Consider the following 54,803-nt stretch of genomic DNA (forward strand, 5'->3'; position numbering starts at 1 on the left):
AAGGTGCAAGCACCAATAAAATTTTCGCTCGACTTGCATGTATTAGGCACGCCGCCAGCGTTCGTCCTGAGCCAGGATCAAACTCTCCATAAAAGTAGTTTGAAAGCTCATTTGCTTTGCTAGCGATTCAACTTCGTTAGAAGTTGAAATCTATTGTTTGCTTCATTTAAGAAGCTTGTTTCATTAACGTTGCTTGTTCAGTTTTCAAGGTTCATTGCGTTGTCGTTGTGACAACTTTTATATCTTACCATTTATGTGATATGGATGTCAACAACTTTTTTCAAAAAGTTTTCAACTCATATTTCACTATAAATTCGGTAACTCTTATACTTTACCACTCTGAAGTCGAAAAGTAAAGAACTTTGTAATTTGTTGCGTCACGTTTTAGCGACAAGAAATAATATACCACCCCTACAACTATATTGCAATAGTTATTTCAAAAAATATTATACTTTTTATTAAAATCTATTCCCCTCTCGTGATTCCTTTCACTTTATATAGAAAAGAATGCCTAATAGCCCCCATCTCTTTATATCCTTCTATAGTACCCTAAACCCCAGCACACCCTCACCGTTCACCAAAAACAAGTAATTACGCCCTTCTTTCTATAATAAAGAAAAGAGCCATGCGAATAACGCAGGGCTCTTATTAAGCTAAACTTATTTCGTTGTATGACGCATTGTCGGGAATAATAAAACATCACGAATTGATGGTGAGTTCGTTAATAACATTACTAAGCGGTCAATACCGATACCTAAACCACCAGTTGGCGGCATACCGTATTCTAATGCTTCGATGAAATCATTATCCATTTCATGTGCTTCGTCATTTCCTGCTTCTTTTTCGGCCATTTGAGCTTCGAAACGCTCACGTTGATCGATTGGATCATTTAATTCTGTGAAAGCATTTGCATGCTCACGGCGAACGATAAATAGCTCAAAACGGTCTGTGAAGCGTGGGTCTTCAGGATTTTTCTTCGCTAATGGAGAAATTTCCACTGGGTGACCTGTTACGAAAGTAGGTTGTACTAATGTTTCTTCTACTTTTTGTTCAAAGAATTCATTAATGATGTGACCTACTTCATGTGCATCTTTAATTTCCACGCCGTGTTCAGCAGCATGTTTGCGTGCCTCTTCTACAGTCATTGGTGCCCAGAAATCTACACCTGTTGCTTCTTTAACTGCATCTACCATATGCACACGTTTCCAGCCAATACCTAATTCAATTGTATCTTCACCGTATTGTACAGATGTCGTACCAAGAACGTCTTGTGCCACATGTGCAATAAGGTTTTCTGTTAAGTCCATAATATCATTATAGTCTGCATACGCTTCATATAATTCGATCATAGTGAATTCCGGATTGTGACGAGTTGAAATACCTTCGTTACGGAATACTCGGCCGATTTCATAAACTTTTTCCAAGCCGCCAACGATTAAACGTTTTAAATGCAGCTCGATAGCGATACGCATATATAGTTCCATATCCAATGCATTGTGGTGTGTAATGAACGGACGAGCCGCCGCACCACCTGCAATTGTATGCAACATTGGTGTTTCAACTTCCAAATAACCATTGTTATCTAAATAGTTGCGGATTGCACGGATGATTTTTGAACGTTGGATGAATGTTGTTTTTGATTCATCGTTTGTCATTAAATCTACATAACGTTGACGGTAGCGTTGTTCTACATCTGTCAGGCCGTGGAATTTATCAGGTAGCGGGCGTAACGCTTTTGTTAGGAAAGTGAACTCTGTCGCTTTAACAGATAGCTCTCCAACTTGCGTACGGAATACGTTTCCTTTTACCCCTACGATATCCCCAAGATCTGCTTTGTTGAATAATTCATATGCTTCTTCACCGATTGCATCTTTACGTACATAAATTTGGATTTGGCCAGCTAGATCCTGGATATGCGCAAAACCTGCTTTACCTTTTCCGCGCTTCGTCATAATACGTCCAGCGATTACAACTTGACGTGGATTTTCTTCTAATTGCTCTTTATCAAATTGCTCATTTTCTGCAATAACTTCGTTCGATAAATGTGTGCGTTCAAAACGGCTGCCGAATGGGTCCATACCGTTTTCGCGAATATCTGTCATCTTCTGGCGTCTCACCAAAAGTTGGTCGTTTAATTCTTCGATATTTGACACGTATTTCACTCCTTAATGTTTTTGCGCTCCAAAACGGCACAATAGTCCATAATGTTTCCATTGTACAGCATTTCTTTTAGTGATTCACCTGTTTCGAATTAATTTTAAATATCAGATAATTCTGTTAAGCGAATTTCCTTTACATAATAAAAAGGCACCATGTACTGATGCCTTTTACTACTGTTTATACAATAACCGCTTCTTCTTCGTATTCATCTGCAACACTGTTTAAAAGTATACGTAAATCTTGCTCAGTCTCTGTTAAATTGATGGCATTACGGATTTTCCCGTTTCCGCGAATTCCTTTTAAATACCATGATGCATGTTTACGCATTTCTCTTACCGCTACTTTTTCACCCTTAAGTGCTTTTAAACGTTCAAAATGAAGTAAACAAACATCCATCTTTTCACGAATAGAAGGCTCTGGAATTTGAATACCTGATTCCAAGTATTTCACCGTTTGATAGATCATCCATGGATTCCCTAAAGCAGCACGACCAATCATAACCGCATCTGCATTCGTATGTTCCAGAATGCGCTTTGCATCTTCCGGTGTTTCTACGTCCCCATTTGCGATAAATGGGATACTAATATTTTTCTTCACTTCGGCTAAGACATCCCAGTTTGCCTTACCTTCATACATTTGCACACGAGTTCGGCCATGCATTGCAATAGCGGCTGCACCTGCACGTTCTGCTGCTTGGGCATTTTCTACAGCGAATACACGCTCTTCATCCCATCCGATACGCATTTTTACCGAAACTGGCTTATCGACTGCATCGACAACAGCCGAAACCATTTCGTAAATTTTGTTCGGATCAAGAAGCCATTTTGCGCCAGCTTCACATTTAATAATTTTGTTTACAGGACACCCCATATTGATATCGATAATGTCGGCTGTTGTATGTTTGTCTACAAACTTTGCTGCCTCTACTAAATTTTCTTTGTCTCCTCCGAAAATTTGCAGTGTCATCGGATTTTCGCGCTCATCAATATAAAGCATGTCCAATGTTTTTTTGTTGCGGATATTCAACGCTTTATCACTGATCATTTCCGCGTAGACTAATCCTGCACCAAACTCTTTTACAGTTAAACGGAAAGCCGAGTTGCAAATTCCGGCCATTGGGGCAAGAACGACACGGTTATCCATAATAATATCGCCTATTTGGAATGGCTTTTGGTCGATGTTTGACACCTTTTGTTCCCTCCACTAGGTTATTCACCTTTTAATTCGTTTACATCTATTTGTAATACATCTGCAATTGTTTGAAGCTGTTCTTCAGAGGCACTTTTCTCTCCTCGTTCAATACGTCCTAAAATTGTTACAGATATACCTATATGTTTTGCAAATTCGGTTTGCTGAATTCGTTTCAGTTTTCGAAAGGCACGAATTCTGCGACCGTATTGATTTTCTTCCACAGATTGACGCCTTCTTTCTCTATATCAAGTGCATGTAACGCTTTTTGCACGCCTACAAGCATATCATAGTTTTGCGTCATAATCTCTTCTAACGGTACAAGCACGAATGCACGCTCATACATACGAGGATGTGGAACTGTTAATTTTTCTGTTTCATACTGTTCTTGACCATACAGCAAAATGTCCAAATCGATTATTCGCGGTCCCCAGCGGAATTCACGAACACGGCCAAGATCATTTTCGATTTTTTGGCATTGCGCTAGAAGCTCATAGGCATCAAGCTCCGTTTCAAGAGCAACGGCAATATTTAAAAAATCGGCCTGGTCTGTATAACCTACTGCTGCTGTTTCATAAATTGAAGAAATCGATGTTACTGAAATGGCCTCATTTGCAATGAGCAGCTTTACCGCGTCCTGCAAGTTTTGCTCACGCTCACCGATATTCGTACCAATCGATAAATATGCTGTCGTCGTCATATGAATTGCCCTCTTGTAATTTCGACTGCGACTTCTTTATAATGTCCCGGAATTGGAGGATCAGGCTTAATAATTTCGACGCGGCATCCAAAAATGTGACCTTCATACTGCGTTAAAATACTTGAAGCAACTTTTTCCGCTACCGCTTCAATTAATTTATACGGTTTACCTTCAATCACTTCTTTACAAATATCATAAACGCCAACATAGCTTACCGTATGATCCAGCTCGTCTGTCTCACCCGCCCGCTTCATATCAACAGCAAGCGAAACATTAGCCCGAAAGCGTTGTCCTAATACGTTCTCTTCCGGCAATACACCGTGATAACCAAAAAACTGCATTTCTTTTAAATGAATATAATCCATTGCAAACTCCTTAATGTCTCGGTGCCAATTCACCTTGTACTTCAAATTTCCCTACAAGCGCATCCATCATTTTCACTGTACGCGCCACTTCCTTTACATCATGAACACGCATCATATGGCAGCCCTTTTGGACACCAAATGCACAAGTTGCAGCTGTCCCTTCCACTCGTTCCTCTACAGGTAATTCCAAAATTGACCCAATCATACGTTTGCGCGATGTCGCAAGCAATACCGGATAACCTAATGCAACAAGCTCATCGAGGCGCTGCATCGTTTCAATGCTTTCACTTAGACTTTTCACAAAACCGATGCCCGGATCAAGGAAGATATGCTCATCACGTACTCCCGCTGCTTTTGCAATCGCAATACTTTCCTGCATATCGGCCATATAATCAGCAAAGTAGTTATCGTACTGATCAGACAGACGGTTATGCATTAAAATAATCGGCACATCCAATTCTGCTGCGACATTTGCCATTTCAGGATCCGCTTTTGCTCCCCATATGTCATTAATAATATGTGCGCCAGCTTCAATTGCGGCACGCGCAACATTTGATTTATACGTATCAATCGAAATAATCGCAGGTACTTCTTTTAGAAGCGCTCGAATTACCGGTACGACACGTGCTATTTCCTCCTCATCGGAAATTCGTATATAGCCAGGGCGTGTCGATTCCCCGCCGACATCGATAATTTTCGCTCCATCTGCCACCATTTTTTTCGCCTGGGCAACGGCTTTTTCAACCGAATTGAACTTGCCGCCATCCGAAAATGAGTCCGGTGTTACATTTAAAATGCCCATCACGAATGTTTCTTTGCGAAAATCCAGTTCAATCCCATTTAATGTGAGTACTTTATAGTTTTCTAACATGACGGTCTCCTAAACGCGTAATGATTTTCTGTAAATATAGTTGATGCAGCTTTTTATATAGTCTGCCTTCACTGCCGGCAAACTGTACCTTCCCGATACGGGAAATCGGTACAAGCTCCTGTACAGCTGTTGTAACAAAGCATTCATCCGCCTGTTCCAATTCCCATGCCATAAAGCGGCCTTCCCTGACCGGAATGTGGAGTTCGTCAGCGAGTTGAATGACTATTTTTCGGGTAATGCCCGGTAAAATACCTAAATTAGTAGAAGGCGTATACAGTATACCATCTTTTATCCAAAAGACGTTTGACGTAATGCCTTCTGCAACAACACCGTCCTGATCAGTAAAGAAACCTTCTTGTGTCGCTAAACTCGGCAATTCTAGCCGCGCTCGAATATTATTGCCGTAATGATGACTTTTATAGCGAATCTGCTGTTCAGGGGAATTACGCGCTGTTTTCAGCCAGACCGCTTCTTTTTCTGTACCGCGCACCATATTCGGCAGTTCTTTACGAAACAGAATAACGGTTGGTTCGTTATATTCTGTCGGAGCAAGTCCAATCGGATGCTCACCAGCCGATACATTTAAACGAAAATACCCTTCTTTGCCATCCTGTGCATTGAGCTTTTCAATAACCTCTTCTATGTTCTGTAGCGTATATGGAAAATGAATACGGTATTCTTTTAGCGCTTCCAGCAGGCGGCTGAAATGTTCATGCAAATAGACAGCCTTCCCCTCATACGTCCGAAACGTTTCAAAAAAACCGAGTCCATATAAAAAACCGTGATCAAACGGGGAAATTTTCAAATCCTGTTCATCGATATACTGGCCATTCATCCAACAAAGCATTGTCCATTCCTCCTAACAATACGTCTCAATAAATGTTCGTAACAGCTGCTTGCCGTCTTCAGTCATAATTGATTCCGGATGATATTGAACCCCTTCAATCGGATACTGTTTATGACGCAGACCCATAATTTCGCCTTCCTCTGTCCAAGCCGTCACTTCCAGACATTCCGGTAATGTTGCAGGCTCTACGATCAGTGAATGATAACGCGTTGCTAAAAATGGGTTCGCATTCTTTCTGTGCAAGCCAACCCCATTATGAAGAACAGGTGAAGTTTTCCCGTGCATCAATCTCTCTGCACGCACAACATCGCCGCCAAACACTTGTGCAATTGCCTGATGACCTAAGCACACACCTAAAATCGGAAGCTTCCCTGCAAAATGTTCGATAATACGAAGACTTTCTCCCGCATCATTTGGTGTACAAGGTCCTGGTGAAATAACAAGCATCATCGGACGGAGCTTTTCGATTTCTTCCACCGTAATTTCGTCATTGCGCTTTACGACCAGCTCATGGCCGAATTCACCGAAGTATTGCACTAAGTTATATGTAAACGAATCATAGTTATCAATCATTAAAATCATTTGCTCACCTCTTCTGCCATCGCTTTTGCCTGCCACATTGCTTTCGCTTTATTCATTGACTCAATATACTCGTTTTCCGGAATCGAATCGATGACTATTCCGGCACCGGCCTGAATGTAGGCAATGCCATCTTGAATATACGCTGTACGGATAACAATATTTAATTCCAAGTCACCTGTATAGCCAATCCAACCGATTGATCCTGTGTAAAGACCACGGCGTACCGGCTCAAGCTCTTCAATAATTTCCATCGTACGGATTTTCGGTGCCCCTGTAATCGTTCCACCCGGGAACATTGCCCGAATGACATCCGCATTTGTTTTCCCTTGCGCAATTTCCCCGCGGACATTCGAAACAATATGCATTACATGCGAGTAATGCTCGATGACCATGAACTCATTTACTTCTACCGTTCCGTATTTGCTCACCCGTCCTAAATCATTGCGTTCCAGATCAACCAGCATGACATGTTCTGCGCGCTCTTTCTCATGTTCAATAAGCTCATTGGCCAACGCTAAATCTTGCTCCTCAGATGTTCCGCGCGGACGTGTTCCTGCAATTGGTCTTGTTGAAAGCTCATTGCCCTTACGTTTTACAAGCAATTCCGGAGAACCGCTCACAACCGCAAAATCTTCACTTTCGATATAAGCCATATACGGCGAAGGATTAAACGAACGAACCGCCTCATACATCGCAATCGGTGCAGCGGAAAGTTTTTTCGCCTGACGCACAGACAAGTTCACCTGGAACACATCACCTTGTCCAATATAATGCTGAATTTTATGTATAGCAGCTTCAAATGCATCCCCGCTGAAAGAAACTTGTAATTCCGCTTCATCCTGCTGCATGTTTTTTGCTGTTTCCTGATTAAAATGACGCTTTTCCAACCCGGCTTCCGCATACTGTTGCCAATCCGTTTGCCATGAGGGTAAATCGACTTCACTAGTAGCAAATTTCATTAATGTTACTTCACCTGTTTGGACATTATGTATTGCCCAATGATCAAATAAATAAAAATAAAGATCCGGTACTTTTAAGTCATCTTCCGCCTGATTTGGAAGGAATTCAATCGTGCGTGCATAATCATATGAAATAAATCCAATTGCCCCACCCTGGAAATCAGGAAGTTTCGAATTCGATTCAAGCTTGTACTCGGCGATCACTTTTTCCAGTTCCGCAAGTGCCTCACCTGTTTTCAGCTCTGTCTCTCCATTTTTCCAAGTCAGTTCAAGGCCTTGAGCTACTGACTTTGCGGTTGCAATAGGCTCCCATGCGGCGATTGAATAATGCCCTCCACGACCGCTTTCCATAAACGCCCGCTGTTTTTCTTTTGCCGTCTGTTCCTGGAAACTATAATAAAATTCGTCTTTTGTCATGTAAAATGTATGTGTTTCTAGTTGTTGCATCTATTTACACCTGCTTTACCTTTTTCTTAATTAAACTCGATAACGCTGTAAAAATCCATTTTTAACTTAGCAGTTTCTAAGAAAAAAAGCCATTTTACGAGAGGGATTCTCGCAAATTGGCTTTTAAAGATTTCTTAGATAAATTTTAATTAGTCTTCAAATTGGTATAAAGGTGTTGATAAGTAACGCTCACCGTTTGATGGGATAATCGCTAATACGTTTTTGCCTTTACCTAAACGTTTTGCTGTTTCGATTGCTGCGTAAATTGCTGCACCTGAAGAAATACCAGCTAAAATACCTTCTTCGCGCGCTACTTTACGTGCATATTCGAATGCCGTTTCGTTTTCAACCGGTAATACAGAATCATATACTTCTGTGTTTAATACGTCCGGAATGAAACCTGCACCAATACCTTGAATTTTATGTGGGCCAGGGTTACCGCCTGAAAGAATTGGAGAATCTTTAGGCTCAACAGCGATAATTTCGATTTCAGGGAATTTTTCTTTCAATACTTCACCTGCACCAGTAATTGTACCGCCAGTACCTACACCTGCAACAAATGCATCTAATTTTAAGCCTTCTTGCTCGAATGCTTCCGCAATTTCAGGACCTGTTGTTAAACGGTGAATTTCTGCGTTTGCTTCATTTTTAAATTGTTGTGGCAAGAAGTAACCTTCTGACTTAGATAATTCTTCTGCTTTTGCAATTGCACCTTTCATACCTTCTGGACCTGGTGTTAATACTAATTCAGCACCATAAGCACGTAAAAGGTTACGACGCTCTAATGACATTGTTTCAGGCATTACTAAAACTGCTTTATAACCTTTTGCTGCAGCAATCATTGCTAAACCGATACCTGTGTTACCAGAAGTCGGCTCGATGATTGTACCGCCTGGCTTTAATGTGCCGTCTTTTTCCGCTGCTTCAACCATAGCTAAAGCTAAACGGTCTTTTACTGAAGAACCCGGGTTAAAGTATTCAAGTTTTACGTAAACTGTACCTTCATTTTCACTTGTTGCATTGTTTAATTTTACGATTGGTGTGCGACCTACTAAGTCCGCCACTGAATTTGCTAATTTACTCATATTATCCATTCCTCTCCAAATCCCTACCAATTCAATAGGTTTTACTTAATTTGTATCTTATCAATTTTTAATACTACTTGTCAATTAATTGAAACGAAATTTTTTGAAAATTTCTGACTATTTTGCTTTAAAAATTAAAAAATGCAGGACAACAAAAATTGATTTCCATTCCGGGGACGCTTTCCGGGGGCACGGCGTGGGGCCAACAAGATGTTGGTCACAAAAGCGTTGCCACAGGACGTGGCGTTCTTAGCTTTTGTTCCTAGTCTCAGGCGTCGTGCTTATCCCCCAGGAGTCGCCCCTCCATTCCAATCAATTTTATAAAGTAGCAGTTTCTCAATAAAAGTTCTTCTTTCACTAAAAACTCCAACTTCTGTCCTTGCCTGTCTAAAATCTTGCGTTAATTTTTGGATTCTCCATAGATCCATGTGGCATCAAATTCTGCCCAGAAAGCTTCCGGTGTAATGGAAGGCGGCAGCTGTTCTAAAGCAAGCTGGCGTTTTACATGGCCTTCTACTTCATCAAAGCTGAATGACTGCCCTTCCATGTTCTCTGTAACCTTGACGATCGCATAGCGTCCATCGCTTAATACAAATGGTTTGGAAGTCTCCTTTTCCTTCAGCTTTTCCACTACCGGTAAAATTGCAGGATCGACTGCCGACTGACTTGATGAAATAAAGCCAATATCGCCTCCTAAACTAGCCGAAGCTGTATCCAATGAATGCTCACGTGCCAGAACCGCAAAATCAGAACCGTCCTTCAGCTCTTTTTCCACCCGTTCCGCGTCCTCTTTTGAATTCACGATAATCATACTTGTTCGGTGTGTAGTTGGAATATTATAAATCGACTTATTGTCTTCATAATATTTTTTCGCCTCGTCCTCTTCCACTACAATATCATTTGTTAGTACTTTATCCAGGATGAGTTGAGCACGCATTTTTTGACGCAGTTGCTCTGGAGATAAGCTATGTAGAGTTGTATCATTTGAATCTTGTGCCGAGCGTAATAGGGCTATTTCTAAATCAATCTCTTCATCTTTTACTTCGAGTTTATATTTTTTCGCAGCTTTTTCCATAACAGCTTCATTTACTAAACTCTGCAATGTTTCTTTTCCGTATCGGTTTTCCATTTCAGCGAGCCATTGTTGGCGTGTAATTGGATCTCCCTCGACGGCAGCAATTTTTTCGCCGCCGCCATCTTCTTTTTCTGATGTTTTTTCATCAGATGGGAGTAACCATAAAACAAACCAAAATAGATTTCCGATTAACAATAGCAGCAATAGCAGCAACGTAGGTTTTGTTTTTAAGCGTCGTTGTGTGTACGGTAAATTATTTTGTGGTTGTGGTGTTTGGTGTAGATTACGATTGGATTTCATTCACAAAGCCTTCAAGTTCATTTCTATCGAAGTGGTACTTTTCTAAACAGAAGTGACATTGCGCTTCTGCTTGACCATCTTCGTCAATCATTTCCTGAATCTCACCGACACCTAAACTGATAATTGCCGCACCAAAACGCTCTTTTGAACATTGACATTGGAACTGTACAGGCATTGATGAAAGAATTTGAACATTTCCTTCTCCTAATACCGCCTCTAAAATTTGCTCAGGTGAATATCCCTTTTCAATCATTTTTGATACAGGCTCAATTGATGACAAACGTTTTTCAATTGCTTCGATCGTTTCTTCATCACAGCCTGGCATTAATTGAATAATAAAGCCACCTGCAGCTAAAATTGTATTATCCGGATTTACTAATACACCTAAACCTACTGAAGAAGGTACCTGTTCAGATGAAGCGAAGTAGTATGTGAAGTCTTCAGCGATTTCACCTGAGACAATCGGTGTTTGACCCGAGAACATATCACGTAAACCTAAGTCTTTAACAACTGTCAATGCCCCCTGAGAACCGACACCTGCACGTACATCCAGTTTTCCTTGTTCATTTAATTCAAAGTGAACATGTGGGTTTGTCACGAAGCCGCGCACATCTCCTTTGGCATCTGCATCGATAACCATTGGACCGATTGGACCGTCCCCTTCAATTTTTACCGTAATTTTGTCGTCCCCTTTTAACATCGCACCCATCATAACAGATGCTGTCATTGAACGGCCAAGCGCAGCAGATACGACCGGCCATGTATTATGACGGCGTTGTGCTTCTCCTACAGTTTCAGTTGTATTTGTTGCAAATGCACGAACTTGTCCGTCATATGCAATTCCTCTTACTAAGTAGTCTTTCATGTTGAAATTCCTCTTTTCTATTGATTTCTTTTATAAATCGTTGCGAGTCCCTTGAGTGTCAAAAATGGATCGACGACATCAATCATCTGGGTTTCATTAGCGATTAACTTTGCCAGCCCGCCAGTTGCTATAACGAGGGGCTCTTCTTTACTTTGAGCCTTCATACGGCTGACGATGCCTTCTACTTGTCCTAAAAAACCGTAAAAAACACCTGCTTGCATAGCAGCTACCGTATTTTTTGCCACAACTTGTGATGTATGGGCAATTTCTATGCGAGGTAGTTTGGCAGCACGTGTATAGAGCGCCTCTGTTGAAATGGCAATACCGGGTGCAATGGCGCCCCCAACATAATCGCCGCGCTCATTAATAAAGCAATACGTAATCGCTGTACCAAAATCGATAATAATTAGTGGTCTGCCGCTATACTGCTGTAATGCGGCAACCGCATTCACGATACGGTCTGAACCCACTTCACGCGGATTTTCATACTTTATATTCAAGCCTGTTTTTACACCGGGCCCTACAATTAAAGGCTGGATATTGAAATATTTTTTACACATTAATTCAAGTGCAAACATGATAGGTGGCACAACTGAGGATATAATAATCCCTTTTACTTGTTCAAATGAAATGCCTTCATGAGCAAAAAACGCCTTAAATTGCATCGCATATTCATCTTCAGTTTTCCGTATGTTTGTTTCTGTCCGCCAATGATGGATAAGTTTATCCTGATGATAAATTCCTAAAATGATATTGGAGTTACCTGCATTCATTACTAAAATCACAAGTGGCACCTACTTTTCCTGTACTGAAAAAAATCATACCATATTTGGCCATCTACTATACAGTATTCAGTATTTTTAGCCGGCAATCCTTCCCTTTCAACAACATCCGTTGATTTCTCAAGCGGACAGAAACTTTCTTCTAGAGTCTGCGGCCTCCATTTTAATCAACATACGTTCTGTCAAAAGGCAACATAATAAGAAGAAAAAACTGACTATCTCCTTTTCCCAGGAAATAGTCAGTTTCGTTGTATTATTTTGGACGGTCTTCATCGATGCCTTGCGGGCGATCATCTGAAACGTCTTTCGGTAAATCTTCAACTGTTGGTGATTTCTTCTCACCTTGAACTTCTTCGTTGATCGAAACATTACCAGCAGTTTCAATTGTTGGTGTTGCTTCTTTTTGTTCTTTTGGAAGCTCTGATTCTACTACCGCCTCTTCAGGAGGTAATATACCGTGGTCGCGTAAATGTTCGATTTGTTGAGCATTTAACGTTTCTTTTTCAATTAACGTATTTGCGATTAAATCTAGTAAATCACGACGCTCTGTTAAAATACGTTTCGTACGAGCATATTGCTCATCAACGATACGCTGAACTTCTTTATCAATTTCATATGCTACTGTATCAGAATAGTTTTGGTCTGAACCGAAGTCACGACCTAAGAATGGGTTGCCGCCTTGGTTTGAACCGTATTGAACAGCACCAAGACTATTGCTCATTCCGTATTCTGTTACCATTGCACGTGCAATGCTCGTTACTTTCTGGAAGTCATTATGTGCACCTGTTGATACTTCGCCAAGTACGATTTCCTCCGCAACACGTCCGCCAAGTAACCCGGCAATACGGTCAAGTAACTCTTGCTTAGTTGTGAAGAAGCGTTCTTCTTTCGGTAACATGATGGCATAACCACCAGCTTGACCACGAGGGACAATCGTTACTTTATGAACAGTGTCTGCTTCATCCAACTCAAGACCGACAACTACGTGACCAGCTTCATGGAATGCAACAAGCTTTTTCTCTTTTGGAGAATATACACGGCTTGCTTTTGCAGGACCGGCAATTACGCGGTCAGAAGCTTCATCAATATCAGCCATGTTAATTGTTTTTTTGTTTTTACGAGCTGCTACTAGAGCTGCTTCGTTTAACAAGTTTTCTAAATCTGCACCTGAGAATCCTGGTGTACGCTGTGCAACGGCAGCCAAATCAACTGTATCTGATAACGGCTTATTGCGTGCATGTACTTTAAGGATTGCTTCACGGCCTTTTACGTCTGGGTGACCAACCGTAATTTGACGGTCAAAACGACCTGGACGTAATAATGCTTTATCTAGAATATCCGGGCGGTTTGTTGCAGCGATGATAATAATACCTTCGTTTGCACCGAAACCATCCATTTCAACTAGTAATTGGTTTAATGTTTGTTCACGCTCATCGTGTCCACCACCAAGACCTGCACCACGTTGACGACCTACTGCATCAATCTCATCGATGAAAATGATACATGGGGCATTTTTCTTAGCGTTTTCAAATAAGTCACGAACACGAGATGCACCGACACCGACGAACATCTCTACGAAATCAGAACCTGAAATCGAGAAGAATGGTACGCCCGCTTCACCGGCAACAGCACGTGCAAGTAAAGTTTTACCTGTACCTGGAGGACCTACTAATAGAATCCCTTTTGGAATACGTGCACCGATATCAGTGAATTTACGGTGATCTTTTAAGAAATCTACTACTTCAACTAGTTCTTGTTTCTCTTCGTCAGCACCTGCCACGTCATTGAAACGAACTTTTTTCTTCGTGTCATCAAATAGTTTTGCTTTTGATTTCCCGAAGTTCATCACCTTATTACCGCCACCTTGCGATTGGCTTAGTAAGAAGAAGAATAAAATAATAATGATGACAAATGGAATGATGCTCGTAAGGAATGTTACGAACCCACTTGTTTGTGGTTGTTCTAAAATTTCCACTCCCGGATATTCGCCGTTTGCAACTTGTTCTTCAATTTGCAAAATACGGTCTACAGAAGTTTGGTCATTTTGTAAAACGTTTACTGTGAAAGTTTCGCCTTCTTCAGCGCCTCTCATCTGACCTACAATTTTATACACGCCTCTTTCAGGCTGTATATCCATAGAAGCAATCTCATTGCTCTCTAAAGCCTCAAAAAACGCATAGTAATCAAGGTTTTCAGTTGTCTTTTTTCCACCATTAAATGTTCCAAAAATCCCGATAATCACGAGAAATATTAGTAAATAAAATATGGTGTATCGAAATATTCGATTCATCCCCAGCCTCCTCACAACGTTACAGAAAAACTATAAGTAAAATCTTAACATACGTTGAAATTTTCATACAATAAAAAGCACCGCACATTTTAAACGTCAAAACGAATTATGACAAAATGCGTTCATTTACTACTTATGTCTGGATGCTTGCCTCAAAATTGAAGGTTTGTACAATCTAGAAAATATTAAAATGAGTATACTTCACGTTTTAAAATTCCAATGTAAGGTAAGTTACGATATTTCTCTGCATAATCTAAACCATAGCCTACAACAAAACCGTCCGGAACTTCGAAGCCAACAACATCTGCATTCAATTCCACTTTACGACCAGATGGCTTATCCAGTAACGTTACGATTCTAATCGATTTTGCTTTACGATATTTAAATAAATCTACTAAATAGCTTAATGTCAAACCACTGTCGATAATATCTTCAATAATAATGACATCGCGGCCTTCCACACTTGTATTTAAGTCTTTAAGAATTTTTACTTCCCCAGATGAAACAGTTGCATTCCCATATGAAGTAACATCCATAAAGTCCAGTTCTACATAAGAATCGAAACGTTTCATCAGATCTGTCATAAATGGCATTGCACCTTTTAATACCCCAACAGCTAATGGGAACATGTCTTTGTATTCCTCTGTCAGTTGAGCGCCAAGCTCTTTAATACGTTCCTGGATTTGTTCTTCTGTAATCATAATTTTTTCGATGTCATTTTGAATCATGAGTAGATTCCTCCTTTTATTGTTCAAACTTTCTAAAGACGTTCATTGCTATCGACAAGAAGCACCATTTCATGCACTGCCGACTTTACATTAGAAAATTTATTGTTAACGCGTACAGCTACTATCGCTAAAAGATCATCATTAGCATCGACTAACAATGGCCAGTTAGCTCTTTTTGTTAAAGGAATCTTGTCATCAATAAAAATGCGTGATACTTTTTTCTGATGCTGCATACCTTGTAGCAAAATACGATCCCCTTGTTTGGGAGCCCTTACGAATAAGGGAAACGATACGGCAGATGCGGCGAAAAAGTGATGCGGATACTTTTGCAGTAAGTCCTCATCACATTGTGCAAGTTCCCCAATATATATGCGCATCGTTCCAAGCACACACCACTCATTCAAAGCGATTTGTTGATTTGAAGTCGGCAAGTCCTGCTGCTTATATTCAAATACAACTTCATCGTATTGTTGACGCGCAATAAAATTCTCCGGTAAATCAAGTGTTCGACTTCCATCCGACGTTGAGAATAACGTCAAAATCATCGTACAAAGTGCGTAGCTTTGAATCGTATTTGAATCGTTATAAAGATAACTTAATAGTATTAAAATGAGCCTTCTTTGTAAAGCAAGTGGCTCTTTTTGTAGTTCCGATAACTTCACTTTATAACAATTTTGGTCGACTTTCAGAAAAAGCTTCGAAAAACGCTCTTCTGCAAGCTCCATTAAATACGAATCATCATCTAAAAGCTGCTGTGCAATGTGGACTGCGTGCCGGGAAACAAGGGGGTTTTCTTCTTTCAAGACTGGGACGACATTGTGACGGAAACGATTGCGGGTATAATTATTCTTTGCATTGCTTGGATCTTCACGGTATAAATGACCTTTACTATGTAAATATTCCCCAATTTCGTCTTTTGTAACCATCAAAAAAGGACGAATTACGGTAAATTGTTGAAATTTACGTGACGGTAAAATACCTTTTAATCCGTTTAGTGAATTCGCTTTCGTCAAGGCCATTAACATTGATTCGAGCTGATCGTCCGCATGATGTGCAGTTACTAATTTTGAAAACTTATGTGTATGCATGACGGTTTCAAAAAATTGATAGCGTTCCTTCCGGCAAATCGCCTGAATGTTTCCGCCTTCTTTTTTGTGGATTTCCGCAATGGGAATCGCACAGCTATAGAAAGGAATTGCCCAGTCATTACATGCTTGCTCAACAAATTGGCGGTCTTGAGCAGATTGTTCGCCGCGCAGCATATGGTCAACATGCGCCACGGCGATCTCAATTTTAAAATAGTGCCTGAAATGATAAAAAAAAGAAAGAAGCGCCATTGAATCAACGCCTCCTGAACAAGCAATTAATAGTTTATCTCCGCTTTTAATAAGCTGCTGCTCTTTTATATACGCTAATACTTGATGTTCTAAAGTGTGCATTTACTCACCTCATATTACATTTCAATGTGTGATTGCTGGTCTGAATACTTGCCACGGTTTTATTACATGCTGCAAACGGAATAGCATGACGGTGCAATCGTCTGCAATCGGGTATCTTTGTTTGAATTGCGTCATAACATCGAATAGTACAACCTGGATGGAAGCACCATTATCCAGTCCTTGACGAATCAGCCTGATAAATAATTGCTCCTGTGCATCCCATTGCGCAGATGGTGAAAATAACCCGTCAGAAATCATTAAAATAACATCCTCTGACAATAGTTGCGTCATTTCCGTATCAATTGCGAAATTAGGTAAAAAACCAATCGGGGCACTTGTACTTTCTATTTTGAATAAATCATTCCCTCTTAACACATATGTTGTCATGCCTCCCGCTTTCCAACACCATAAATGGCCAAACTGTAAATCGACAAGCGCAAAATCCATTGTTGCATACATGTCCGAATCGTTTTTCAGCGACATAACATAATGCATTGTGTGCATCGCTGTTTCAGGGTCCATGTTGTACGTAAGGCAATCCTGCATCATTTGAATTAAGCGTTCACTTTCACGATTCGCTCGAACATTCGTCCCCATTCCATCCGACAGCATAATCGCCATAAGTCCCGGATGAATCGGAAATACACGGTAAGAATCACCGGAAATTGCATGGTTTGCATGGGAATACGTATATATATCATACTCCAACTGATAACGAATTGCTGAAGTAAACTTAATTTGACGATAAAAAATAGGCGATTGCTGCTCGTAAATCTGTTCACCTTTCAATGGTTCATGCAAAAATTCAAACAGTTGCTGCTCTAGTTGCTGGATAACGACATGTGCATCACGATGATCTGCGACATAACAAACGAACTCTCGATTCCCTATTTCGTTTTTTATCCACTGAATATGCAAACAGTGAATATCATGTTCTTTTAAGAATTGCTGCATCTCCCCATCCATTTCCGATGTGCCGATTTCTAATCGCTGGCTGTTTAACAGTTTTTCAAAGTGGCTGCTTAAATCACGAAGCTGTAAGGCTATCATTTTTTTGCCATGATAGAACTGTCTCTCCATATGCTCTTTGTGTAAAGCAGACTCTAGTTCTTCCAGCAATTTAGAAGATTTAATGCATTTCCCCTTCAGCTGTTCCTCTACTCGAATCCAGCTGACCGGTTTCGTACTTCTTTTCGCTAAGCGCCATGAATCGATAATCCCTTCCATTTCCCCTTTTCTCCCCCAGCATTCTTCATATTTGAAACAGCTGGAGCAAATTAGAAACGGTTCTGCTGTTGTCTTACTTTTAGTCTTATTTTGTGTGAAATGATCAAACACAAGCTCCTTCATAAAAGATACAAACTGCTGAAACTGCTTAAGCTGTACTTCCACCACTTCATTGCGGTTCACTTGAATGATGCTGACTGTAGTTTGTTTATAGTACATTTTGCAATACTCAAGTATATTTTTCGGCAAAAGCAGAAAAATGATCGCTCCTGTAAGCATCGACATAAAATAAACACTGTCAATCGGTAATGTCGCATCATAAAAGAAGAAAAAGATACTTGGCAAAAAGCTAAAGAGCGCAACGGCATAACGTCCCTGATTTTGTACAAAAGCAGCGACCAGCCCTGTACAAGCATATAAAATCATCATACCTGTGAAAGATAAGTTTGCTAAGCCGATAAAAAAGCCAAGAGATAATGAAAAGATGACCGTAGCTCCAACTGTAGAGGCATAGGCTACAAGGCAAATGAGGAAGTGAAGAACGATCAGCGCCATTGAAAAGTAAAAAAGAGTCAAGTTTTCCATGCCGATTAGCATACCGGCTAAAACGACAATAATTGCCGTTATTTTTTCTCTTGTCCACTCAATATTTCCATTTTCTTTACCCGGCAATGTCAAAATACGCATAAAAAACAAAATCGATACCGCAAAAAAGCATTCGTATACGATATAAAATAATGTCATAACAGATGGCATACCGCTATGAAGCATCATCTGCCATCCTAGTTGAATAGCAATAATTGTACTGGCTAGTAAAAAGTAAGGGGATATTTTTATAAACTTAAAACGGACGAGACATTCCATGAAGAAAAGCTGGACCAAAACAACAGCTGCTTGTCCAAAGCCAAGAAAGAGCGTTCCGAGTATTCCCCCTAGTAAAGCACTCTTCTGAAATGAGACAAATCTCGTTCGAATAACAAGCCAAAAAGGTAAAAATAACGGAGTAACAGCTTCAAAGAAAACTGCCTGAGCAAAACAGAAAGCTGCAAACACTATAACACTCGCTATTATCATTCTCGATTTTTCTTTATATAAGAATAAGCTAAAGTTTAGTGTTTGAAACTCATTTTGATTATTTAATGTCACCATTTTTACTATCACCTTTTCTTTTTAACGCTATTATATAAAGCTGAAAAAGTGAATTTTGTCTGTTTGTAGGGTTGACGTCAAAAAATTGTTCGACGGTTTTTTTACGGTAATATGCGCGTTTTTGCGCTTTTTTTAGCAGAAATCACAAAAAATAATACACAGTAACTTTCTGCTTATTATGATAGGTGAAATATTAAAAAAATAGTGTTGACACTAAATAGACTGCAATGTATTATTAGTTTTGTTGTTAATTTTGGCGGTGTAGCTCAGTTGGCTAGAGCACTCGGTTCATACCCGAAAGGTCGTGGGTTCGACTCCCTCTGCCGCCACCATTTATAGGCCCGTTGGTCAAGTGGTTAAGACACCGCCCTTTCACGGCGGTAACACGGGTTCGAATCCCGTACGGGTCATCTCAAAAGCTGTTTAGGAACTTAGTATTCCTAGGCGGCTTTTATTTTGTCTCTATTCATATTCTGTAAATTCGTGACACACACTCTCCCTTATACATTATACTTATTGATTAAGAGGAGGCGTTTTCTTTGGTGCAAAACTTTACATATTTAGCTTTTCTTTGCGGTATTAGCATGCTTCTAGTCGTTGGAGGCGTCATATTGACAAACCTGCCGCTCCCATTACAAATAATTATGATTGCAATCGGATTAATAGGAGGCATTTTTTGCTTTGTTACCCTTATCCGTGTTCTCATCAAGCATAATACTGAAAAAGGATGATCTATTTACTGATTCCACACCCTTCTTCACGAAAAAAAGCGATGGATTGTAAGATTTGCACTTACAATCCATCGCTTTATCATCTATTTGACACTTTTTCTACGTTCAAACAGCCAGCAAAATTATCCTCTGCGAGCTCCACGGCCACCGCGCTTAGACTCAGTTGCACGCTTTAATGTAGTTAAACGCTCATCGCTATCTTTTAAGAAACGCGCCATCTTCTGTTCAAAGTTCTCTTTTGGTTGACGATCATTACGATCGTTAGAACGGTTGTTTTCGCGACGAGGACGCTGTGGACGCTCTGGTCGCTCAGCTTGAGGCTTTGCTTTACGAATTGAAAGACCAATCTTTCCATCCGCTTCAACATTCATCACTTTAACTTCGACTTCATCGCCTACTTTAAGATGTTCGTTAATATCTTTTACGTAGTTATCTGCCACTTCACTAATGTGAACTAAACCTGTTTTCCCATCTGGAAGCTCAACGAATGCACCGAAATTTGTGATTCCTGTTACCTTACCTTGTACTTTGCTGCCTACTTCAATTGACATAAAAAAAATGCTCCTCCTTAAATTTTAAGAGACTCTTCGATTGAAAAGCCATTTATCAATTATAATGAAACTTTTGTTCAATAGCTTCTTCTCTAATTATAGCTAACATAAAAAGAGTGTCAACAAGACACTCTACCTAAAGGCAATTAATACCAGAAATTTTATCGCAAAATTACAATACCGACTGGTTTTTTATTAAATTTCAAAGTCACATTTTTCTTTATATAACGCGTTTTACATTATTCTTTGTCATCTTCAGGCTTGTCTTTATTTTCTTTGTCCGATTTATTCGGTATTGTGAAAATAATTTCGCCTTCTTCAGAAAGGAAAAATTCTTTTCTTGCCAGCTTCGCAATATACTCATCATCTTCCAGCTTCGCAATCTGCAAATTTAAGAGCTCTTGTCTGTGAAGCGCTTCATCCAATCGTTCTTCAACCGCGGCTTTTGTTTCTTGTTTCGCGGCGAGGCGATCACTTTGGACCATGTTCGCTTTTACTAATACGGCTATTACTACAGTTGCTAAAATGAAAAATACTGCTAATCTTCTGCGACGACGTACAGCAATTTTTGCTTTAATTTGAGCTTTTGCTTGCGGATTTGAGCGGACATAATCGTTATTCAACGACTGGACATTATGGTTATGTAGCTCTTCTTGCACATTTCTTCTTCCCATTTCCGTCTCCTCCCTCACAATCAATAGTTGTTATCATTATACGAGTTCACTGCTGTGTTTTAAAGTTTTTTAACAAATATTTCTTGAAAAACTTAATAAAGGGACGGCAAATAAATAATACGATCCCTATTAATAGTTTTATAATATTTTTAACCAGCTTAACTACTACATGTCCAATAAAAAAAACCGGCTTCACAAATAAATTTATACACACTCTTCCAATAAAGCGGATAATTTTTTGGAACAGCAATTCATAAGTTGCAATTCCGGCGATTTGGGCAAGTGGATCAACTACCCGCCATTGCCCTCCTTTTACTATAAATAATAAATAAAACGTAGTAACCCCTAGTATTAACCAGACTATCCATTCTAAAATCCAGGTAATACGTCGAATATTTTTTAGAGGGATACGATTTACATTAATTCGGATACAATCGATTATTGCACCTACAGCAACTCCGCTTATAAACATGACAAGAATGCTTATAAGCTGCGCACTCATCATCATCCAAACAATTTATGAAGGAAACTTTTCGATAAGCCACTCTCGCTTTCATCGTATTGGAATTGCTTCACTTCCCCTTCTAACGTAAGTAATCCCTTGTCCACGTCTAAATGAACAATACGAAGTTCCTCACCACGAATCAATAAATGGCCCTGTGATGTATTCACATAAAATTCTTCCTGATCAAATCGTTCGATACTTTTAACAGATGTCATGTCCATCCGTTTACGATTACGTACCGTTACTAAGTGATCTCCTGACGAAATGGTATAGCGCGCGCTTTCTTGATGAATAGTCAATGCAAGTCCCCCTTTGAGCTTATAGTTGTACACTATATGCATCAACGGAAAGAAGCATGACTCAAAAAGTTGGTCATGCCCTATTCTTATTCTTCATCATCAATAAATTCAGGCTCAACTTTCTCTAAACGCTCTTCTTTTATTATTGTGAACATTTTTAATGCATCTTCTTTTTTCACATTTTCACGGATTTCTTCAACACGTGCCGTTACAATTTTTTGACCGAAGCGAATTGCCAGCTCATCGCCTACTTTTACGGTACTGCTTGCTTTTGCCACTTTATCATTGATCGTAATACGGCCTTGCACCGCTACTTCCTTTGCTAATGTTCGACGTTTAATTAAACGTGAAACTTTTAAAAATTTATCTAAGCGCATCCCATTTACTCCCCTTTTTCCAGTTGTTTTGCTTCATTCCAAAATGCATCCAGCTGCTCTAATGTAAAATCACTGAACGCCTTGCCGCTCTTTGCTACACTTTGCTCAACAAAATGAAAGCGACGTGCAAATTTTTCGTTGGCATGTAGCATCGCTTCTTCAGGTGAAATTTTATAGAAGCGTGCGATGTTCACAAGTGTGAATAATACATCCCCGAATTCATCGGTACGGCTTATTTCATTACCTTGCGTTATTTCATCGCGGAATTCTTGCCATTCTTCCGTAAACTTCTCCCATGCATCGTCAGCATTAGGCCAATCAAAACCGACTGTCGCCGCTTTTTTCTGGTAATTGTACGATGTTTGAAGCGATGAGTACGGACTATATTCATTCTTTAATAATGGTTCGTCATCTGCATGGCCTTTTTCCTGCTTTTTAATTGCTTCCCAATTGGCTACTACAGTTTCCGCATCTTCTGCAGTCACATCCCCAAATACATGCGGATGGCGGCGAATCATTTTTTCGCTAATCGATGCAAGCACTTCTTCCAATGTGAAATAACCGTTATCTTCCCCGATTTGCGCATGTAAAAACACTTGTAAAAGGACATCGCCGAGCTCTTCAACCATAGCAAAGTCATCTTCGGCATCGACCGCTGCTAAAAACTCATGCGCTTCTTCCAATAAGTATTTTTTTAATGATTCATGTGTTTGCTTCTGATCCCAAGGACAACCGTCTGGACCACGCAATGTTGCAATGATTTGACGGAATGTTGTCCAGTCTCGTAATGCTTCCTCATCAGATTGAACAGGTGGTACATATACCGTCGTTAAATTGTTGATCTCAGCTGCCTGATCTAGCTCATAAAGCGGCACAGTGCGCAACGACTCCTGTGAGGAACCCGCTGCTGTCACAATCGTTACTGGATAGTCATCACGATACTTTTCCATTAATGTGAGCTTTACTTCTGATGCACTGAACGAATCATACACTTGGGCAATCAAAATGTGCTGACGCATGTTCATATCATGGATCGACATGCTCGTCCCGTCCAATAGTTGAAACCCTTCAATCGGATCAATTTTTAAAGCGCCGAAAATCGGGTCCAAAAAGCTTTGTCCGCCCTCGATTACAAGATTGATCTGCCCGCTCTGGTCCGCTTCAATTAAGTGCTGGACTGTCTGCTCTGCTACGAGCGGATGTCCCGGAACAGCATACATAATGCCCTCTTGTGCTACAGCCTCAATAAGACGTTTTGCAATTTCTTCATAAACGGGACCGAACGAGCCATGCTTAATATACACATCATCAAAGCTCGTAAACTCGATCCCTTCCAGTTTTAAGTCCTGGATGACAGGATGGTCCTCTGTTCGGACATATATTTTTTTGGCTGCTTTGATTTTTTTATAAACACCCATTTGCATTTGTTCAAAATCGGCTGCTCCTAAGCCAATAACGGTTAACTGATTCAAGTTATACACCTACTTCTTTCGATTTAACAATAGTTGATATGCAGCCATTCTTCTGCCGAGCGGGATTAAAAACCAATCCTTCTCTGTTAATACACGCATTTTTGCGACTGCTGTAATAAAAGCCCCTGCGCCTAGCATGACGAGCACACCGCTGTAAATAAGTGCATCAAAGCGACTAAACAAGCCGGTAAACAGGCTGTTTAAGCTATAAACAGCACCTTGTACGACGGCAATCATGACGAGACAGGCAATGGCCAGTTTTTTATAAAACGAGCGATTCGCCAGACGGATCGCCGTCAGTTTTTTTAAATAAACGATAAGTGCGGCGGCTGTAAAAATCAGTCCGATATTACTCGCTATTGCCGCGCCCAACACATCATAATGCGGGATTAAAATAATGTTCCCTATCCATTTTAATACGATTCCGAGCCCTAAAAAAACGGCTGGCCCCTTTAATTTACTATAGCCTTGTAAAATTGCTGTAAACGTTAAAATAATCGATAATGGAATAATTTGAAACGAATAAAGCTTCAACACATTTGAATAGGCATCTGTTTTAAACAGCATTTGATTCACGTAAGGCATAACAAGTATTAATCCGAGTGCCGCAGCAACTCCGAATATGAGGGAGCTCCGGAAAGTCAATTGGATAAACGGCTTTGCACCGCGACCATTAGGCTGATTTGCCTTTAATGCAACGAGCGGTACAATGGCCAGCGATAAAGAAGTAGCAATAACGATTCCAAGCTGTACAAGCGGTTGTCCGCGGTCATAAATCCCCTTCACTTCCATCGCTTCTAGTGTAGGCATTCCCGAATGGACAAGCATTTTATATATCGTAAATGAATCTACAAGCTGGAAGCATAATAATAGCAGCGCACTCATACTGATCGCGATACTGTATAATGTGACCTCTTTTAAAATCGGCCAAATTTTCACACGAACTATTTTTCCAGATGGCTGATACTGCCGTTTCAAAAAGTAGAGCAGCAGGACAATACCTGCTATTTCCCCGACAACTGTACCGAGCATCGCCATTTTCCCCGCTGCGTAAACAGATTGTGTGTACTGCATCAAAACAATTGTTCCGACTAATATAATCGATACCCGAATCATCTGTTCGAACACTTGAGCATAGGCAACTGGCTGCATCTTACTTTCCGATTGGAAGTTGCCCTTTAAAACAGCAAGAAGTGGCATACATAACGTAATAAAAGAGCCAACTTGCAATAGTCCGGCCAGCTGAGGATCTTCCATCAAATTAGCTAATGGCTGCGCACCAAAAAATAACAGACAGAAGAAGATAAGAGCCAGTGCTGTTAAATAGTAAAAGATAATGTGCGATACAGATCGTTTTTCTTCAAATGTACCACCTCGCCCTTCAATATCAGCGAGCATTTTGGAAATGGCAACAGCAAATCCGCTTGATGTCCATACGACAAAAAATGAGATAAACGGGTACACTTGCTGATACACATAAAATCCTTGATCACCTACTAAGTTTTGATAAGGAACCCGGTAGATGGCACTTAGTATTTTTACTAATAGCGCTGCTACTGTCAGAAGTAGAGCACCCTTCATATAATTTTTCATACCATAACTTTGCGAAGTCATTCTATTTCCTTCCTCTATTTCATACAATGTACTAATTATATCATGAAAACCATTTGCTAATTTTACTCGAGGAATTAAAAAAACGCCCATTAATATGGACGTTTTGAAGTGATTTTAGTTTTCCATTTGCTTTGCTAAAAAGTTGGCTGCTGTTTCAGCAGTTTTTTGTTCGACTTCACCGATAAAATGGGCCCGTGATATTAAATAAATAGCACCAATCGGATCTCCATTCGAAACTATCGGTACGATGCAATAAGATTTCACTTGTTCATACTGTCCTGCTACAAGTTCAATCGACATCTCCAGCTTCTCACTTACAGGTGACCTGTTTTTGATAATATCTTCTGCAAATACTGTTAAACGTCTCGTCACATAATCTTTTTTCGAAACGCCTGCAACGGCTATTACTTCATCTCGGTCACTTATTAATGTTGGGGTACCTAATGTTTCAAATAATGATTCCGCATATTGTTGTGCGAATTCGCCTAAGTCATTAATTGGCGAATATTTTTTTAAAATCACTTCTCCTTCGCGGTCCGTATAAATTTCAAGGGGATCCCCTTCACGGATACGAAGTGTTCTTCTGATCTCTTTTGGGATAACAACACGACCTAAATCATCGATGCGGCGAACTATTCCTGTTGCTTTCATCGTTCATGTTCCCTCACTTTCCATCAATTCACAGCATGATGCTCCTAGTATGGAAAGAAATACATGAAACTATGCATTGTTCGAAAGCGATAAAATAATAATTCTTATATGCTGATACAAATATGATGAAATACCTATATTTTTGAAACCTGTTATAGGAAATTACAACGTTTTCGTTTATTTTATGTTTTGTTTTTATGAAAGAGGCAATAGACAAAATAAAACAATCTTTTTGGAGGTGCAGTAATGGTAAGAGTCGATCGTATTACATCAACACCGGATGCATATCGCCAGCAACAATATTATGCAGGCACTCATTTAGCCTATTACCCGGATTTATCAAAAGAACGGTCTACAGCTATTTCAAAATTTGAAAACGGTATTTTTAAACGTTACTTAGAAAAGCCAAATGGCCAGCGCGATTTAGTTTCTGCTTCCACGACAAGAGAAAAACAGTTATTAGAAATGCGTGAAGAACACCGTAACCGCGAAGAACTGCTCCAACGCTTAAATTATTCGAACGGAGTACATTATAGTGTGCAACAATCCTTCTTATAATTCATTTTCTGTATCCAAACGAAAAGAGAGGAAATGTTAAAAGTCGCAAACTTTTAATATTTCCTCTCTTTTTTATGAATCTTTTTTCGCAGACGCAATAATTTGCATCATTTTTTCTACTACTTCAAATGGCAGGTGATTCCCGCACTTATTGTAATCTACTGTAATTACTAGCTGTGTTCCTTCCATTCCAAAGCCGACTGCACGACCAAACTCCATTGATTGCTCAACAATTTGCGCACCGTTTGTATTGGCCGTTCCTTCTTCCGAAAGAATAATAGATACAACCTGCTGCTTTTCTTTTATTGAAAGCACATCTGCCTCTTTTGCCCAAACTTTCATACGGGCCACACGCATCAGACGCTCTGTTTCAACCGGTAAATCTCCAAAGCGGTCTTGTAGTTCATCAATAATTTCCAAATAATCCTCTATGCGTTCCATCGCTTTAATCCGTTTATACATCTGGATTTTTTGGTAGCCATCCGGAATATACGCGTCTGGAATATACGCATCAACATGCAGCATAATCTCGACATCCTGCTTCTCTTCTCTCTTCACACCGGTGCGACGTTCTTCAACTGCTTCTTCCAGCATTTGCGAATACAAATCAAAACCGATTGAATCGATAAAGCCATGTTGCTGAGCACCAAGTAAATTCCCGGCACCGCGAATCGATAAGTCACGCATCGCAATTTTGAAGCCTGATCCTAATTCCGTAAATTCTTTTACTGCCTGTAAACGCTGCTCTGCCACTTCAGTAAGAACTTTATCACGTTCATACATAAAATACGCATAGGCAATACGATTTGAACGCCCTACACGCCCTCGCAACTGATACAGCTGAGAAAGACCCATACGATCCGCATCATGAACAATTAAAGTATTTACATTTGGAATATCTACACCTGTTTCGATAATCGTTGTTGTGACAAGAACATCATACTCACCTTCTATAAACGATAGAATAACCGATTCAAGCTTTGCCTCTGTCATTTTCCCATGCGCAAAGGCAACTCGTGCATCCGGAACGAGCATCTGAATTTCTTCTACTCTTCTTGTAATATCCTCTACACGATTATATAAATAAAACACTTGTCCACCGCGCGCCATTTCACGCTCAATTGCTTCACGCACAAGCGCGCCGTTATGCTCCATTACATATGTTTGGACAGGGAAACGGTTTTGTGGCGGTGTTTCGATAACCGACAAGTCACGCACCCCTACCATTGACATGTGCAATGTACGCGGAATAGGTGTTGCTGTTAACGTCAGTACATCGACATTTGTCCGCAACTGCTTAATCTTCTCTTTATGTGTTACACCAAAACGCTGCTCTTCATCGACGATAAGCAGGCCTAAATCTTGATATACTACATCCTTCGATAGAATACGGTGTGTACCGATCACCATATCAACTGTACCTTCTTTTAAGCCTTTTAACGTGTCTGTCTGCTGCTTTTTCGTGCGGAAACGACTAAGCAGCCCTACATTGATCGCATAGTCTTCAAAACGCTTCGAAATCGTTTCATAGTGCTGTTGTGCCAAAATCGTAGTCGGCACTAAAAACGCCACTTGTTTGCCATCTAAAATGGCTTTAAATGCAGCACGAATGGCAACTTCTGTTTTTCCGTATCCTACATCTCCGCAAACGAGGCGATCCATTGGACGTTCCCGCTCCATATCCTTTTTCACTTCAGCAATTGTACGTAACTGATCTTCTGTCTCCTCATATGGGAAAGCCGCCTCAAAGCTTCGTTGTTCATCGGAATCCGGAGAAAAGGCATAACCTTTTTCTGCTTCGCGCTTTGCGTAAAGTTTGATTAAATCATCTGCAATATCCTGTACTGCATTTGAAACTTTCTTATGTGTTTTCTTCCATTCCGTGCCGCCTAGTTTATGGAGTTTCGGTTCTTTTTCACCTGATGGCACATAACGCTGAATCAGTTCGATTTGATCTACAGGTACATATAACTTATCGTCCTCACGGTAGCGTACATGCAAATAATCTTGATGTGTACCATTCACAACAAGTGTTTCGATGCCAATATATTTCCCGATACCGTGATGTACGTGTACAACATAATCGCCTGATTTAATTTCGGTATAAGACTTTATTCGTTCAGCATTTGTCATCTGCTGTGGCCGTGATTTTTTCTTAGCCTGCTGTTTAAAGAGCTCATCATCCGTAACAACCGCTATTTTCTGTAATGGCAGCTCAAAACCTGACGACAATGCCGTATTGACTAAATAAATACCCGGTGCATCAGCATAACCGATTGTTGACGCTATATGATAATCATCCAGTAAATTTTGCATCGCCTTTATCCGGCTTTCTGAACTGGCCGTAAATAACACGATGAATTTTTCATTTGACCAACGTTCGATTTCATTTTGCAGTAAGGCAATTTGCCCGTGGAATTGCTGCATCGGTTTACAGGAAATGTTGACTGTCTTTTTAAGAGTGATGCCTGCAAATGTTCTTGTGAATAATGCGAAATACATTTTCTGCTGTTTCAGCATTGAAAGCACTTCTTTTAAAGAATGGGATGGCTTTACATCGTGAAGCATTTTCCCCCCTTCAATCAATGAAACAAACCATTCATTTTCTTCACGTTCCCAGGCTTCCATTACTTCCTGAATACGGCCCAATTCATCAAATAAAACAAGACCGTCCTCTTTAAAGTAATCGCCTAAGAAATACGGCTGTTCAAATAAAAGCGAGCCATATTTTGCAATATAATCCGGCAGATGGCCAAGACGCAGCAGCTCAATATCATGTTGAATATTTTGCATGAGCAATTCCTGCGTTTCCTTTTTACGCACCTTTTTTAAACTAGCTGCCAATGACCCTTCCAGGCGTTCTGCAAGTTTTATACGCTCTTCTTTCGTTAAAAGAAGCTCTGTGGCCGGGAAAATTTTGATATCATTCAATTTTTCAATTGAGCGCTGATTATCGGCAGAAAAAGTACGAATCGAATCTACTTCCGTATCAAATAACTCAATACGGATCGGATCTTGTGCATATGGCGGATAAATATCCAAAATCCCTCCGCGCATCGCAAACTCACCTGGTGTTGTAACCATTTCACTTCTCGTATAGCCCATTTCAACAAGTTTATCTAACCAAATATTGATGTCGACATCTTGGCCTAAAGAAGTGTAAAGTTCGTATCCAAGCCATTTTTGAGGTGAACTTAACATACTTCTCATACCTGCAACTGGAATAATGTAGATTCCGCGTTCCTGATTGACTAAACGCCCTAATGTAGCAATACGCTGTGCACGCAGCTCATGGGAAGAAGTCGTCATATTTGCTGCGATAAACTCCTCAGCAGGGTAATAATGAACATGCCCTTCACCAACTAATGCAGTCAAATCATCTACTAACTTTTGCGCCTGCAATAGGTTTGAGGACACGATATAAATCGATTTATTTGTCTCTTGATAGATTGTATGGATCAATGCAGGTCTTGCACTTCCCGTTAACCCCGTAATGAGGTGATCGTTTGCTTGACCCTTTTGAATTTGCTCTATCATATTATCAATCTGTTTATCTTTTTTAAATATTTGATGTATCGTATCCACGTCTAGTCCCCCTTCTCTTTTTCGATAATGAAAACGAAAATGGAAAAAGCCTTGGCGCAGTTTATGCGACCAAAGCAACTCCTCTACTGTAACCATCTTTTTAACGCATAGTAATCGGGAAACTGACGCAATGAATCTTCACAATGCTCACAAATGCTGTAAACGGTCGTTTCTCCCCGCTCATTTTTTTTAATGAATTCATCGATTTCACCTATTTCAAACAAATGAAGCTTTTGAACCGTTTCTTCTGCATCGAAAGGCAAAGTACCAATCTCTACCTCACAATGTCTACAGCGGTAGCGTACAGGCATCTCCCATGGCCTCCTTTAAACACTTATGTATATTAAAGTCTAACCATTTTTTGATTAATTTATGCGCCGTTAAATTTGTTCATCACTTCTAAAAACGGCTTTGTTAAAGCTGTTTCCACAGCATCACAGCTCTTTTCGACAGCTTCTTTTACAATTGGCTGATCCTCTTTAGAAAATTTGGCCAATACGTAATCCGCGACTTTCATACCTGCTGGCGGGCGACTTACTCCGACACGGATTCGGTTAAATTCCTGTGTCCCTAAATGCTGAATTAATGACTTAATCCCGTTATGTCCCCCAGCGCTTCCTTTGCCGCGTAATCTTAACTTACCCGTTTCCAGATCTAAATCATCATAAATAACAATAATATCTTCAATTTCTATATCAAAATAATCCATTAGAGGTCTAACACATTCTCCTGATAAATTCATATATGTTAGTGGCTTCAATAAAATGACTTTTCCTTCAGGACGATGAACCGTTGCATACATACCATTAAATTTAGTTTGATTTAATGGTGCATTCCATCGATTGGCTAATTCATCAATCACATCAAAACCTATATTATGGCGTGTATGTTCATATGGTTTTCCCGGATTTCCTAAACCAATAATTAATTTCACTAGTAATCGCATCCTTTTTCTCTAATCGCCTTTATTTTATCATATATGCTCCTGAAAAGTATGTATCGTCCTCTAGTATTGTGCCAATGATTTCTCGCGCATTTTCCTTACAAGGAAGAGCACTAAAAAGCCTACTGCTGCAAAAAAGCGAACTGCTGTTGATAAATACATCGCTATTTCCATCGAGTAAGTTTCGAGCAGCCAAATCCCGATTTGCGGAGAAGAAAATGCAATGACTGCCAGCAGCACATTATAGGTTGTTATACAATATGTGCGGACTTCCTGCGGTGAATTTTCCAGTAATAGATTAAACAATATTAAAACCGTTCCTGAAACAAACAACCCGGAAAGAAAGGACATTGCGACTAAATAATATAGGTTAGTCGATAAAACCATCAGTAATGGTGCTGTCGACATACCAAAAGCAACCCAGACGAAGACACTCATATTGCCATATTTTTGCGACCATTTACGCCAAAGCGAAAATGAAAAAATTTGGGCAATCATATTTGCAACGTTGAACATACTAATCCAAAAGATTGTTGCTTCTGCATAACGAACATTATAAATATTAAAAACACCCCATGCCATTTGCCAGCCAAAGTTAAAAACAAGCGCAACAATTAAAAACAGGACATATTTATTGTCTTTAAAAATCGACCAATCCATTGCACGTTTCTTTTCCACATTCAGTTCACGCGCTGGTTCATCATGCTTTAATAAAAAATACAGTTCAACAACCCCGATTACAAAAGTAAACATGAATAGTATTTGATAAGCTATCCGATTAGCGGTCATGTCTTTCATAACAATGCCAATTGTTAATGTAACAAATAGGCCTACAACTGTAAGCAAGCGATTACGGTCACTGAAAAACTGGGCTCGACGCGTTTCCTCAATAATATTGCCGATAAATGACTGCCACCCCATATTAGCCATCGTATTCGGGACACTCATCGCAGCAATCAGGCCAAGCAGCAACCATGAACCAAAACTGCCTGGTACATAACTAATAAAAGCAATTAGCAGGAAAACAAAGCGTGCTGCCAATACAGAGAAAGCAACGAGCCTTTTTTGTTCAAATGCACGGTTTAGTAAAATGGCAGCCGGCAACGTCATAAGCAATGTAATTAACGGTGGCAAAGAACTGATCAACCCAACCTGGTAATTTGTCGCACCAAGAATCGTCATTGCAAAAATCGGAATGTAGCTGTTTGAAGTATTTTGTGCAACAGCTGATGCCATCCCGTGGTAAATACTCATTTTTTCATTATGTGTTCTCATAAAGACCTCTAATTTTTCTTAATATTTACTCATCTCCATTTTATTATACTTATTTTACTTCGGATGTCGAAGTATTTTTTTAACATTAAAAAACCGCTCTATATAATAGAGCGGCCTGTCCAATTGCTTAATCTTCTCTGCCTGGTTTTTCAGGCGATAATTTTTCTCCCGTTGCATCAAGATCATCGGCTGTTACATTATCTGCATTTGCATCAACATCTTCAACTGGTGCTGCTGGCGGTGTTACCGTTGCTAATGTATAGTCATCATTATCTACAATTGTAAACGCTGTAAATTGATTACGAACATTACCCACAGATAACGATTCACCAACTGCTAATTCGGATACATCGATTTCAATTGTGTCTGGAATTTCGCTTGGCTTCACTTTAATTTTCAATGTATGGTTAGGTTGAGTAATTACTCCACCTTCTTTTACACCAACTGAAGTTCCGATAAATGCGATTGGAACATCCACTTCAAGTTCTTCTTTCATATTGATAGCAAGGAAGTCAACGTGCTTCACATGTCCTTTTAGTGCATCACGTTGGATATCAGTAAGTACTGCATTTACTCTTTTCCCGCCTACTTCAATTTTAAACACACTTGTTGAACCATATGTTTGAACTGCTTTAGCAGTATCTCTATAATCCAACGAAATTGGTGTTGTTTTAGTTTCATAGCCATATAGCACACCTGCCAGTTGGCCTTCATTTCTAAGTTGGGTTAATATCGAACGTTTCCCAGTTTCTCGCTTCGTTGCTTGTAATACTGTAGTCATATTCCATCGTCCCCCTTAAATAATTATACAAAGATACATTTACCCTATCCTTGTCCACCCTAAACATAATCAATTGTCAGATTTTTTGCAAATATTTGCCTATAAAGATAGTAGGAAATAAAAAAACAGCTTAGGAAATAAAATTCCTAAGCTGTTTTGCTATTGATTAGTCAAATAATGTACTTACAGATTTATTTTCGTAAATACGAGAGATTGCATCTGCCATTAATTTTGCAACTGATAATTGCTGAATTTTTGGAGATAGTTTTTCTTCCGATAATTGAATTGTGTTTGTTACAACTAATTCTTTAATTGGAGAATTTTCAATACGCTCAATTGCTGGACCTGATAATACAGGGTGTGAACAACATGCGTAAACTTCTTTAGCACCGCTCTTAATTAATGCCTCTGCACCAATCGTAATCGTACCTGCCGTATCGATAATATCATCGATTAAAATACATACTTTACCATCTACATTACCAACAATGTTCATTACTTCTGCCACATTTGGTTTTGGACGACGCTTATCAATAATTGCAATTGGAGCTTTTAAGCGCTCTGCTAATTTACGCGCACGTGTTACACCACCATGGTCTGGAGAAACAATAACTAATTCCTCTTCATTAAATCCTTTTGTCCCGAAATGTTCAGCAAGTAGTGGTACAGCCACTAAATGGTCGATTAAAATATCAAAGAAACCTTGAATTTGAGGTGCGTGTAGATCCAATACGATTACACGAGTTGCACCGGCAGTTTCAAGTAAGTTTGCTACTAATTTAGCAGTGATTGGTTCACGCGCTTTTGCTTTACGGTCTTGACGTGCATAGCCATAGTAAGGCATAACAACGTTTACTGTACGAGCAGATGCACGTTTAACAGCATCAATCATAATTAAAAGTTCCATTAAATGCTCATTAACAGGTGCAGAAGTAGATTGAACGATAAATACATCCATTCCTCGAATACTTTCTTCAATGCTAATTTGGACTTCTCCATCACTGAAGTGTTTAACAGATGATTTCCCTAGTTCTAGACCCATTTCATCGGCAATCTCTTTGGCAAGTGGATTGTTAGAATTTAATGAGAAGATTTTTAATTTTGAGTCAGCGTATTGATACGGCATGATGGCCTCCTGTATTTTAGTTAATTTTATTTTGAATTTAATTTACTTACATAGCCTAATTTGTTTTCCTGACGAGCACGTGCAATCGCCAATGCATCTTCCGGAACTTCTTTAGTAATTGTCGACCCCGCAGCAATGAAAGAACCTTTTTTCAATGTTACCGGAGCCACTAAGTTCGAATTACATCCAATGAATACATCGTCTTCAATAGTTGTTTTATATTTGTTTTTACCGTCATAGTTAACAGTGATTGAACCGCAGCCAATATTTACGTTACTGCCGACTTCTGCATCGCCAATATAGCTTAAATGAGACACTTTCGTATCATCACCTAACGTACTCTTCTTCACTTCAACGAAATTACCAATTTTAACATGGTTTCCTAATGAAGATTCCGGACGTAAATGTGCAAACGGACCTACTGCTGTTTCGTTGCCGACTTGGCTGTTTAGTACAACTGAACTATGAATCGTTGTTGCATTACCAATTTGACTGTCGACAATATGACTATTCGGACCAATTTTACAATCTTCGCCAATAACCGTTTTTCCTTCAATGATCACTCCAGGTAAAAGAACCGTATCACTTCCGATTACTGCATCTGCACTAATATGTGTAGAAATCGGATTAATAATCGTTACACCATTGCGCATATGACGTTCGTTAATACGTGCACGCATAACTTCCTCTGCCTGAGACAGAGCAAAGCGGTCATTTACACCAAGCGTTTCATCAAAGTTTTCAGTTACATAAGCTGCAACTGTTTCACCTTGCTTTTGCAAAATTTCAATAACATCCGGTAAATAGAATTCACCTTGTGCATTTTCATTTTTAACGAGCTTAAGTGCTTCAAACAAAGCTTCATTATCGAAGCAGTATGTGCCTGTATTAATTTCTTTCACAAGCTGCTGTTCAGATGTAGCATCTTTTTGTTCAACAATTTGCGACACTTGTCCCTGTTCGTTACGTAAAATACGACCATAGCCAGTCGGGTCATCTGTAACCGCTGTCAAAATAGTTGCTTTTGCATTTTGAGATGCGTGTTGTTCAAGCAGTGCCTGCATTGTTTCAGGGCGAATTAAAGGAGTATCACCACATACAACAAGTGTAGTTCCGCTAAGTCCGCTTAAAATCGGCTCAGCTTGCTGAACTGCATGCGCTGTACCTAGTTGTTCTTCTTGTAAAACATACTCACTCTTATTTCCAAGTGTTTCTTTTACCAGCTCTGCACCATGTCCTACAACAGTTACGACACGCTCAACATTTAATGAGCTGATATGATCGATTACATGTTCCACCATTGGCTTTCCGCATACTGGGTGAAGCACTTTATATAATTTGGACTTCATTCGTGTACCTTGACCAGCCGCTAGCACGACCGCAAAAATATTCGTCATATTACAAGTCCTCCAATTTAGCTCATTTTCTCTTATGACTATAAAGCAATTTCATAATCTTTTCAAGGTATTCAGACTTGACAAATGTTTGAATTTAAAATATCTATAATAGTTTGACACATTTTCTTTTGTGTACTAATTCAGCAAATTTTTACGTGAAAAAGTAAATAATCAGTATATTTTCGATCTTATTGTTGTTTTTACTTTTCTGTTATAGAACATTTCTGCATATAAAATAATTCATAAAAAAAAGAGCCTCCTCATATGAGTGACCCTAATTAATATTAAACATTTACTTCTTCAAGCTCCAAAGTTTCCTCTGTATTTTCTTCAGCAGATGCATGGAAAGCTTCCAAAACGATTTCTTGAATTTTATTGCGCGTATTCGAATTAATCGGATGTGCAATATCGCGGAATTCGCCATCTGGTGTTCTTTTACTAGGCATAGCTACAAATAAACCAGTATTTCCATCAATTACACGAATATCATGGATGACAAATTCATCATCTAGCGTAATTGAGGCAATTGCACGCATACGTCCTTCTGTTTGAACACGTCGTAGTCTTACGTCAGTTACTTCCATTATTTATACCCCCTGTAGTTTGATGTGTAATTTTTAGTATTCGGGATGAAAGATTATATTCCTTCTATCATCCATTAAATTTCTAAAAATACATCATTTATCAATAGAATACAATATAATGTAATTTTTTTCTATCTACAATTTTTATAATTATTAAAATAAACTAAATATTCTACTTATTTATGAGAATTTTCTTAATAACTGCTGTAAATAGAGTCAAAATATTTTTTTAGTAAAAAAAATCCACGTCTTTTCTAAAATTAGAAAGCCGTGGATTTAAGCTATAAACAATATTATTCAAAATTAGAACAAAGAAATTATTATTTTACTAATGCAATGACTTCAATTTCAACTTTTACATCTTTTGGCAAACGAGCAACTTCTACTGCAGAACGAGCTGGCTTGTGCTCACCAAAATGGCTTGCATACACTTCATTCATTATAGCGAAATCATTCATATCTTTCATAAATACTGTTGTTTTAACAACTTGGTTTAAAGAAGAACCCGCTGCTGCTAAAACAGCTTTTAAGTTTTCGAATACTTGATTTGTCTGTACTTCGATATCGCCTTCTACAAGTTCCCCTGAAGCTGTCAGTGGAATTTGGCCTGAAGAATAAAACATGTTATTTACTACAATACCTTGTGCATATGGACCGATTGCTGCTGGTGCATTTGTTGCTGAAACTGTTTTCATTTTAATTTCTCTCCTTTTGAAAAAAATTACCTTCACTTAATGCTATTGTGCGATCTTTCTCATTTACTTCCTGCAGTTTTACTAAAGAATAGTAATCATCTACTAATGTAACATCAGCATGCTGTGCTTCTACTAATACAGCGATACCCGCCAACTCACATTCGAATTCTTCCAGTAAGTTCTTCATACCATTCATCGTGCCACCGACTTTCATAAAATCGTCGGTAATTAATACACGCTGGCCACTTTTCATACTACGTTTTGATAAAACCATCGTTTGAATACGACGAGAAGATCCTGATACATAATTAATACTCACCGTTGAACCTTCAGTCACTTTGCTGTCGCGACGTACAACAACAACCGGGACATTTAAATGTCTTGCAATCGCATGTGCAATTGAAATCCCTTTTGTCGCTACGGTCATAATGACATCAATTTGACGATCTGCAAACACGCTCGCAAATACTTTACCTACGCGATTCATCAATTCCGGATTTCCTAAAAGATCCGTCATAAATAAATAGCCACCAGGTAATAGTCGATCGGATTGACTAAGTTCTCCCATAAATTCCCCAATTATATCACGAACTTCTTGTTCCGCCATTTTAGGGATATATTTAACACCGCCTGCTGCACCAGGTACGGTAATTAAAAGCCCAATTCCTTTTTCTTCGAATGTTTCCTTTACAATTGTTAAATCTTCACTGATCGAAGACTTTGCAGAACTGTAAAGCTCAGAAAAATAAGTTAGCGGGATCAACTGATGTGGATGCTCAAGTAGATAGTAAGTCATATCTACAAGGCGTTCACTGCGCTTCCATTTCATGCGACCCTCTCCTAAACACTAATTATTAAAATACGAATATTTAATAGTCAAATTACCATAATTATACGTATTTATGCAAGTGGATTTCGTTCTCCTAACATACGTACCACATAAACTTCCTCACAAAAACCACGTAACCCATTATAAATTCTGCTGACACGTGCTTCATTTTCCACTAGCCCAAATACTGTCGGGCCACTGCCGCTCATTAGTACCGCGTCGGCACCAAAGCGCTGCATTTGTTCTTTAATTGTTATAACTTCCGGATGAAGCTTAAATGTTACAGTTTCCAAAACATTTCCAAGTGAACTGCACATTAGCTCATAATCTTCCGTTTCAATCGCCTTAATCATTTCTTTCGTGTTTGGATGCTGTAGCCCTTCAATATTCAGCCCACCGTATACATCCGCTGTCGATACGCCAATTTTCGGCTTGGCCAAAACGACCCAACAAGTTGGAGGTGCGGATAGTTCTTTAATCTTTTCCCCGCGCCCTGTTGCCAAAGCTGTACCGCCATAGACACAGAATGATACGTCAGAACCGATTTTCGCTCCATGTTCCGCAAGCTCGTCCAACGTTAAATTCAGATCCCACAACTCATTTAAACCGCGCAATGTAGCCGCTGCATCACTGCTTCCACCCGCTAGACCCGCTGCTATAGGAATTTGCTTCTCAATTGAAATGGTTACGCCTTCTTTAATACCATATGTATTTTTTAAAAGCTCTGCTGCCTGGTAAGCAAAATTCCGCTGATCATCCGGAACAAAATTATCTGTCGAAACAATTTTGATTTGGCCGTCTGCTCGTGATTCCAGTCCAATTCGATCAGCCAAATCGACCGTTGTCATAATCATTTCCACTTCATGATAATGATCCGGACGTTTATAAAGCACATCGAGTGTTAAGTTAATTTTTGCGGGTGCTTTTACGTATAACATTGAAAATTCCTCCTACTGTATAAGGCACGCATAATATGTAATACGCGATTAAAATTCTATTGCCCCTATTTTACCATACGGAAGCCTTGTATTATGCACGAAAACATTCACTTTTCTTCGCAAATTATCGTAAAAAAATGCATGCCGGACAATTCAGCAGTAAGACATTCTAAGGATTAAGTAAATTGCTTTCCTGCAATCAAAATAACACCACCGTAAGCGAGAACCTACGATGGTGCCATCTTTGTGTCAACTTATTTTTGGTTGTTCTGCGATTGTCTAGCTAAGTTTTCTTGAGCCATTTCAACCGCACGTCTTACCATGTTTCCTGCATCACGAGCTTTAATACCGCCCCAACCCTCACGTTGAACTACGTCGTAAAATCCAAGTTCTTTTGCAATCTCTTCCTTTAGACGACTCGACATGATTTTTTGTCTTGCCATGCAAAAAACCTCCTTTTCGTTGACGCTTTTAGCATGTGCAAAAAAGAAAAAAACACTCACTTTAAATGAGCGCTTTTTTAAAAATATTAAAATAAGTACTAGAAAAACTATTTGATGGTAGCTACAGCATCATCTAAAAAAGTAATCTCTACTGCTTCGGTAAGTATATCTGTGTAACTGTAAGATACGCGCTTACACGCATTATCTTCCTGCTTTAGTTCAATAACGAACACTGCATGGTAAGTGTCACTTAAGACGCCTTCGCATTCAATTGTTTTCTTGCGACCACCATTTGCTTTTAATTGCAAACGTTTACCCAAATGACTATCCAATGATTTTTTAATGTCTGCTAACGTTTTTGGCATTTTCGCATACACCTCACTATAAAATAGTGTACCATGATGTAGTTAAAATGTCAATAAAATATAATATTTTATCACCGTGATACAAAGTCGTCAACTTTTTTCTTAAGATTTCTTAAAATTTTTTAATGTGATATTCGCTTTATTGTCGTACACAAAAGTGTGGATATAAGCAGTCCGCTAATTTGCCAAATTCTTGAATTGACAATGTTTCACCACGACGTGACGGTTCAATTCCAGCTTCTTCCAATGCTTGAAGGATAAGCTCTTTATTTTGCTTACCGTTAACAAGTCCGTTTTGTAAATTATTTAAAATTGTTTTACGACGTTGTGCAAATGAAGCACGGGATACTTCAAATAAGAAGTCCTCGTCAATTACTTTTACTGGAGGATTTTCATGTTTGATTAAGCGGATTACAGCCGAATCCACATTTGGCTGTGGCATAAATACCGTTTTCGGTACAACCATTGAAATTTCCGCTGATACATAATACTGAATTGCAATTGATAAAGAGCCATATGCCTTCGTACCCGGTTTTGCGGTAATGCGATCCGCTACTTCCTTCTGCATCATTACGACAAAGCCGCGAATCGGTAAACGATCATTTAAAAGCTTCATTAAGATCGGCGTTGTTACATAATAAGGTAAATTAGCCACAACCATAATATCTTCAATACCTGGCATTTCTTCTTCGATTACTTGTGCAACATCCGCTTTTAAAATATCTGAATGGACAATCTTTACATTGTCATAAGGGCTTAATGTATCCTCCAGAACAGGTAAAAGGCGTTGATCGATTTCAAACGATACGACTTTTTTTGCTTCGCGGGCTAAATGTTCTGTCAACGCACCTATCCCAGGTCCAACTTCAATCGCTCCACTATTTTCCGTTAAATTAGCGTGACTTACGATATTACGTAAAATATTCGGATCGATTAAAAAGTTTTGTCCTAAGCTCTTTTTGAATGAAAATCCGTATTTTTCTAAAATCTCTTTTGTACGTACCGGTGTAGCAATGTCTTTATGCATGCGTATCCTCCTGATCTAATTGCGAAATTGCCTCTGCAAACTGCTCGATTGTTATTTGAAACATCATCAACCGTTTATGAAGCTGTTTGCCGTTTGTCATTCCTATATTTAAAATTTCCCCTAACTGATCCCGACGTTTTTTTGATTGCGGGTGTCCGATCAGTTTAGCTGTCATTAAATCTTCCAATGTAATTCTTTCTTCAATTTGGGAATCCGCCAATGTATAAACATTGCTTAACGCTTCACGGATATCCTCATCGTTTGCGTGTTCAATCCCTAAACCTTTGCCGTTTTTGGCAATTGTTTTCGCCTTTGCTAAAAACGCGTGCTTCACACCTGGTATTCGCTCTTCTATAATTGCGCGAATACGGCGGCCCGGGTAATCAGGATCCGTAAATACAATGACGCCTCTCTTTTTCTGGGCATGTGCAATACGGCGCAGTACTTCATCTGAAATTGCAGATCCGTTTGTTTCTATAGTATCTGCTCCTGTCGCACGCTTAATCGCTGTTGTATCGTCTTTTCCTTCAACAACAATAATCTCTTGTATATCCAAGAAACGTTCCTCATTTCTAACTTAGTCTTTCGCTATTTTACCATAGATTGCACTTTGTTACCGCTGTGCTAACTTCAAGAACAAAAGTGCTAAAGCGCCCGTTTAGCTCCGACAGACATTGGAGGGCCCGACGCAAAAGTAAACGCTTCACCACTTTTGCACGAGGGACCTAATGGTGCAAGGAGCTGGCACTTTAGCCTAGGCGGGGACAAAACTTTCTTACAAAGTTATACCCAATGCTAAAATCTATATTTCCTTCACAATGAAAAAAGCTCCCTCGCCATCAGTCAAAAAGCGAGAAAGCCGATATACATTTTGGATTGTTGATTAAATAATACAACTGAATATCAATTACACCTCGGCGTAATTGCATCCAAATTTTTTAGGCATACATAATGCGGGTCAGTGAGTCGTTGCCACAACATATGAGATGAAGGCTGACTTCATTGTCCCTTTAGAAAGTCTGTGCCATCCGCCAAGGAGCTCCCCTTCATTCAGCGGGCTTTTGAAACCCCAGCTGAAACGAACAGAACAAGCATTCATCAACCAAATAAAAGTTGAATGTTCTCTGTCCTTGCTGCCATTCTTTCGGTATAAAAAGAATTTGCCGCATGGCGATAAAATTTAGTTCAGTACTTTAATACGTACTTTTTTACGTCCCCAGCTTTTCGCTTTGGATGTTGTCGGCACTAAAACATCGATTTTTTTACCTTTTATAGCACCGCCTGTATCAGCAGCTACAGCATTCCCGTAGCCTTCAACCCATACTTTAGTTCCTAATGGAATAACTTTAGGGTCTACTGCAATGACCTTCATATCCGGATTTGCGCGCAGGTTAAGACCTGCTGCCGAAATACCCGAGCAGCCTGCACAATTTGGTGTATATGCTGTTGCAGTTACATAGAACTCTTTCCCTGAACTTGGTTCACTAGATCGGGAAACATTTGCAGTGACAACTTTTGTCCCTACAGATACAACTTTTGTTTTTGGTTTTTTAGTAACTTTTTCAGAAGCAAGTTTTTTCGATACGACTTTACCATTCTCTTTAACGATAGAGTATGTACGTTCGACCTTACCTTTTCTACCTTCTGAAACAACTTTTTCTTTGCCCTTTAATAAAGAAGAATCATTTTTCTTTTCAACTGCGAAATCTACTGATTCTTCCACTACATCGGTAACCTTTTCTACGCGAACAACTGCGATTTTATCATTTGGAGCGATAACTTCCTCCAAACCTTTCTCGACACGATCCGATTCACCTAATTGAACCTCTTGTTGTTTTAAAAAGTTAGCGACCGTAGTCGAAGTGGACCATACTTGTCTCTCTTTTTTGCCATCGACAAGCGTTAACTGAAACGCTTTTTGAATATCGATTTTGTTATCGGCTCCTACTTCTGTATCTAAGCTTTGTGATACAAGATCATGCTCTGTTACTTCAATATTTGCTTCTTCCAAAATGTTCTTCACTACATTTTCAGTTGTCCAAACTTTAGACTGATTTCCATCAACTGAAATTACTACTTCTTTTGCCTGTTCCCATTCTATTGACATTCCACTATCAATACTGGTACTCAGTGAGGGTGATACTTTATCATATTTTGTATAATCTATATTTTGAGCTGTAAGTAGCTCATCAACCGTAGTTGCGTGTGTATAAATTTTTGTGGTCTCTCCGTCAGCTGTTAACGTAACGGGAGTTTTAGTTCCGTGGTATAGAACAAATGCAATTACAGATACAAACAGGACTACAGAAAGAATTCGGACCCCTGTTTGCTTACTCCTCAATGATCCTAAGAACTGGCTTTTCATGGATTGATTTGACATGAAAATAACGCCTCCTTAATACAAAGTTGGATTATACGTACTAGTTTTCATACTGTCAATAAAAAAGAATTTATCAAAAATTGGGCATTTTGCTTGAACTCGTACTGCAACTAGTATTGGAGGCGACTTATCATCATGAACCTTTTGCACTTAAAAAAACAATCCTAACGTAAAAATCCGCAATGAAATTCCACCGTTATTTTGACGTTTTTATCATTGAATTTTAAAAAAGCGCTTTGCATTTTCTGTTGTTTTATTAGCAACTTCTTCCACAGGCATTTCTTTCAGACGGGCAATCTCCTCTGCCACTAATGTAACGAATGCCGGCTCATTTCGTTTTCCTCGAAATGGGTGTGGGGCTAAATAAGGCGCATCTGTTTCAATGAGCAAATGCTCCAACGGAATTTCTGCTGCGACTTCTTTTGGCTGACGTGCATTTTTAAATGTTACCGGTCCTCCAAGACTAATCATGAAATTCATGTTTATGCATTCGCGAGCTGTTTCAACACTCCCGCCGAAACAATGCATAATCCCACCAACAGCAGCTGCGTCTTCTTCTTTTAAAATTTGCACGACATCTCCTGTTGCATCGCGATTATGAATAATAATTGGTAATTCGAGTTTTTTTGCCAATTGGATCTGCTTACGGAACCAATACTGTTGAACATCTTTCGGAGATTTATCCCAGTAATAATCCAGTCCCGTCTCACCAATTCCGACAACTTTAGGGTGCTTTGCCAGTTCTTCGATCCAATTTAAATACTCATCTGTACAATCAACTGCATCTACCGGGTGCCAACCAATTACTGCATAAATAAAATCGTAATCCTCTACTAGTTGCATCGCACGCTCTATCGTTTTTTTGTCAAAGCCGATGACAACCATCTTTTCAACGTTGGCTTCAATAGCACGGTCAATTACTTCCTGTAAATCTTCATCATACTGATCTGCGTTTAAATGGACATGTGTATCTATAAATGTGCTCATATTCATTTCTCCTATCGTGTATTGTACTCATAGATCATATTTCTTAGTTTTCAGTATTATTACATATAGATTACAAAATACATATTTATTATTGTATAAGCGTTAAAAATTGGGATATGAAGTGCCAAAAAACCACTTTACATCCTTTTTCAACCATATATAAATTATATTCAAATAGTTTTTTTATACTTTTTGTAAAATAATGAAAAAGTCTGCTGAACTTTTCCGGTCCAACAGACTCTTTCCCAATTACTTCACTTGTGCACCATTTGCTAATTTCGGATCAACAGTAGCCAACGTTAAAACTCCATCATGTGAGCCTGCTAAAATCATCCCTTGTGATAATTCGCCGCGCAATGTAACAGGTTTTAAATTGGCAACGACAATTACCTTTTTACCGATAAGCTCTTCAGGTTTATAATGCTCAGCAATACCTGACACAACTTGACGTTGTTCATAACCTAAATCAACCTGCAGCTTTAATAATTTCTTGGCTTTTGCTACTGGTTCACATGCCAATACTGTTGCAACACGTAAATCTACTTTCATGAAATCATCAATTGTAATTTCTTCTGTATCCGGTGCTTCAACTTTTGTCGTTTCCTCTTCCTGTACTGTTTTTACAGAGCTTTGCATTTGTTCACGAATGTAAGCTACTTCCACTTCTGTATCAAGACGCGGGAAGATCGGTGTTCCTTTTTCAGCAACTTTTATGTTTTTCGGAATAACATTACCGAATGTTTCAATTGTGTCCCATTGTAATGATTTTTCATCAAGACCTAATTGTTCAATAATTTGTTTTGGGGCATTTGTCATGAATGGCTGAATCATAACTGCAATATGACGTAAGCTCTCAGCCAAATTATTCATAACAGCAGCAAGTTTGTTTTTGTCGGCTTCCTCTTTTGCCAATACCCAAGGAGATGTTTCATCGATATATTTATTCGTACGTGAAACTAAACTCCATAATTCAGAAAGAACGACACTAAACTGCATTTTTTCCATACTTTCTTCATATCTAACACGTACATTCTCAGCATGTTCTTTTAATGCTGCATCAAATTGTGTAGCTTCCAAGTTTTCAGTAGGAATTACCCCATCGAAATACTTGTTCATCATGGAAACTGTTCTGTTTAAAAGGTTTCCTAAATCATTTGCTAAATCGAAGTTTGTACGCTCAACGAATGATTCAGGTGAAAATACACCATCTTGACCAAATGGCAGCTCACGCAATAGGAAATAACGTGTTGCATCCAAACCATATCGCTCGATTAACATTTCCGGATACACAACATTACCTTTAGATTTCGACATTTTTCCATCTTTCATCATAATGAAACCGTGTGCAAAAATTTTCTTTGGTAATGGTAAATCCAATGCCATTAAGAAAATCGGCCAATAAATTGTGTGGAAACGAACAATATCTTTCCCTACTACATGAACATCTGCCGGCCAGTATTTGTTAAATAGTTCTTCATTGTCAGAACCGTATCCTAAAGAAGTAATATAGTTCGATAATGCATCTACCCATACGTAAATGACATGTTTCGGATTCCCTGGTACTTTAATTCCCCAGTCAAATGATGTACGGGAAACAGACAAATCTTCCAGCCCTGGTTTAATAAAGTTATTGATCATTTCATTTTTGCGAGATTCCGGCTCAATAAACTCTGCATTATTTTCATAATATGCAAGCAAGCGATCTGAGTATTTCTTCATATTAAAGAAATATGACTCTTCTTTTACTTTTTGCACATCGCGTCCACAATCTGGGCACTTTCCATCGACTAATTGCGTCTCAGTATAATAAGACTCACAAGGTACACAATAAAGTCCTTCATACTCGCCTTTGTAAATGTCACCGTTGTCTAAAAATTTCTGGAAAATTTTCTCTACAGAATCTGTATGACGCGATTCAGTGGTTTGAATAAAGTCATTATAGGAAATATCCATAGTATTCCATAATTTCTTGGCACCTTCTGCAATTTCATTTACATAATCTTGTGGATGCATATTAGCTTCTTGTGCTTTTTCCTGAATTTTTTGTCCGTGCTCATCCATGCCTGTTAAAAAGCGGACATCAAATCCTTTTAGACGCTTATATCGTGCTATTGCATCAGATGCAACTGTCGTATATGCAGTACCGATATGGAACTTTCCACTCGGGTAATAAATTGGGGTTGTTATATAGAATGTTTGTTGTTCACTCACGAAAGTGCCTCCATTTGTTTGTTAAGTATAAGTCTTATTCTAACGAAGTACGAAAATTGTTTCAATGAAAGTTTATTGGAATTGAGATTTGTCGAATAATCTAAACTAATTCTTGGTAATTACTTAAATCATTCCGACTATTCTAAATATTCTATGGTAAAAATTTTTTATAATTTCCTTAAAAAGTACAAATATGACAAAAAAGTTTCCTAAACGAAGGAAATTTGAATGCTAAATTATTGACGTTTATGGTATTAATTGTTATGATTTTAACTAGATCAGGATGAATGTCGAATTTTGACGAATTAAATAACTTTTCTTATATAGGAGGAAATATTAATATGAAATCAACAGGTATCGTACGTAAAGTAGACGAATTAGGACGTGTAGTAATTCCAATCGAATTACGCCGTACATTAGGTATTGCTGAAAAAGACGCTTTAGAAATCTATGTGGATGACGACAAAATCATCTTAAAAAAATATATGCCTAACATGACATGTGCAGTAACTGGTGAAGTTTCTGATGAAAACATGCGTTTAGTAGGCGGCAAATTAATCTTGTCTTCTGAAGGTGCAGAAGCATTAATGAAAGAAATTCAAGAAAACTTAAAAAAATAATATCACTTATTTAAACAAATGAAGCGGTTACGCGTTCACTAGTTTATGTAAAGTAAAGTATTATTTTACCAAATGTAAAAAGCGTTGAAAAGTATGTTGACTTTTCAACGCTTTTTTATTGGTGATACGCTTGGTAAACGTCCCGTTTTGGTATGTTTCGTAATTTGGCTACTTCTTTAATGGCCTCTTTTGAAGATAATTGAGTTTCTTCTATTATATAAGTAACATGCTCATCCAATGACATTGTTGTCCAGTAAGCTTCTTCTTCATCTTCAATTTCACCTGAAGTATTACCTTCCAGCACGATACAGAACTCACCGCGAATTTCACTTTCACTTGCCCAAATGATCGCTTCTTCTATTGTGCCTCGCAAAAACTCTTCGAATTTTTTCGTTAATTCCCGTGCCAGTGTAATTTTTCGGTTACCTAATACGAGCTGTAAATCTTTTAATGTTTCCTTCAAACGATGTGGTGCTTCATAAAAGATCAGCGTTTCTTCTCGCTTCGACAATTTTTCCAGCTGTTCTCTGCGTTCCTTTTTACTTCGTTTTAAAAAGCCGAAGAAATAAAACGGCTGTGGGGAAAGACCTGATGCAATTAAAGCAGTTAAAGCGGCATTGGCTCCCGGAATTGGTACGACAGCAAATCCTTCAGCAATTGCTTTTACGACAATATCTGCACCAGGATCCGAAATACAAGGCAAACCTGCATCACTTACTAATGCAATGGATTTTCCTTCTTGCAAATAGCCAAGCAGTTTCTCGCCGCCTACTTCAATATTATGCTCATGATAACTAATAAGCGGTGTTTGAATATCGAAATAATTACAAAGCTTTTTCGTATTGCGCGTATCTTCTGCAGCAATAATATCGACTTCTTTTAAAATACGCAGTGCACGCATCGTCATGTCTTCTAAATTGCCAATTGGTGTTGCTACTAAGTATAGACAGCTCCCTTGTTCATGCTGGCTACTTTTTTGTGAATTCATCTGTAGCACTCCTTATATACTTTATTTTTTGGGGACGCTTTAATTGTTTAAATGCATATTCAGCAGACATTGCCTGCTGTTTTGTTTCAAATGTTTCAAAGTAAATACACGTTACTGGTCCGCGTGCTCGTGTATACTTTGCCCCCTTACCTGCATTATGTGTTGCAATTCGCTTCTCTAAATTATTCGTATAGCCTGCATATAGTGTATCATCACTACACTCTAACACATAAAAATAATGTTTAGTTTCCTTCTCCATATAAAAGTGCCCTCACTTCTGGCGTATACTCATTATTATCCTCATATACGTACAATGGTGGCAATACTTTTAAATCCGGCTTGCCGTCTTTAATTGCTTCTATCAGTAATGTATTCGCTTCTTTCCCGCGTTTCGGATAAACAAACTGAATACGCTTTGGCTCCAGCCGATTTGCACGCATCGCACTTACAATATCCAAAAGCCTGCCTGGTCTGTGTACAAAGGCCGCCTTTCCGCCCTGTTTTAACAGACGGCTTGTTGCTTCGATTGCCTCATCAAGCGTTAAATACAGCTCATGCCTAGCAATCGCATAATGCTCACTCGTATTTTTTTCGCTCAACTCATGCGCCAAAAAATAAGGAGGATTACATGTCACAACATCATATTTTTCAATACCAAGTGTTCCAGGTGCATCTTTCACATCACCAAGCTGCATGTCGATCTGTTGTGCCAAGTTATTGTATGCAATACTCCGTGTTGCCATATCATGCAACCTCGGCTGTAATTCTACACCTGTAATTTTTGCATTTGTCCGCGCACTCAAAAAGAGTGGGATGACCCCATTGCCTGAACATAAATCAATAATATGTCCTTTATTTTTCGGGACTTGTACAAATCGTGCCAGTAATACTGCATCCAATGAGAACGAAAAGACGGATGGGCTTTGAATAATTCGTAAATCTTCCGCCAGTAAATAATCTAATCGCTCATCATCCTTCAACCATTGTTCCACTATTAAATCCTCCACTTAACTGCTATTTTAAACAGTCTTTTCTAAACAAAAGACTGATATCTACTTTAGCAGATTCAGCCTTTTGTTTTAACCATTTTGTTTATTTAAAAATGATAGACAGAACAAACAATCTTCACCTTTACGTGAGCTTCCAAAATGCACGTGACATACATGGAAGCCTTCATTATAAAGCCTTGCTAAATTATCGTACCCTTCACCAATATCTACTGGTTCTTTTTTTAGCTCTTCTACTCGTTTACTTGCAGTTGCTTCATTCGCTAATAGTTCTTCTAAGCGCGTACGTAGGTGAAGGTTTTCTGTTTGAAGCGTCTGATGCTCCTCCATCATATGCGCAACAAATTGCTTAAGTGCGCTAAATTGCTGTTGCATTGATTCAAGCTGTTGTTCGAACTCCATAACAGTATCCAAAAAATTACGGTCCTTCACTCAAGCCACCCCATTAATTCTATCTATATCAGATTTTTCTCATATTGCATAAGCTCTTCAAGCGTATATTCAACCATACGCTCCTGCTTCGTCAAATATACTTGAATGAGTCGCTCTAATACATTTAATCCGACGACTTTGCCTTCGCCTTCTGGTGTCATTGATAAATCACCGATGTCTGGCATACCTTCTTTTGCAATTTCATAATCATCATTTTCGTATTTTAAACAACACATTAAACGTCCGCATAACCCGGAGATTTTTGTCGGATTCAGCGATAAATTCTGGTCCTTTGCCATTTTAATCGACACAGGCTCAAAATCACCTAAAAATGTCGAACAGCAAAGCATTCTTCCACATGGACCAATTCCGCCAAGCAGTTTTGCTTCATCGCGAACACCAATTTGACGTAGCTCGATTCGCGTACGGAATACACTAGCTAAATCCTTTACTAATTCCCGGAAATCTACACGTCCTTCTGCTGTAAAATAAAAAATAATTTTATTGCGATCAAATGTATATTCAACGTCAACGAGCTTCATATCCAACGAATGCTCAACAATTTTCGTATTCGCTAACTCAAAGGCACGTTTTGACTCAATAGTATTTTCTTCTACCTGGAAACGATCACGTTCATCGGCTGGTCGAACAACTTGTTTTAATGGTAAAACTACGTCATTCTCCCCGACTTGTCGCATTGGTACAACGACTTTGCCATACTCAATTCCCCGCGCAGTTTCTACGATTACATATTCGCCAACTTCCAAAATATAAGCGGCTGGATCAAAATAATATATTTTACCCGCTTTTTTAAAGCGAACTCCGACTACATTATACAAATGTATACCCCTCCTGAAGATTCAGCATAAGCTGTTCCATCAATAACGTACGATTCATATTACGATTTAAATTTGTACGGGCCTGCAAAATAGACTGCATTTGGCGTGATAGCTTCTCATATGTCAATACGAGTGCCATATCATTAAATCGTTGATACATATCGGGATACGTGCACTTTGCTTGCTGATTCGCTTTAATCGCTACAATATCACGGTAGGCAAACAGCAGCAAATCCAGTGCTAGCTCCATATCTTCTTTTTCTTTGAAGAGTGGAAGCCATTCTTCATGAATATATAATAGTGCTTCATGAACATTTTGATGAACAATCTCTACTAATTTTAACACTGTTTTTCGTGCAAGTACAAATTGCTCATCATTTGCCAGTGCAATAGCTGTTTCAAGATCATTTGTCACCATGCTTGTTGTCGATGCCATTGAAGTTGTAATTCCCTGTTCTACGAGCTGATCCATCAGCGTAGTACGAGGCGCCTTAGCAAATTTAATATGCTGACAACGAGAACGAATCGTCGGAATGATAGATTGGATTTGCTCGGTTAATAAAATCGCCACAACCTGTCCGTCCGGCTCTTCTAAAAATTTTAAAAGCATATTAGCAGAAGCAATATTTAATTTATCTGCATGATGAAGCACATAAATTTTCTTGCCTTCCTCTACACCTGTCATCTTCATTTCAGCAACTAAATCTCTTATTTGATCAATTTTAATAAATTGCCCATCAGGTTCTACTTGCCAAATATTCGGATGATTTCCCGAATCAACTCGTCTGCAATTTCGACATGTTTCACATGGAACATTTTCTGACAAATTTCCGCAAAGAAGAAGTTTCATAAAAAAAGAGACGACATCTCGTTTACCCGTACCTTTTTCACCTTCAAATATATAGGCATGTGCTAAACGATTTTTATCTACAATTGTTTGTAATTGCTTCATCACTACAGGTTGCAGCTTCGTAAGCTCTTCAATAGTTCGTGTCAATTCCCTCACCTTTTTCATTTCCTGCTTCTATTTATTTGAATGCCCCTATGTACAATTCAAACAATATATTTTCTGCTTGGAAAAATGCCCGTGTCTAGTGCACAACAAAGACACGGGCATTTTTTACATATACAGATTTATTAAAAGTCCCTTAATCTCGCCAATTTTCGCTAATAACTCAATAGACTCTTTTTCTTCATTTAAAATATCTTCTGCCAATTCGACAAGACGCTCATCAATTGTTTCGACAATTTTTAAGCGGCGACCTTCTCCAAAACGGTTCCATGTATGTGATTGCTTCGTCTCAAGTCCATAATCTACAGCTTCCTGTAAAAAACGTTTCACAAGCATTTTAAAGCGTGCTAGTTCACGTAAATTCCGTGATCGTGCTACTCGGTCTCCCGCTGTAGATATATCACCAATTAATCTCGTGAGCTGCTCTGACTGCATTTTGGACTCTTGCTTTACAATCATGTCACCAAAGCGATTTCCGTTTTGATTTGCCGGACGCAAATCATTGCGATTCGCATTTAAATTTGTTCGGAGATCTTGATTAATCTTCATTACCATTCGCCTCCAAGAAATAACGCCCCACTATACTTACTACCGAACTCGGCTTTATAAACGCAATAATGATGGCTGCGCAAATTTACCAATACCGACAGGGGCTTCAATTTCTTTCAGTCTGTTGAAAGAAATTAAAAATGATGGAATTGTTCGATTGGTAATACAAATACAATCGCTCCTCCAACTTCAACTTCAACAGGGTACGGGATGTAAGAATCTGCGTTACCCCCCATTGGAGATACAGGAGCAACCATTTGCTCACGTGATCGGCAGTTTTCACGAATAATATCTAATAACTTCGGAATTAAAGAATCATCCGTACCTATTAAAAATGTCGTATTCCCCGATCGTAAAAATCCACCTGTACTCGCTAATTTTGTCGCACGATAGTTGTTTTTTGTTAATGCATTCGATAAGCGGTTGCTATCTTGATCTTGCACTACTGCTACTACTAACTTCATCCGTACTCACCCCTTCATTGAATTGGTTCCTCTATTATATCATAAATAAAAGGTACACTTCATTTACTTTTACCCTAATAACGGATTTAAAATCCCCCACACTTCTTCAATCACCATTTCGATAGGCTGGTCGGCATTCACCATTTTAAAGCGCTCAGGGTATCGTCTCATTGCTTCCTCGTACCCTTCATATACTTTTTTATGAAATGCCAATCCTTCAGAATCTAATCGGTTAATTTCATCACTGCGCGTCGCATGAATACGTGCTAATCCTTTTTCAGGTGCAATATTAAAGAAAATCGTTACATCCGGAAGTCGCTTTCCTATCGCAAATTCATTAATAGAAAGTACATCATCGACTCCGATTTCCCGTGCATAGCCTTGATATGCCAATGACGAGTCAATAAACCGGTCGCATAATACATGCTTTCCTTCTTCCAATGCTGGTGTAATTTTTTCATAGAAATGCTGTGCCCGTGCTGCAGCGTATAATAATGCCTCTGTCCGCTCATGCATTTCTGTATGTGCCGGGTCTAAAATAACCGCTCGGATTTTCTCGGCGATTTCAATCCCGCCTGGCTCACGTGTTAGTAATGCCTCAATACGCTTTTCTTTTATACGCTCGCCAATTGCCTTTAATACACTCGTTTTTCCGGCACCTTCCCCGCCTTCAAACGTAATAAATAAATTCCTTTGCATTTTTATATTCTCCCTGCATCTATATTATGACTTGTATTAATTTCTCCTGTAATCGGTGATCTCCCTGGAACATTGCTCCGATAGCGAGTAGCTCCTCTAACTGACTAATTTGCGCTCCCGTAATTTTTTCACCTTGTACAAGTAATGGAATTCCAGGCGGATACGGAATAATTGTTGTAGCTGCAATTCGTCCAACAGCTCGCATGTAGGGAATCCATTCCTTTTCTGCCTTCTCTATTTCCTCAAAACTATACTCGGGTTGTGTAATCGTTATCGTTTCGAAGCTTTCGATTTCATCTGTATTTTCAATGCATGGGAAGTTTTTTAAATGTGTATATGCCTCTTTCATACGGTTACGTAAATCCGTAATTGAATATGAGTCTTCCTGCTTTAATAACGGTAAAATTAAAAGCACTTGTTTTGCATCTGCCAACTCTACAAAAACATGCAATTTCTCCAATGCTTCTTTTAATTGAAACCCTGTATAACCCGGAGCACGGACTAACAGTTTTAATGAATCATTCACTTCAACAACCTGTAAGTTCGTTGCCATTGTCAAAGACTCAATAAATTGCTGGCGTTTCTCTATAAAATACGCATAATCAGCTTCCGTATAATTCGTCACGTAACTTCTTGCATCATCTAGAGAAGCTAATAATAAGTACGATGGACTACTCGATTGTAACATACGTAAATAGCGGTTTACTTTCTGCTCGCTTACTAACGATGATGATTTCATATGTAAGAAGGAAGCCATTGTCATAGCGGGTAATGTCTTATGAGCAGACTGGACAACAATATCTGCACCTAGATCCAATGCTGAAGCGGGCAGCTCCTCCGATACGGTTAAATGTGCACCATGTGCCTCATCAACTAGAACCGGAATCTTATATGCGTGGCACAATTCTATTTGTTCCGCTAAATCGTTTGCTGTCACCCCGTAATAAGTCGGATACGTAAAAATAGCTGCTTTCGCATCAGGATAGCTCGCTACCGCTTGCTCTAATGTCTTTAGATCAATACAACCCGCTGTCTGACTTTTTATATCCCATTTTGGTGAAACATATACAGGATTCACTCCTACAAGTTCCAATGCATGAAAAATAGATTTATGTGCATTTCTTTGAACAAGTACTGTATCTCCTGTTTCACACGTTGCATAGATCATTGCCAAATTTCCAACCGTTGAGCCATTCACTAAAAAGAAACTCCGACTTGCCCCATATGTAGACGCGAGGAGCTGCTCTGCCTGTTGAATAGCTTCTTCTGGGTGATGGAAGTCATCCAGCCCTGTCAGTTCGGTTACATCATATTTTAATGCCTGTTTAATTTCATTTGGCAAATTCGACAGCAACCCATTTTTATGCCCAGGCACATGAAAAGATTGCGGGTCATCCGCCACAAACTTTTTTAATGCTTGAACGATTGGTCGATCATTGTTCACCACGTTCACCTCATTTTCATTGTCCTTCTATTATAAGGCTCCTCCATCTTTCAGACCACCATTGATACTATTAGTTAACGTAGTTTTGTTAGCTAATATAAATACAATATTGAATAATTAAAGTTGTTAAATGAATTACTACTTTCATCACTATCACTAATAAATGTATCAGCCGTTGTAACGGCCCCTTCGTTACAAACTCAATCACTCCCCTTGACCAAAGTAAAATTGTAACTGTCAGCATTGAAATAATAAGTAATACTAGTTTTTAAACAAAACAAAAAACCCACTGATTTCTCAGTGGGTTTTACATGTGCGAAGCGACGTCCTACTCTCACAGGGGGAAGCCCCCAACTACCATCGGCGCTAAAGAGCTTAACTTCCGTGTTCGGTATGGGAACGGGTGTGACCTCTTTGCCATCATCACTTCACTATAGTCGGCTTCCAAAACACGGCGCTATCCTTCGTCAACTTCCTTCGTTCTTTCAGTCACGTACTTGAGTACGCTCCTTCAATCACTCAGTCGTTTCCTCGACTAGCTTGTGTCTTGAAACCCTTAGAAAGATTCATTCTTTCAAAACTGGATAAACGTTTCATTGAGTTTGTGCAATAAAATGTGGTTAAGTCCTCGACCGATTAGTATTCGTCAGCTGCATGCGTCACCGCACTTCCACCTCGAACCTATCTACCTG

General features: G+C 39.1%; 56 protein-coding genes, 2 tRNA genes and 2 rRNA genes. 5 read left to right on the forward strand and 55 right to left on the reverse strand.

The features are described 5' to 3' along the window. From B5473_RS00005 to B5473_RS00090, 18 genes are all read right to left on the reverse strand, one after another. Positions 1 to 93 (reverse strand): 16S ribosomal RNA (locus B5473_RS00005); the annotation flags it as partial. 566 nt (positions 94 to 659) lie between these two features. Further along, positions 660 to 2,162: a lysine--tRNA ligase gene (gene lysS / locus B5473_RS00010; protein ID WP_176141981.1), complete on the reverse strand. Its 1,503-nt coding sequence runs from the start codon at positions 2,160 to 2,162 to the stop codon at positions 660 to 662. A 175-nt stretch (positions 2,163 to 2,337) separates the two neighbouring features. Then, positions 2,338 to 3,348, reverse strand: a complete 1,011-nt coding sequence (dusB, locus tag B5473_RS00015; RefSeq protein WP_079523104.1) for a tRNA dihydrouridine synthase DusB — start codon at positions 3,346 to 3,348, stop codon at positions 2,338 to 2,340. A gap of 20 nt (positions 3,349 to 3,368) precedes the next feature. After that, positions 3,369 to 3,572, reverse strand: coding sequence for a helix-turn-helix domain-containing protein (locus B5473_RS00020; protein WP_079523105.1), 204 nt, complete (start codon positions 3,570 to 3,572; stop codon positions 3,369 to 3,371). Further along, positions 3,524 to 4,048 (reverse strand): 2-amino-4-hydroxy-6-hydroxymethyldihydropteridine diphosphokinase, encoded by a 525-nt coding sequence (folK, locus tag B5473_RS00025; RefSeq protein ID WP_079523106.1) that lies wholly within the window; start codon positions 4,046 to 4,048, stop codon positions 3,524 to 3,526. The genes B5473_RS00020 and folK overlap by 49 nt, the downstream gene beginning before the upstream one ends. Next, positions 4,045 to 4,413 carry a dihydroneopterin aldolase gene (gene folB / locus B5473_RS00030; protein ID WP_079523107.1) on the reverse strand — a complete coding sequence of 123 codons (369 nt, stop codon included), beginning with the start codon at positions 4,411 to 4,413 and terminating at the stop codon, positions 4,045 to 4,047. Before folB ends, folK begins: the two co-directional genes overlap by 4 nt. A 10-nt stretch (positions 4,414 to 4,423) precedes the next feature. Continuing rightward, complete coding sequence (gene folP, locus B5473_RS00035; RefSeq protein WP_079523108.1) at positions 4,424 to 5,284, reverse strand: dihydropteroate synthase; 861 nt, start codon at positions 5,282 to 5,284, stop codon at positions 4,424 to 4,426. Further along, positions 5,268 to 6,131 (reverse strand): aminodeoxychorismate lyase, encoded by an 864-nt coding sequence (gene pabC, locus B5473_RS00040; protein ID WP_079523109.1) that lies wholly within the window; start codon positions 6,129 to 6,131, stop codon positions 5,268 to 5,270. The genes folP and pabC overlap by 17 nt, the downstream gene beginning before the upstream one ends. 12 nt (positions 6,132 to 6,143) lie before the next feature. Then, the gene (pabA, locus tag B5473_RS00045; protein ID WP_079523110.1) at positions 6,144 to 6,713 is read right to left on the reverse strand and encodes an aminodeoxychorismate/anthranilate synthase component II; all 570 of its coding nucleotides are present in this window, start codon (positions 6,711 to 6,713) and stop codon (positions 6,144 to 6,146) included. After that, positions 6,710 to 8,119 carry an anthranilate synthase component I family protein gene (locus tag B5473_RS00050; RefSeq protein ID WP_079523111.1) on the reverse strand — a complete coding sequence of 470 codons (1,410 nt, stop codon included), beginning with the start codon at positions 8,117 to 8,119 and terminating at the stop codon, positions 6,710 to 6,712. The genes pabA and B5473_RS00050 overlap by 4 nt, the downstream gene beginning before the upstream one ends. A gap of 149 nt (positions 8,120 to 8,268) precedes the next feature. Continuing rightward, the gene (gene cysK, locus B5473_RS00055; protein WP_079523112.1) at positions 8,269 to 9,204 is read right to left on the reverse strand and encodes a cysteine synthase A; all 936 of its coding nucleotides are present in this window, start codon (positions 9,202 to 9,204) and stop codon (positions 8,269 to 8,271) included. Positions 9,205 to 9,604: 400 nt separating this feature from the next. Further along, on the reverse strand, positions 9,605 to 10,579 hold the full coding sequence (locus B5473_RS00060; RefSeq protein WP_079523113.1) for a peptidyl-prolyl cis-trans isomerase: 975 nt from the start codon (positions 10,577 to 10,579) through the stop codon (positions 9,605 to 9,607). Then, positions 10,563 to 11,444, reverse strand: a complete 882-nt coding sequence (hslO, locus tag B5473_RS00065; protein WP_079523114.1) for an Hsp33 family molecular chaperone HslO — start codon at positions 11,442 to 11,444, stop codon at positions 10,563 to 10,565. The genes B5473_RS00060 and hslO overlap by 17 nt, the downstream gene beginning before the upstream one ends. Positions 11,445 to 11,461: 17 nt before the next feature. Then, entirely contained in the window at positions 11,462 to 12,229 is a 768-nt protein-coding gene (locus B5473_RS00070; protein ID WP_079523115.1) for a type III pantothenate kinase, read from the reverse strand. Positions 12,230 to 12,479: 250 nt separating this feature from the next. Beyond that, complete coding sequence (gene ftsH / locus B5473_RS00075) at positions 12,480 to 14,516, reverse strand: ATP-dependent zinc metalloprotease FtsH (RefSeq protein ID WP_079523116.1); 2,037 nt, start codon at positions 14,514 to 14,516, stop codon at positions 12,480 to 12,482. A gap of 185 nt (positions 14,517 to 14,701) precedes the next feature. Beyond that, positions 14,702 to 15,244, reverse strand: coding sequence for a hypoxanthine phosphoribosyltransferase (gene hpt / locus B5473_RS00080; RefSeq protein ID WP_079523117.1), 543 nt, complete (start codon positions 15,242 to 15,244; stop codon positions 14,702 to 14,704). 32 nt (positions 15,245 to 15,276) lie between these two features. Continuing rightward, entirely contained in the window at positions 15,277 to 16,683 is a 1,407-nt protein-coding gene (gene tilS, locus B5473_RS00085) for a tRNA lysidine(34) synthetase TilS (protein ID WP_079523118.1), read from the reverse strand. A gap of 21 nt (positions 16,684 to 16,704) precedes the next feature. Next, positions 16,705 to 19,059, reverse strand: a complete 2,355-nt coding sequence (locus B5473_RS00090; RefSeq protein WP_079523119.1) for a SpoIIE family protein phosphatase — start codon at positions 19,057 to 19,059, stop codon at positions 16,705 to 16,707. A gap of 255 nt (positions 19,060 to 19,314) precedes the next feature. On the opposite strand from B5473_RS00090, the gene B5473_RS00095 reads away from it, so the two are divergent. From B5473_RS00095 to B5473_RS00105, 3 genes are all read left to right on the forward strand, one after another. After that, positions 19,315 to 19,391, forward strand: a tRNA-Met gene (locus B5473_RS00095). Between the two features lie 6 nt (positions 19,392 to 19,397). Continuing rightward, a tRNA-Glu gene (locus tag B5473_RS00100) sits at positions 19,398 to 19,469 on the forward strand. Between the two features lie 132 nt (positions 19,470 to 19,601). Next, entirely contained in the window at positions 19,602 to 19,790 is a 189-nt protein-coding gene (locus tag B5473_RS00105) for a sodium:potassium antiporter (protein ID WP_254865202.1), read from the forward strand. Between the two features lie 122 nt (positions 19,791 to 19,912). On the opposite strand, the gene B5473_RS00110 is transcribed toward B5473_RS00105, so the two are convergent. The 8 genes from B5473_RS00110 to spoVT form a co-directional block, all read right to left on the reverse strand. Then, positions 19,913 to 20,341, reverse strand: a complete 429-nt coding sequence (locus B5473_RS00110) for a S1 domain-containing RNA-binding protein (protein ID WP_008408265.1) — start codon at positions 20,339 to 20,341, stop codon at positions 19,913 to 19,915. A 239-nt stretch (positions 20,342 to 20,580) separates the two neighbouring features. Continuing rightward, a complete protein-coding gene (locus tag B5473_RS00115; protein ID WP_079523121.1) occupies positions 20,581 to 21,015 on the reverse strand; it encodes an FtsB family cell division protein in 435 nt (144 codons plus the stop codon). A 46-nt stretch (positions 21,016 to 21,061) separates the two neighbouring features. Next, a complete protein-coding gene (yabQ, locus tag B5473_RS00120; RefSeq protein WP_079523122.1) occupies positions 21,062 to 21,523 on the reverse strand; it encodes a spore cortex biosynthesis protein YabQ in 462 nt (153 codons plus the stop codon). Beyond that, complete coding sequence (gene yabP / locus B5473_RS00125) at positions 21,520 to 21,819, reverse strand: sporulation protein YabP (protein ID WP_008408271.1); 300 nt, start codon at positions 21,817 to 21,819, stop codon at positions 21,520 to 21,522. Before yabP ends, yabQ begins: the two co-directional genes overlap by 4 nt. An 86-nt stretch (positions 21,820 to 21,905) precedes the next feature. Beyond that, the gene (locus B5473_RS00130; RefSeq protein WP_079523123.1) at positions 21,906 to 22,196 is read right to left on the reverse strand and encodes an RNA-binding S4 domain-containing protein; all 291 of its coding nucleotides are present in this window, start codon (positions 22,194 to 22,196) and stop codon (positions 21,906 to 21,908) included. A gap of 5 nt (positions 22,197 to 22,201) precedes the next feature. After that, positions 22,202 to 23,668 carry a nucleoside triphosphate pyrophosphohydrolase gene (gene mazG, locus B5473_RS00135; RefSeq protein ID WP_079523124.1) on the reverse strand — a complete coding sequence of 489 codons (1,467 nt, stop codon included), beginning with the start codon at positions 23,666 to 23,668 and terminating at the stop codon, positions 22,202 to 22,204. A gap of 9 nt (positions 23,669 to 23,677) precedes the next feature. Next, entirely contained in the window at positions 23,678 to 25,282 is a 1,605-nt protein-coding gene (locus B5473_RS00140; protein WP_079523125.1) for a putative polysaccharide biosynthesis protein, read from the reverse strand. A gap of 114 nt (positions 25,283 to 25,396) precedes the next feature. Beyond that, on the reverse strand, positions 25,397 to 25,933 hold the full coding sequence (spoVT, locus tag B5473_RS00145; RefSeq protein WP_079523126.1) for a stage V sporulation protein T: 537 nt from the start codon (positions 25,931 to 25,933) through the stop codon (positions 25,397 to 25,399). Positions 25,934 to 26,179: 246 nt separating this feature from the next. On the opposite strand from spoVT, the gene B5473_RS00150 reads away from it, so the two are divergent. Continuing rightward, positions 26,180 to 26,491, forward strand: a complete 312-nt coding sequence (locus tag B5473_RS00150) for a hypothetical protein (protein WP_079523127.1) — start codon at positions 26,180 to 26,182, stop codon at positions 26,489 to 26,491. Positions 26,492 to 26,563: 72 nt separating this feature from the next. On the opposite strand, the gene mfd is transcribed toward B5473_RS00150, so the two are convergent. From mfd to metG, 18 genes are all read right to left on the reverse strand, one after another. After that, complete coding sequence (mfd, locus tag B5473_RS00155; RefSeq protein WP_079523128.1) at positions 26,564 to 30,076, reverse strand: transcription-repair coupling factor; 3,513 nt, start codon at positions 30,074 to 30,076, stop codon at positions 26,564 to 26,566. 83 nt (positions 30,077 to 30,159) lie between these two features. Then, entirely contained in the window at positions 30,160 to 30,387 is a 228-nt protein-coding gene (locus B5473_RS00160) for an anti-sigma-F factor Fin family protein (RefSeq protein ID WP_079523129.1), read from the reverse strand. A 59-nt stretch (positions 30,388 to 30,446) separates the two neighbouring features. Further along, the gene (gene pth / locus B5473_RS00165) at positions 30,447 to 31,010 is read right to left on the reverse strand and encodes an aminoacyl-tRNA hydrolase (RefSeq protein ID WP_039967424.1); all 564 of its coding nucleotides are present in this window, start codon (positions 31,008 to 31,010) and stop codon (positions 30,447 to 30,449) included. 72 nt (positions 31,011 to 31,082) lie between these two features. Continuing rightward, positions 31,083 to 32,294 carry an MFS transporter gene (locus B5473_RS00170; protein WP_079523130.1) on the reverse strand — a complete coding sequence of 404 codons (1,212 nt, stop codon included), beginning with the start codon at positions 32,292 to 32,294 and terminating at the stop codon, positions 31,083 to 31,085. 127 nt (positions 32,295 to 32,421) lie between these two features. Then, positions 32,422 to 33,075 carry a 50S ribosomal protein L25/general stress protein Ctc gene (locus B5473_RS00175; RefSeq protein WP_079523131.1) on the reverse strand — a complete coding sequence of 218 codons (654 nt, stop codon included), beginning with the start codon at positions 33,073 to 33,075 and terminating at the stop codon, positions 32,422 to 32,424. A gap of 166 nt (positions 33,076 to 33,241) precedes the next feature. Next, positions 33,242 to 34,201, reverse strand: a complete 960-nt coding sequence (locus B5473_RS00180; protein ID WP_079523132.1) for a ribose-phosphate diphosphokinase — start codon at positions 34,199 to 34,201, stop codon at positions 33,242 to 33,244. A gap of 26 nt (positions 34,202 to 34,227) precedes the next feature. Next, entirely contained in the window at positions 34,228 to 35,598 is a 1,371-nt protein-coding gene (gene glmU / locus B5473_RS00185) for a bifunctional UDP-N-acetylglucosamine diphosphorylase/glucosamine-1-phosphate N-acetyltransferase GlmU (protein WP_079523133.1), read from the reverse strand. Positions 35,599 to 35,882: 284 nt separating this feature from the next. Beyond that, entirely contained in the window at positions 35,883 to 36,182 is a 300-nt protein-coding gene (gene spoVG, locus B5473_RS00190; protein ID WP_008408289.1) for a septation regulator SpoVG, read from the reverse strand. A 320-nt stretch (positions 36,183 to 36,502) separates the two neighbouring features. Next, positions 36,503 to 36,877, reverse strand: a complete 375-nt coding sequence (locus B5473_RS00195) for a RidA family protein (RefSeq protein ID WP_079523134.1) — start codon at positions 36,875 to 36,877, stop codon at positions 36,503 to 36,505. A gap of 1 nt (position 36,878) precedes the next feature. After that, on the reverse strand, positions 36,879 to 37,706 hold the full coding sequence (gene purR, locus B5473_RS00200) for a pur operon repressor (protein ID WP_079523135.1): 828 nt from the start codon (positions 37,704 to 37,706) through the stop codon (positions 36,879 to 36,881). 71 nt (positions 37,707 to 37,777) lie between these two features. Beyond that, positions 37,778 to 38,644 carry a 4-(cytidine 5'-diphospho)-2-C-methyl-D-erythritol kinase gene (gene ispE / locus B5473_RS00205; RefSeq protein ID WP_079523136.1) on the reverse strand — a complete coding sequence of 289 codons (867 nt, stop codon included), beginning with the start codon at positions 38,642 to 38,644 and terminating at the stop codon, positions 37,778 to 37,780. A 254-nt stretch (positions 38,645 to 38,898) separates the two neighbouring features. After that, positions 38,899 to 39,087 carry a small, acid-soluble spore protein, alpha/beta type gene (locus B5473_RS00210; protein ID WP_079523137.1) on the reverse strand — a complete coding sequence of 63 codons (189 nt, stop codon included), beginning with the start codon at positions 39,085 to 39,087 and terminating at the stop codon, positions 38,899 to 38,901. Between the two features lie 107 nt (positions 39,088 to 39,194). Continuing rightward, positions 39,195 to 39,452, reverse strand: coding sequence for a biofilm formation stimulator Veg (gene veg, locus B5473_RS00215; RefSeq protein ID WP_008408296.1), 258 nt, complete (start codon positions 39,450 to 39,452; stop codon positions 39,195 to 39,197). A gap of 139 nt (positions 39,453 to 39,591) precedes the next feature. Then, the gene (rsmA, locus tag B5473_RS00220; protein ID WP_079523138.1) at positions 39,592 to 40,479 is read right to left on the reverse strand and encodes a 16S rRNA (adenine(1518)-N(6)/adenine(1519)-N(6))-dimethyltransferase RsmA; all 888 of its coding nucleotides are present in this window, start codon (positions 40,477 to 40,479) and stop codon (positions 39,592 to 39,594) included. Continuing rightward, positions 40,472 to 41,035, reverse strand: coding sequence for a ribonuclease M5 (rnmV, locus tag B5473_RS00225; protein WP_079523139.1), 564 nt, complete (start codon positions 41,033 to 41,035; stop codon positions 40,472 to 40,474). The genes rsmA and rnmV overlap by 8 nt, the downstream gene beginning before the upstream one ends. Before the next feature lie 624 nt (positions 41,036 to 41,659). After that, the gene (locus B5473_RS00230) at positions 41,660 to 42,859 is read right to left on the reverse strand and encodes a G5 and 3D domain-containing protein (protein ID WP_079523140.1); all 1,200 of its coding nucleotides are present in this window, start codon (positions 42,857 to 42,859) and stop codon (positions 41,660 to 41,662) included. A gap of 213 nt (positions 42,860 to 43,072) precedes the next feature. Next, positions 43,073 to 43,846 carry a TatD family hydrolase gene (locus B5473_RS00235; protein WP_079523141.1) on the reverse strand — a complete coding sequence of 258 codons (774 nt, stop codon included), beginning with the start codon at positions 43,844 to 43,846 and terminating at the stop codon, positions 43,073 to 43,075. 249 nt (positions 43,847 to 44,095) lie between these two features. Continuing rightward, positions 44,096 to 46,057, reverse strand: coding sequence for a methionine--tRNA ligase (gene metG, locus B5473_RS00240; protein ID WP_079523142.1), 1,962 nt, complete (start codon positions 46,055 to 46,057; stop codon positions 44,096 to 44,098). Between the two features lie 341 nt (positions 46,058 to 46,398). Here metG and B5473_RS00245 point away from each other — a divergent pair, with 341 nt between their 5' ends. Beyond that, a complete protein-coding gene (locus B5473_RS00245) occupies positions 46,399 to 46,677 on the forward strand; it encodes an AbrB/MazE/SpoVT family DNA-binding domain-containing protein (RefSeq protein WP_008408305.1) in 279 nt (92 codons plus the stop codon). A 115-nt stretch (positions 46,678 to 46,792) separates the two neighbouring features. Here B5473_RS00245 and rsmI read toward each other — a convergent pair whose 3' ends face one another. The 11 genes from rsmI to rrf all read right to left on the reverse strand — a co-directional run bounded on the left by rsmI (position 46,793) and on the right by rrf (position 54,542). After that, positions 46,793 to 47,665: a 16S rRNA (cytidine(1402)-2'-O)-methyltransferase gene (rsmI, locus tag B5473_RS00250; RefSeq protein ID WP_079523143.1), complete on the reverse strand. Its 873-nt coding sequence runs from the start codon at positions 47,663 to 47,665 to the stop codon at positions 46,793 to 46,795. Then, positions 47,646 to 47,924: a GIY-YIG nuclease family protein gene (locus tag B5473_RS00255; protein WP_079523144.1), complete on the reverse strand. Its 279-nt coding sequence runs from the start codon at positions 47,922 to 47,924 to the stop codon at positions 47,646 to 47,648. Before B5473_RS00255 ends, rsmI begins: the two co-directional genes overlap by 20 nt. Next, on the reverse strand, positions 47,908 to 48,657 hold the full coding sequence (locus B5473_RS00260; protein WP_079523145.1) for a tRNA1(Val) (adenine(37)-N6)-methyltransferase: 750 nt from the start codon (positions 48,655 to 48,657) through the stop codon (positions 47,908 to 47,910). Before B5473_RS00260 ends, B5473_RS00255 begins: the two co-directional genes overlap by 17 nt. An 87-nt stretch (positions 48,658 to 48,744) precedes the next feature. Further along, entirely contained in the window at positions 48,745 to 49,104 is a 360-nt protein-coding gene (gene yabA, locus B5473_RS00265; RefSeq protein ID WP_079523146.1) for a DNA replication initiation control protein YabA, read from the reverse strand. Positions 49,105 to 49,127: 23 nt separating this feature from the next. After that, the gene (locus B5473_RS00270; protein ID WP_008408311.1) at positions 49,128 to 49,943 is read right to left on the reverse strand and encodes a PSP1 domain-containing protein; all 816 of its coding nucleotides are present in this window, start codon (positions 49,941 to 49,943) and stop codon (positions 49,128 to 49,130) included. Further along, on the reverse strand, positions 49,936 to 50,958 hold the full coding sequence (gene holB / locus B5473_RS00275; protein WP_439848462.1) for a DNA polymerase III subunit delta': 1,023 nt from the start codon (positions 50,956 to 50,958) through the stop codon (positions 49,936 to 49,938). The genes B5473_RS00270 and holB overlap by 8 nt, the downstream gene beginning before the upstream one ends. A 105-nt stretch (positions 50,959 to 51,063) precedes the next feature. After that, positions 51,064 to 51,504, reverse strand: a complete 441-nt coding sequence (locus B5473_RS00280) for a YaaR family protein (RefSeq protein ID WP_079523148.1) — start codon at positions 51,502 to 51,504, stop codon at positions 51,064 to 51,066. A gap of 134 nt (positions 51,505 to 51,638) precedes the next feature. Next, positions 51,639 to 51,968, reverse strand: coding sequence for a cyclic-di-AMP receptor (locus tag B5473_RS00285; protein ID WP_079523149.1), 330 nt, complete (start codon positions 51,966 to 51,968; stop codon positions 51,639 to 51,641). Positions 51,969 to 52,037: 69 nt separating this feature from the next. Continuing rightward, positions 52,038 to 52,667 carry a dTMP kinase gene (gene tmk / locus B5473_RS00290; RefSeq protein ID WP_079523150.1) on the reverse strand — a complete coding sequence of 210 codons (630 nt, stop codon included), beginning with the start codon at positions 52,665 to 52,667 and terminating at the stop codon, positions 52,038 to 52,040. Positions 52,668 to 52,686: 19 nt separating this feature from the next. Further along, on the reverse strand, positions 52,687 to 54,111 hold the full coding sequence (locus B5473_RS00295; RefSeq protein ID WP_139377661.1) for an aminotransferase class I/II-fold pyridoxal phosphate-dependent enzyme: 1,425 nt from the start codon (positions 54,109 to 54,111) through the stop codon (positions 52,687 to 52,689). A 315-nt stretch (positions 54,112 to 54,426) separates the two neighbouring features. Further along, positions 54,427 to 54,542, reverse strand: a 5S ribosomal RNA gene (gene rrf / locus B5473_RS00300). Positions 54,543 to 54,803: the final 261 nt, after the last annotated feature.

Origin of the sequence: Solibacillus isronensis, from assembly GCF_900168685.1 — a bacterium.
Lineage (GTDB): Bacteria > Bacillota > Bacilli > Bacillales_A > Planococcaceae > Solibacillus > Solibacillus isronensis_A.

Excerpts from the sequence above, each read along its gene's own strand:
- B5473_RS00110 (WP_008408265.1), bottom strand. The coding sequence starts at position 20,341 with ATGTCAATTGAAGTAGGCAGCAAAGTACAAGGTAAGGTAACAGGAATC.
- ftsH (WP_079523116.1), bottom strand. The coding sequence starts at position 14,516 with ATGAATCGAATATTTCGATACACCATATTTTATTTACTAATATTTCTC.
- pabC (WP_079523109.1), bottom strand. The coding sequence starts at position 6,131 with ATGCTTTGTTGGATGAATGGCCAGTATATCGATGAACAGGATTTGAAA.
- B5473_RS00130 (WP_079523123.1), bottom strand. The coding sequence starts at position 22,196 with ATGCGCTTAGATAAATTTTTAAAAGTTTCACGTTTAATTAAACGTCGA.
- spoVT (WP_079523126.1), bottom strand. The coding sequence starts at position 25,933 with ATGAAAGCAACAGGAATAGTTCGCCGCATCGATGATTTAGGTCGTGTT.
- rsmA (WP_079523138.1), bottom strand. The coding sequence starts at position 40,479 with ATGCATAAAGACATTGCTACACCGGTACGTACAAAAGAGATTTTAGAA.
- ispE (WP_079523136.1), bottom strand. The coding sequence starts at position 38,644 with ATGTTATACGTAAAAGCACCCGCAAAAATTAACTTAACACTCGATGTG.
- B5473_RS00230 (WP_079523140.1), bottom strand. The coding sequence starts at position 42,859 with ATGTCAAATCAATCCATGAAAAGCCAGTTCTTAGGATCATTGAGGAGT.
- B5473_RS00255 (WP_079523144.1), bottom strand. The coding sequence starts at position 47,924 with ATGGAGAAGGAAACTAAACATTATTTTTATGTGTTAGAGTGTAGTGAT.
- B5473_RS00195 (WP_079523134.1), bottom strand. The coding sequence starts at position 36,877 with ATGAAAACAGTTTCAGCAACAAATGCACCAGCAGCAATCGGTCCATAT.
- pabA (WP_079523110.1), bottom strand. The coding sequence starts at position 6,713 with ATGATTTTAATGATTGATAACTATGATTCGTTTACATATAACTTAGTG.
- spoVG (WP_008408289.1), bottom strand. The coding sequence starts at position 36,182 with ATGGAAGTAACTGACGTAAGACTACGACGTGTTCAAACAGAAGGACGT.
- B5473_RS00280 (WP_079523148.1), bottom strand. The coding sequence starts at position 51,504 with ATGAAGATTAATCAAGATCTCCGAACAAATTTAAATGCGAATCGCAAT.
- B5473_RS00245 (WP_008408305.1), top strand. The coding sequence starts at position 46,399 with ATGAAATCAACAGGTATCGTACGTAAAGTAGACGAATTAGGACGTGTA.
- B5473_RS00090 (WP_079523119.1), bottom strand. The coding sequence starts at position 19,059 with ATGGTGACATTAAATAATCAAAATGAGTTTCAAACACTAAACTTTAGC.
- B5473_RS00285 (WP_079523149.1), bottom strand. The coding sequence starts at position 51,968 with ATGAAGTTAGTAGTAGCAGTAGTGCAAGATCAAGATAGCAACCGCTTA.
- holB (WP_439848462.1), bottom strand. The coding sequence starts at position 50,958 with ATGAAAAAGGTGAGGGAATTGACACGAACTATTGAAGAGCTTACGAAG.
- B5473_RS00050 (WP_079523111.1), bottom strand. The coding sequence starts at position 8,119 with ATGCAACAACTAGAAACACATACATTTTACATGACAAAAGACGAATTT.
- B5473_RS00210 (WP_079523137.1), bottom strand. The coding sequence starts at position 39,087 with ATGGCAAGACAAAAAATCATGTCGAGTCGTCTAAAGGAAGAGATTGCA.
- tmk (WP_079523150.1), bottom strand. The coding sequence starts at position 52,667 with ATGCAAAGGAATTTATTTATTACGTTTGAAGGCGGGGAAGGTGCCGGA.
- rsmI (WP_079523143.1), bottom strand. The coding sequence starts at position 47,665 with ATGAATTCACAAAAAAGTAGCCAGCATGAACAAGGGAGCTGTCTATAC.
- folK (WP_079523106.1), bottom strand. The coding sequence starts at position 4,048 with ATGACGACGACAGCATATTTATCGATTGGTACGAATATCGGTGAGCGT.
- hpt (WP_079523117.1), bottom strand. The coding sequence starts at position 15,244 with ATGATTCAAAATGACATCGAAAAAATTATGATTACAGAAGAACAAATC.
- veg (WP_008408296.1), bottom strand. The coding sequence starts at position 39,452 with ATGCCAAAAACGTTAGCAGACATTAAAAAATCATTGGATAGTCATTTG.
- B5473_RS00180 (WP_079523132.1), bottom strand. The coding sequence starts at position 34,201 with ATGCCGTATCAATACGCTGACTCAAAATTAAAAATCTTCTCATTAAAT.
- B5473_RS00170 (WP_079523130.1), bottom strand. The coding sequence starts at position 32,294 with ATGAGAACACATAATGAAAAAATGAGTATTTACCACGGGATGGCATCA.
- folP (WP_079523108.1), bottom strand. The coding sequence starts at position 5,284 with ATGTTAGAAAACTATAAAGTACTCACATTAAATGGGATTGAACTGGAT.
- B5473_RS00060 (WP_079523113.1), bottom strand. The coding sequence starts at position 10,579 with ATGAAATCCAATCGTAATCTACACCAAACACCACAACCACAAAATAAT.
- hslO (WP_079523114.1), bottom strand. The coding sequence starts at position 11,444 with ATGAAAGACTACTTAGTAAGAGGAATTGCATATGACGGACAAGTTCGT.
- cysK (WP_079523112.1), bottom strand. The coding sequence starts at position 9,204 with ATGAGTAAATTAGCAAATTCAGTGGCGGACTTAGTAGGTCGCACACCA.
- B5473_RS00175 (WP_079523131.1), bottom strand. The coding sequence starts at position 33,075 with ATGACTACAGTATTACAAGCAACGAAGCGAGAAACTGGGAAACGTTCG.
- glmU (WP_079523133.1), bottom strand. The coding sequence starts at position 35,598 with ATGACGAATATTTTTGCGGTCGTGCTAGCGGCTGGTCAAGGTACACGA.
- tilS (WP_079523118.1), bottom strand. The coding sequence starts at position 16,683 with ATGCACACTTTAGAACATCAAGTATTAGCGTATATAAAAGAGCAGCAG.
- purR (WP_079523135.1), bottom strand. The coding sequence starts at position 37,706 with ATGAAATGGAAGCGCAGTGAACGCCTTGTAGATATGACTTACTATCTA.
- folB (WP_079523107.1), bottom strand. The coding sequence starts at position 4,413 with ATGGATTATATTCATTTAAAAGAAATGCAGTTTTTTGGTTATCACGGT.
- B5473_RS00150 (WP_079523127.1), top strand. The coding sequence starts at position 26,180 with ATGGTAAGAGTCGATCGTATTACATCAACACCGGATGCATATCGCCAG.
- B5473_RS00160 (WP_079523129.1), bottom strand. The coding sequence starts at position 30,387 with ATGCCTGTACGCTACCGCTGTAGACATTGTGAGGTAGAGATTGGTACT.
- B5473_RS00235 (WP_079523141.1), bottom strand. The coding sequence starts at position 43,846 with ATGAGCACATTTATAGATACACATGTCCATTTAAACGCAGATCAGTAT.
- B5473_RS00140 (WP_079523125.1), bottom strand. The coding sequence starts at position 25,282 with ATGACTTCGCAAAGTTATGGTATGAAAAATTATATGAAGGGTGCTCTA.
- yabQ (WP_079523122.1), bottom strand. The coding sequence starts at position 21,523 with ATGATGATGAGTGCGCAGCTTATAAGCATTCTTGTCATGTTTATAAGC.
- B5473_RS00115 (WP_079523121.1), bottom strand. The coding sequence starts at position 21,015 with ATGGGAAGAAGAAATGTGCAAGAAGAGCTACATAACCATAATGTCCAG.